Genomic DNA, 57,671 nt, shown 5'->3' on the forward strand with positions numbered 1-57,671 from the left:
ACTGATGTGACGGAATTTAATGTTAACGGTGAAAAACTTTATCTATCACCAATTATAGATTTGTTTAATGGGGAAATTATTACTTTCCGGATCCAACGTAAACTCAATTATGAGTTAGTGAAAGATATGCTCATTCATGCCTTAGCTAAACTTAAGCGACATGAGAAACCAATTCTCCATTCAGATCAAGGATGGCAATATCAAATGGCTCATTACCAACAGCAATTAAAGCAACATGGTTTAATTCAAAGTATGTCTCGTAAAGGAAATTGCTTAGATAATGCTGTAATAGAAAGCTTCTTTGGAATATTAAAATCGGAATGCTTTCATGGAGAAAAATTTCAATCAATTGATGAATTAGAGAAAACGATACGAGAATACATTATTATTATAATCATGAGAGAATCAAGGTGAAGCTACAAGGTTTATCCCCGGTACAATATAGAAACCAGTTTATAAAAACTGCTTAACTAACTGTCCAACTTTATGGGGTCAGATCATCCTACCGCAAAGAAAAGGGGACGCAAGGGTCTAACGAATTATAGTAGAACTACAATCCGCTATGAGCTTACGGTCTGTCAAAACCGTCTGGCAATGTAGGCCAGCAACGAGATAATAATCGGTGATTTTAAATACGTCAATTTAATATTTAAAATATTTTTGATTTAATAATAAAACTAAATAGATTTTAAAATAAAAATATTATTATTAACTTTTTATTTATATTTGATGAGAAAAAATAATAAATATAGAAATATTTTGCCAGTACCAAAAAAGAACTTGATTGTTAAGATCTATTTTTGTCGTTTTTATAGAGATAAGAATGGAACGAGTTGTCATCACAGGTATGGGAATTAATTCTTGTATTGGAAATACATTAGAGACAGTAACCGAGTCCTTAAAAGCAGGCCGCTCGGGCATTCGCTATAACGAAGTCTATGCAAAACTGAACTTTCGAAGTCATGTCAGCGCCACTGCCGAAATGAATTTTGAAAACATCGATCCTGAGCTAAAAAAACACATGGGCGTTTGCGCGATGTATGCCTACAACTCGGCACTCGATGCGCTACAACATGCTGAGCTTGATGTAAATGACATTGCCAATAACTCAAAATATGGCGTGATTGGGGGAACAGGCGGCACCTCAACAGCGTCTATCATCGACATGTTGCATACCTTAAAAGAAAAAGGCGCAAGCGAGGTATCGCCCGATTTAGCACCACGCTACCTAACAAATACCATTAGCTCTAACTTATCACGCGCTTTTAACTTAAAAGGCGTATCTCAATCGATCGCGAGTGCCTGCGCGACTTCAGCCGATGCAATCGGTTACGCATATCACCTTATTGCGGCTGGTAAACAAGATCTGATGCTGGCGGGCGGGGGCGAAGAAGACCATTGGTCCCAAACCGCAATATTCGATGCAATGGGCGCCTTATGCTCTAAATATAACGATGCACCAGAAACGGCTTCACGGCCATATTCAGTCGATAACGATGGCTTTGTGATCGCTGGCGGCGGTGGCATGGTGGTTTTGGAGTCTTTAAGCCATGCGCAAAAGCGCGGAGCAAAAATCTTGGCAGAAGTGGTTGGCTATGCTGCCAATAGTGATGGTGTCGATATGGTGGCTCCAAGTGGCGAAGGCGCGACTCGCTGTATTAAGCTAGCACTCGCAGAAGCCAAGCAAAATGGCTCTGAAACCATTGACTATATCAACACGCATGGTACTTCAACGCCGGCAGGCGACATACCCGAACTATTAGCTATAGAAAGAGCGTTTGGCAGTGAAAAAGTACCGCCACTGAGTTCGACCAAGTCGATGACTGGGCATAGTTTGGGGGCAGCAGGCGTACACGAAGCCATTTATTCTATTTTAATGCTGCAAAATAACTTTATCGCGCCGAGTATTAATATTACCGAACTACGCGAAGAAGCGAAAAAGTTCGATATTGTTCAAACCAGCAGAGAAACCGAACTCAAAACAGTGATGAGTAATAGCTTTGGTTTTGGTGGCGTAAATACCTGTCTGGTTTTTAGAAAATGGGAAGGGTAATTTAAAACTCGAAATATATAGGCTTTAGAAAAAATAAATTCAAATAGTTAAGAAAAGCGTAATGGATTACGCTTTTTCTCTCATCAGACATAGTTTAAGCAGCTTGAATGGCTTCACCACAAAGAGAAACAGTTTCTTGTTTATGCTGGTGTAAGTACCAGAACTGATCTGCAACTGTTTCTGGATGTACCGCGTAAGTTTTATCCTTCGCTTCTGGGGTTCCATCTACGAAACCGTTTACAATCACTTGGCTCACATAAACATTTGAGTCAGCAAGACTATGAGCAAGCAAGTTGGTGGCTTTGTATTGAGCGGCAGCAGTAGTTGCTAGCGATGAATATTCTTTGGCAACCAAGTCGATGCCAACTGCATCGAAAGCAAAAATTCCGTTTGTCGATAAAATGCTACCGTGGTTCTTCTCTAAATCACCTAAGCAAGCTTGTACCGTCGCAATATAGCTCGAAACACGAATATGAAAGCTTTTAGTAAGCTCTAGTGGAGGGGTTTTTAAGATATTGCCTTCAATATCATGGAAAGCATTCCAATGAATATTTTTAATCTCTCCTAATTGATCTTTAATACGTTTAATTAGGTTTGGTATATCTTCAAGAACCGCTAAATCACATGTAAAAGCGTAAGCTTCAATACCTTGTGCCTTAAGTTCTAAGATGGCTTTTTCAAGTTTTTCAGCATTACGTGCCACTAAACCGATTTTATAGCCTTCTTTACCAAACTTATGTGCCACGGCTTTGGAAATACCTGTTCCATAACCAAAAATTATAATATTGTTGTTCATTATAAAGTTCCAAAAAACCAATTATTTGGTTAGAAATAATTTATAATATGTTTTTATAATGTATTCAAGCGAAAAAATTAAATCTAAAAATAATGCAGAAAGAACAAGACAAAAATATGAAAAACAGAAAGAAGTTAGTTGGGTTTGAATACTTCGGATGATGTAGCTTTTATTAAAATTTCAAATTTATAAAAAACCTAGAGTAGTGTTTTCCGAATTGAAGAAATGTTTACTATCTATTTTCTAATAGGATCATAGAGTGATTTAATTGGTAAAATAAACCGAAAAATAGAAGTAAAGTGGAATTTAAATATAACTAATTATAGGTAAATGGGAATAAATTCTTTTAAATTTGTCTAATGGCGTAAAAATTCCCAAAAATATTAAAAATTCGCTTTTCTTAGAAAAACAATCCCGCAGGGTGCTGGCTAAACTATATCTCAAGGGTGTGATAGGGATCGAAAAGAGTAGCATGCACCAAAACGTATAACGTTAGTGTGTACTCACCCAAAAGGTCTCGATTCGGCTTAGGACGCTATAGATCAAAAGTTTATAGGCACAAGGTTATAACTTACAAAGTTATGATTGTTGAAGTAAACCATAGATGTTTTCCCTTGACACCCTAAAAAATTCTCTATAATAAAAACTATACTTTACAAGAATATAATTTATGAATAAGCCTTATCTTTCTGCTTTACCTAGCGATAGCCAAATCTCATCTCAATTGAACAATGCTTACTTCCACGACTCGTGGAGTATTGTGCTGGGTCAACCCGACCTAAATGTATTTCAGCAACTTATTAAACTGTTCCATCACACTCCAGAGTGGGTCGAGTGGAGTATGAACATGCGTAATAAAATTACTTCCAAGATTGGACTTAAAGATTTAGGAAGTTTTAAGCAAATTGATTCGAATAAAAAAGAAAATGAGTATGTTGCAGGCGACCGAATTGGAATTTTCACCTTACGGCAACGTACCGAAAATGAATTAGTGATTGGAGATGATGACAAGCATTTAAATGTGACTTTATCTATTTATAAGAATGAAAAGACTCAAGTACTGACCGTAACCACAGTGGTACATATTAAAAATTGGCTTGGAAGACTCTACATGATGCCGGTGATTCCTGCACATCGAAAAATAGTGCCAGCAACTTTACAAATATTGGGTTAAAGCATTATTTTTATTTACGATGTTGTCGTCTTAAATCATTTATATAATATCCTTATTATTATAATTGCGAGCTGAATAAGATGGAGAATAAAAACCAGTGTCGCCAATGTGCCGTATGCGGAAAGAATTTCCCGTTAAAAGATCTGGTTTCGGGTGAAGTCATTCGAAATGTGATTAGCGATGAAATTATCCAAGATCATCCAGATTGGAATTACTCAAGCTTTATTTGTCGAGCCGATCTGGCAGATTATCGAATTAAATACGTGCAATCATTATTACGCTCCGAAAAGGGTGAACTCTCTAATTTAGAAAATGAAGTGATTGGCAGTATGCAACGCCATGAATTAATTAGCCGAAATACCGAATCTGATTTTGATCAAAAGTGGACGTTTGGAGAAAAATTAGCAGATAAGATTGCATCATTTGGCGGAAGTTGGTCTTTCCTTATTTGTTTTGCGATCTTTTTAACAGGTTGGATAGTATTAAATACAGTCGTGATGGTGGTACGTCCTGTCGACCCTTATCCTTTTATTTTGTTGAATTTAGTGCTGTCATGTTTAGCCGCAATTCAGGCACCTATTATTATGATGAGTCAAAATCGTCAAGAAGCCAAAGACCGTTTGCGCTCTCAACATGACTATCAAATTAATTTAAAAGCTGAGCTTGAGATTCGCCATTTACATGAAAAAATGGATCATCTTTTATCGCATCAGTGGGAAAGGCTTGCACATATTCAAGAAATTCAGCTCGATCTTTTAGCGGAAATGAATAAAAAACGATAAAGATTTTTCGAGTTTCACGTGGAACATGAGCATAGCTTATAGATTGTTTTGCGGTAGGTCTGAAATTTCTTTATGATTTGCCGCCATGCTCCATTGCTGTTTCTACGACCATGCCTTTAAACGACAACTTTGTTTATGCTCCACCACAAGATCCGCTTTCAATTTTATTTGAAGATGACGATTTGATTGTGGTTGATAAACCTGCGGGCTTGTTGTCGGTCATGGGCCGGTTACCTGAGCATCATGACAGTGCTTATTTAAGGGTGCTGGAAAAGTTCCCTTTGGCTAAAGTGACGCATCGTTTAGATATGGCAACCTCGGGTTTGCTTATGTTTGCCAAGCACCGTGATGCAGAAGTCGCGGTAAGTAAAATGTTTCAGGCCAGAACAGTCAAAAAGCATTATATTGCTTTGGTGCAAGGCCAAGTCGCACAAGAGGGTAGTGTTGAAGTTCCACTCATTACCGACTGGGAAAATCGCCCAAGACAAATTGTACATTTTGAATTAGGCAAACATGCTAAAACCTTGTTTCAGCCTTTGGTTTATGATGAAAAAACAGATCAAACTAGGGTTTTACTTGAACCAGTCACAGGCCGTTCGCACCAGCTACGTGTGCACATGATGCACATTGGCCATCCGATTATGGGCGACAAGTTATATCACCCTGAACCTAAACGTTTTCATTTAAGCCGTATGGCCTTGCATGCTGCGTATTTGGCTTTTCAACATCCATTGAAAGGAACCGATGTCGTGATTGAATCGCAAGTGCCTTTTTAAAAAATTAAAATTTGATGCAATTCGCAACTGAATACATATCCAAACTGCAATAAAAGTCGGTTATTCTTGATGTCCAATAATACAAATTAGAGCAACAACAAGGACAATCTAATGAATCGCGACTACGAACAATTTCCCGATGACGATAACGGCAATGTACTTTGGCAAATGGTTGAAGATGGGGATGACTTAACAGAGCTGCATGAAATTGAATTTTCAATTGCTTTTCATGATCAAAAAAATGCAGAGCAATGTGCACTTTACTTACTTTACCAAGAACAAAAAGTTTCACTTTTCCAAGATGACTCTGTTGAGCCAAACGAGTGGGTAATTACCATCTTCGTAAACATGGAACCTGAGTATTCAGATATCGTTGATTTGGAACAATGGTTTGCCAGCATCGCTGAAAAATTTCAGGGTGAATATGACGGATGGGGCTGTATGGCCTATGTCTTTGAAGAAGAAACTGAAGAAGACGACCTCTTACAGTAAGGTCTAAAAAGAGTAGGAGATAATCATGAACTTATCTCAGAAACAAATTGCGGTACGGTTTCTAGAACTTGCCGCAGCAGGCGAAGTTGATGAAGCTTATAGCAATTACACCGCACCGAACTTCAAGCATCACAACCCTTATTATGCGGGTGATGCAACTTCGTTGAAGGAAGGGATGCGTGAAAGCGCGGCTGAAAATCCCAACAAAGTCTTTGATGTTCAGCATGTCATTGAAGATGGAACTTTAGTCGCTGTACATTCGAAACTTGAAATGCAAATGAACGGCAAATCCACCATTTTGGCTGTGGTTCATATTTGCCGTTTTGAAAATGGAAAAATTGCTGAGCTTTGGGACATCGGGCAAATGCAGCCTGAACAGCTTGTGAATGAAAATGGCATGTTCTAATAAAAAGCCCGAAATAATTCGGGCTTTTTTATTTTATAGATGAATTAAAACTTCCACTGTGCCGAGATTGAAGCATTCAGTGGCTCACCCGGTTGAATCCACAAATCGCTGTAGCTTGAAACATAGTAAGTTTTATCAAACAGATTGTTTACGTTCAGTTGATAGCGTAAGCGGTCAGATGGAGCATAGTAAGCATTTAGGTTTACGAGGGTATAGCTTGGTAAATTAAAGCCATTATCAAGGTTATGTCCACTGCGTTCACCCACATAGGTAAGGTTGGCACCTACACCTGCTTTTGTTGAGCCTTCTTGTAGAAATTCATAATTGGTACTTACAGCACCTTGGTGTTTTGGAACATTACTTAGACGTGCACCTTTTGCCAAGTCTTGGTCTTTTTCAATTTGAGCATCAGTATAACTGTAGTTAGCATTGACGAACCAGCGGTCAGTGATTTGGCTATTTAAGTCAAACTCAATTCCTTTACTGCTCACTTCGCCTGCTGCGGTTTGAAAGTTACTGTCGATTGGGTCTGTTGTGAGTACATTTCGTTTTTTCATTTTAAACAGAGCGAGACTCAGCACACTTTGGTCATTCAATTTATATTTGGTGCCGACCTCATAGCTTTCGCCTTTTTCAGGAGCGAAGGTTTGTCCATTTCGGTTCATACCACTATTCATGGCAAATGAGCGGCCATAGTTTGTATAAAATGCCCACTGGTCAGAGGCTTTAAAATTTACTCCGAAACGTGGACTATTTTGGTGAAGCGTCTGGTTGCTTTCAGTCTGAGTCAGGTGATTTTTAAAGTCTTGTTCGACCTGATCAAAACGGTTGCCAAATAGCACACTCCACTCGTCATTAAAAAAGATCTGATCTTGTACATTAAGCGCAAAGTAACGCTGCTGTTCTTTTGTATTGGTAAATGGTGCTAGGTTTGGTAAATATTTGCCATATTCAGGTTGGTAAATATCAATTGTGTTTGGTGAGCTTGTGCTGTGATTACGACGAAGCTGGTTTTGTTTGTAGTCGAGTTGACCAAGTTCGGTTGAAAGTAAAATTTCATGGCGAGCCCAAGACGTATCAAGCTTGCCAAGTAACTCTGTCTGAGCCAGCACATCTTCGCTTGTATAATCACGATAGCGACGTTGACGCTCTAAAGTACGTCCATCTGCTTGTATACGACGAGGTTCGGTTGCAAAGCCGACCATTTTAGCGTCTTTATAGCTAACCGCACTATTTAGCTTCCAGTCAGGGTTAAATTCGTGACTCAGACGTAATTGGTAAAAGTAATCTTTTATTTTCAAATCGCCATCGTCAGGTTCACCTGTAAAGGTTTTCGGGTCCATCACAAACTGATGATTGACTGTGCTTACACCACGGTCAAAGGTTCCTTTATGCTCTGTAAATTCACTGTCAAAGTCGAGTTGCGTTTGGTCTGAAATTTTCCATGTGAGCTGTGGTGAAAAGAACCAGCGTTCACTGCTGACATGATCACGAAAGCTTTGATTATCTTCATGAGCCACTGCTACACGATAGGCCAGTTCATCGTTTATAGGCGCCGTGTGTTCCAGACTAATTCGATATTGTTCTTGGGTATTGGCACGTAGGTTAACTTCACTTTCGCTTTCCCACTGTGGTTTTTTACTGTTGAGGTTAAGCAAACCACCTGTTTCGCCGCGACCATATAAAGCCGCCATAGGCCCTTTTAAAAACTCTAAAGATTCAATATTTACGACATCTTTAGGAGCGCTAATCCCTCGGTTGACACTCAAGCCGTTACGGATCATAGAGGCACCTAAATTGGGGTCGGTACTAAAACCACGGAAAGAGTAGTTATCCCAAAAGCCGCCACCAAAACTGTTTTGATGAAAAACCCCACTCACCAAGCTTAATGCGTCATCAATCCGTTGAACGTCTTGTTGTTCCATCATTTGTTTTGAAACATAAGCACGGTTAAAAGGGACATCTAAAACATCGTGAGAAAATTTAGTCGCCGAGCTATTTTGGCTCACACCTTCTTGGGTACTTTCAGCCTGAACGCGTATGGTCTCAAGTACCGTTGACGTTTCTTCTGCCCAAGTGAATGTCGATATAAATGATAGACCCAACGAAGACAACAATCCTAATTTGTGTTGCATAAATAATCAGCCATAAAAGACAAAAGAACTATAATGTAATAGTATAACGTTACATTATTTTGTTGATTACCGCTATGCCTATAGAAAAAAATATTGAACGTTTACAGTCGATTGATGCATTGCGTGGTTTGGTTATCCTCATTATGTTGCTCGACCATGTAAGAGAAACTTTCTATTTACATAAACAGGTTACCGATCCAATGGACGTAACAGTAACAGAACCAGCATTATTTGGCAGTCGATTATTGGCACATATTTGCGCTCCGGTTTTTGTACTTTTAACCGGTATTTCTGCATTTTTATTTCAATCAAAAAAACAGGACTTACAACAAACGCGTACCTTTCTATTAAAACGCGGCTTATTTTTAATTGTGTTAGAGCTTACCATTGTGAATTTTGCATGGACAGCGACTTTTCCACCCGAAGTCATTTATTTACAGGTGATTTGGGCGATCGGTATTAGCATGGTGGTATTAGCTTGCTGTGTAAGTTTACCTTTGCCTGTTATTGCTGGTGTAGGGTTGATGATTATTTTTGGGCACAACTTATTAGATTCTGTGCACTTCTCACAAGGCATCCTACAAAATATATGGTTCGTTTTACACGAACGTGGCTGGCTTGAGTTTGCGGGCATTAAGCTTCGTACAAGTTACCCTGTTTTACCTTGGATAGGGGTGATTTTATTAGGCTACGTATTAGGCCAGTTGTTTAGTTCAAAATATACAGCAAAGCAAAGAGGCCGCGCTTTACTTAGTCTAGGTTTCGCAAGTATTGGGTTGTTTGTTTTACTGCGTTTTATCAATGTTTATGGTGACCATCCGTGGCAGCATTTTGAGACATTACAACTAAGCCTCATGAGTTTTTTTAATGTCACCAAGTATCCGCCATCTTTACTGTTTATTTTGCTGAATGTTGGAATTGGCTTACTTGTGCTCGTTGCTTTTGAACGTATGCAGCAATATTCATTTCTAAAACCATTGGTCGTGTTTGGCTCGGTGCCGATGTTTTTTTATTTACTGCATTTATATGTGCTGAAACTGATGTATGTATTTGCGCTAACTATGTGGGGAGCTAACTATGGGAGCTATTTGTCGGTCGGCCATGTATGGATGCTGTGGTTAATTACGATTGTACTGTCTTTTGCACTGTATCCAGCGGTGAAATGGTTCTCGAAATTTAAACATCAAAACAAGCATATTTCGATTTTAAAATATTTCTAATTTTTAAAACGTGAGTAAAGCGAGTTCAATAATGCTCGCTTTACTTGCTTACATCTAAATATAAAGTTTCTTTCACTTCTTCCATGACCACATAACTGTGTGAAGATGCCGAGGCTGGGAGTTTCTTTAATAGATCTCCTAACAAGCGGCGATATGCACTCATTTCTTTTAAACGCGCTTTTACGAGGTAGTCAAATTCGCCTGAAATAAGGTGACATTCAAGCACTTCAGGAATCTCAACGAGGTCTCTGGCCACTTGGTCAAATACATCACCAGATTTGGCAGATAACTTAATTTCTAAAAAGACAAGCAGATTACGGTCCACAAAGGCTGGGTTTAGCCGAGCGTAATAACCCATGATAATGCCATCGCGTTCAAGGCGTTTTACACGCTCTGAACAAGGGGTGGTCGACAGGTTAACTCTCGATGCTAATTCACTAATCGCAATTCGTCCTTCACGCTGCAAAATGTCCAGAATCATGCGATCTATACGATCTAAGGGGCGCATAGATATTTCCTCTTTTTTTAAAATTCTCGCGAGAAAAACATAAATTTACCTAGATTATACCCTGAAAAACAGTGAAATAAACTATTGAAGCAGAAATATACTAGTGAAATAAACTGGTGTGCGTGAGGGAATGGAAATGCGCGTAATTGTATTAGGTAGCGGCGTTATTGGAGTGGCAAGTGCCTATTATCTAGCTCAACAAGGAGCTGAGGTCACTGTTCTTGATCGCCAGTCAGGTCCTGCTGAAGAGACAAGTTTTGGTAACGCAGGTCAAATTTCGCCTGGGTATTCGACCCCTTGGGCAGCACCAGGAATCCCTTTTAAAGCTGTGAAATGGATGTTCCAACATCACGCACCGCTTGCGATTAATTTAGATGGCAGCATGTGGCAGTTACAGTGGATGGCGCAAATGCTAAAAAACTGTAATCCGCAAAGTTATGCTGTGAACAAAGAACGTATGATGCGCGTGGCTGAATATAGCCGTGACTGTTTACGTGAGCTTAGAAAAGATACGGGTATTCACTACGAAAACCGCGCTAAAGGTACGTTGCAGCTATTCCGCAAAGAAGCACAAATGGAAGCGGTTCAACGCGACATTAGCGTGCTTGAAGAATGCGGCGTAAGCTACGAATTATTAAATGGTAACGAGCTTGGTCGTGTAGAACCAGCTTTAGCAAATGCACAAGATAAACTCGTTGGTGGTTTACACTTACCAAATGATGAAACAGGTGACTGTTATTTATTTACCAATGCCTTAGCTCAAATTGCTAAAGAGCTAGGTGTTAACTTCCAGTTTAATCAGAACGTAGAAAAATTGATTGTTGAAGGCGACCAAATTAAGGGCGTTCAAGTTAATGGTAAAGTTTTAACAGCAGATCGTTATGTCCTAGCGTTTGGTAGCTATTCACGTGATTTCTTGAAACCACTTGATCTACAGTTGCCTGTATATCCTGTAAAAGGTTACTCGTTGACGATTCCTATTGTTGACCCAGCTTTTGCTCCGCAATCTACAGTGCTTGATGAAACCTATAAAATCGCGATTACTCGTTTTGACCAACGTATTCGTGTAGGTGGAATGGCAGAGTTAAGCGGTTTCAATTTGGGTCTAAACGAAGACCGCCGTGCAACTTTGCAAATGGTCACTCAGGACTTGTTCCCAGGCGGTGATATGGCACAGGCATCTTTCTGGACGGGTCTACGTCCAATGACACCAGACAGCACTCCAATTATTGGTGCGACTCGCTTTAAAAATCTGTTCTTGAATACAGGTCACGGTACTTTAGGTTGGACCATGGCATGTGGTTCAGGAAAATTAATCAGTGACATCGTATTGAATCATAAGACTGAAATCAGTACAGATGGTCTTTCAATTCAGCGTTATTCACACGCGCATGCTGCATAACGGACGTTAGGAAAGTAATCATGCCTCGTCCTATTACCGCAGTGATCCACCATCAAGCTTTACAAAATAACTTGGTGGTGGTGCGCAAGGCTATGCCAAACAGTAAGGTTTTTGCCGTTGTAAAAGCCAATGCTTATGGACACGGAATTGAACGTGTTTATGAAGCATTTAAAGCAGCAGATGGCTTTGCCTTACTTGATCTTGATGAAGCAAAACGAATTCGTGCTCTAGGTTGGACAGGTCCAATTTTATTGCTCGAAGGAGTTTTCTCTCCTCAAGATTTATTTGATTGTGTGCAGTATCAGCTTAGTTTCACCGTTCATAGTGAAGCGCAAATCGAGTGGGTAGAAAAGCATCCTTATCCGGCTCAATTTGATGTTTTCTTGAAAATGAATAGTGGTATGAACCGTCTTGGTTTTAAACCACAACACTATGTTCAAGCTTGGGAACGTTTAAATAACTTGGCAAATGTGTCCAAGATTACGCACATGACGCATTTTTCAGATGCAGATGCCGATCGTTTTGGTCAGCAAGGTATTGATTATCAAATTACTGCCTTTGAAGAAATTGTAAAAGATTTACCGGGTGAAAGATCGGTAAGCAATAGTGCAGCAATTTTGCGTTATCAAGACCAGCTCAAATCAGATTATGCCCGCAGTGGCATCATGCTCTATGGCAGCTCGCCAGATTACCCAACGCATAGTATTGCAGATTGGGGCTTGCAGCCGACCATGAGCTTACGCAGTGAAATTATTTGCGTTCAGCATTTAGAGCCGAATGAAAGCGTAGGTTATGGCTCAAACTTTGTCGCAGAGCAACCCATGAGGATTGGGATTGTGGCTTGCGGCTATGCCGATGGTTATCAACGTATTTCGCCAACAGGTACTCCAGTTTTAGTGGACTCAGTACGCACACGTACAGTTGGCCGAGTCAGTATGGATATGTTGGCAGTCGATTTAACGGGTATTGAGAGTGCAAAAGTCGGTAGTGAAGTCGTGCTCTGGGGCCAATCAAGTACAGGCGTCATTTTACCTATAGATGATGTTGCAGTTTCATCCGGTACGGTGGGTTATGAACTGATGTGTGCCGTCACCGCCCGTGTTCAATTTATTAATCAGGTATAAGGAAATCCGAATGTCTAATTCAGATATACAAAAGATTAACACTAACGAAGTCATGAGCGCCGTGACTGTTTTTAACAAAGTGGTTTATTTGTCAGGTCAGGTACCTAAAAATACCGAGCAAGACGTGGCAGGCCAAACTCGTGAAATTCTTGCCACGATTGATGAACTTTTGGCATTAGCCAATACCGATAAATCTCGCTTGCTTTCTGCGCAGCTCTATTTGAAAAATCTTTCTGACTTTTCAACCGTAAATGCAATTTGGGTTGATTGGTTAAAAGGGTGTGTTGCGCCATCGCGTGCCACAATTCAGGCCGATTTGGTCAATCCAAATTGGTTAATTGAAATTGCCGTGACGGCAGCACAAAAGTAATTCGTTTTTACTCCAAAAATGATGATGTATCTAACAGAAGGAAGATAGATACGGTTTATCCAGTCATTTTTTGGTGAACAGATTCAGTGACCTATGGCATACGGTTCGATTTTCGCCATAGGTTGCTGATCTTAACAAAGGAATTCAAAAAGGAATTTTAATATGACAACGGCTCGTCATTCAGATACGGAAAACTCTCCTGATCATCTGCAACGAAAACTGTCTAACCGTCATTTACAACTGATTGCTATTGGCGGTGCAATTGGAACTGGCCTATTTATGGGTTCAGGTAAAACCATCTCCCTCGCAGGCCCTTCAATTCTCTTTATTTATATGATTATTGGAGGCATGTTCTTTTTCTTAATGCGTGCAATGGGTGAGTTACTCCTTGCAAATCTGCATTACAAATCTTTTGTTGATATGGCTCATGACCTGATTGGTCCTTGGGCCGGTTACTATTTGGGCTGGACCTATTGGTTAGGTTGGGTGCTGGTGGGTATTGCGGACCTTTCAGCGGTCATTAACTATTTGAGTTTCTGGTTGCCCGATGGTGCAAGTTTTTCCCCAATACAGCAGGCCATGATTAGTGCAGGTTGTGTGTTATTTGTGATGGGGCTTAACCTCCTAACAGTACGACTATTTGGTGAAATTGAATTCTGGTTTGCACTTATTAAGATTCTGGCAATTATTGGCCTGATCGGAGTAGGCGGCTACATGATTTTCAGCCATTTCCAAGCTCCACAAGGTGCTGTTGCAAGCATTAGTAATGTTTGGGCGCACGGTGGTTTATTCCCGAAAGGCACGGAAGGCTTTTTGGCAGGATTCCAGATTGCTGTATTTGCTTTTGTCGGGGTAGAACTGGTAGGTACAACTGCTGCTGAAACCAAAGACCCAGAAAAGAACCTACCGAAAGCAATTAATGCGATTCCGGTACGTATTATTCTGTTCTATGTGTTGGCGCTATTTATTGTGATGTCAGTAACCCCGTGGGATCACATTCGTGCAGATAAAAGCCCGTTTGTTGAGTTATTCTTAAATGCGGGTATTCCGGTTTCTGCCATCATCATGAACTTGGTGGTGCTGTCTTCAGTGATGTCATCAATGAACAGCGGTGTGTTTTCAACCAGTCGTATGTTGTTTGGTTTATCGAAAGATGGTCAGGCACCGGGTGCATTTGGTCGTTTATCAAAACGCGCAGTTCCTTCAAATGGTTTAATTTTCTCTTGTACTTTTATTATGGGCGGAGCAGTACTTCAGTACTTTGTTCCAAACACGATGGAGGCATTTACGTTGGCAAGTTCACTTTGTGTGATTCTATTCATTAGTGTTTGGAGTCTCATTATGGTGTGCTATTTACGCTATCGTAAATTACGTCCTGAATTACATGAAAAATCGACATTTAAAATGCCGGGTGGCATTTTGATGAGTTATGTTGTTTTGGCATTTATGCTTTTTACTTTAGTCATCTTGGCATTAGAGCCAGATACTTTGAAAGCTTTATATGTCAGTCCGGTATGGTTAGTTATTTTAGGTGTTACCTATCATGTGTTGTATAAACCACGCATGAAAAAGCTAGGACGTGAACTCGTTAACGATCATTAAGTTTTATTAAAAAGCCAATCAATCATGATTGGCTTTTTTTATTTTCATCAGTTTTTTTATCGGAATAATATTGTTTATTTTTGAATCAATAGCACAGTTTTGAGGGGGGGAGTAAAGCGACATCTAGCATTATCACATGCTAAACTCCGGCTAATCTGGTGAATCGAGATTGGATAATTAAAATTGCCGTGAAGGCAGTACATAAATAATGCAACTTAAAAAATAGGGACAAAAGATAGATCAATTAAGGAAAAAATATACTTGAACATCTTGTCCTGAGGTATAGACTCAGCAACCCACGATATACGGTTCGTTTTCTCCCTATAGGTTGCTGATTTAAATTAAGCAAAATATAAAAAGGACTTCTAATATGACAATGGTTCATCATTCAGATGAGGCAGGCTCCCCTGATCATTTACAACGGAAATTAAGTAATCGCCACTTACAGCTCATTGCAATTGGCGGCGCAATTGGTACCGGTCTATTTATGGGCTCGGGCAAAACCATCTCTCTCGCAGGTCCTTCAATTCTTGTAATCTACATGTTAATTGGTGGAATGTTCTTCTTCCTTATGCGCGCATTGGGTGAATTACTACTTGCTAATTTACATTACAAGTCATTTGTCGACATGGCGTATGACCTAATTGGTCCGTGGGCTGGCTACTATATAGGTTGGACCTATTGGTTAGGCTGGGTACTGGTCGGTATTGCCGATCTTTCTGCGGTTATTAACTATTTAAGTTTCTGGTTACCCGAAGGCGCCAGTTTTTCACCCATGCAACAAGCGATGATTAGTGCGGGCTGTGTACTATTCGTCTTAAGCCTTAACCTTCTTACAGTAAAGTTGTTTGGTGAGGTTGAGTTCTGGTTTGCGCTTATTAAGATTTTAGCCATTATCGGTTTGATTGGTGTGGGCGGCTACATGATTTTAACCCACTTCCAAGCTCCTCATGGTGACGTGGTAAGCATCAGTAACGTCTGGTCACATGGTGGTATATTTCCAAAAGGTGTAAGCGGGTTTTTGGCAGGTTTCCAGATCGCCGTATTTGCCTTTATTGGTGTTGAGCTGATTGGTACAACTGCTGCTGAAACGAAAGATCCAGAAAAGAACCTACCAAAAGCAATTAACGCGATTCCGGTACGTATTATCCTGTTTTATGTGTTAGCACTTTTTGTGGTGATGTCTGTAACACCTTGGGATCATATTCGTGCCGATAAAAGCCCGTTTGTTGAGTTGTTCTTAAATGCAGGTATTCCTATTTCTGCAATTATTATGAACTTGGTTGTTCTGTCGTCGGTCATGTCTTCAATGAACAGTGGCGTGTTTTCAACAAGCCGTATGTTGTTCGGCTTATCAAAAGATGGTCAAGCGCCGGGTATATTAGGACGTTTATCAAAACGTGCTGTGCCTTCAAATGGTTTAATCTTCTCATGTATTTTCATTATGGGTGGGGCAGTGCTTCAGTACTTTGTTCCAAACACAATGGAAGCATTTACTCTGGCAAGTTCACTCTGTGTAATCTTGTTCATTAGCGTGTGGATTTTGATCATGGCGTGCTATTTACGTTATCGTAAAACTCGTCCTGAACTTCATGCTGCATCAACCTTTAAAATGCCGGGCGGCGTGTTAATGGCGTATGCGGTTATAGCCTTTTTCTTGTTTACTTTAGTGATTTTGGCGTTAGAGCCAGATACATTAAAAGCGCTCTACGTCAGTCCAGTATGGGTGGTGGTTTTAGGTGTGACTTACTATGCATTCTATAAGCCGCGCATGAAAAAATTAGGCCGAGAAATCTTTTAATTATCCTTTCTCGATTTACCAAAAAGCCAATCATCATTGATTGGCTTTTTTATTAAAAGATTAATCGACCAGCAAATGTTGATATTTATCAGCTTGTTTACGCAAGTAATCCCAGACCAGTTTAATGCGCGGCTCATGCTGTAAATCAACGAAGGTCAGCATCCAGAAGGTATGGGTAAAACGAACTTGTTGCTCTAATACCTCTTCGAGCTCAGGTTTGTCATCTGCTAAAAACTTCGGCAAAATTGCAAGCCCTGCACCAGCACTCACTGCAATTTGTTGGGCCAAAATACTGCTACTGCGAAAGTTAGCATTCAGTTTTAAAGGTAAACGTTCTAGACAATACAGCTCCGGGCTATACACCAGATCATCAATATAATTTACAAAGCGATGCTGAGTTAAATCTTCTAAACCACGAATCGGTGGATTTTGTGCTAGATAGCTCTGGCTGCCATAAATTTTTAAACAATAATCAGACAAGCGCGTAATGATATAAGGCCCCGAGGTTGGGCGTTCAATGGATACCACAATATCTGCTTCACGATGCGAAAGCTTAATCATTTTTGGCACGGGTATTAGGTCAATGGTAAGTAGTGGATACTGAATAGAGAACTCAGCCAGTAAGCGGGCTAAAAATGCAGTTCCAAAGCCCTCAGGTGTGCCAATTCGCACACGACCTTGCAAAGGTTGATGCGGTTTTTCAATTTGTAAGAAAGCTTGTTCCATTTGCTCAACTCGAGGGACAAGTGCCATCCCTTCGAGAGTTAACTCATAGCCCGTTGCTTCACGCTTAAATAGCGTCGTACCTAAAGCAAGTTCTAGGGCCTGAATCCGTCTAGCTACCGTACTATGTTCAACACCAATAATACGTGCAGCATTGGTTAGAGTTTTAGTGCGTGCTAAAACCAGAAAAAACTGTAGATGATCCCAATCCACTTTCATTTTTGTTGTTGTCCCTGTGCATATTTGCACAACAATCGTGCATGAATTTGCGTTGGTGGTCAAAGATTTCTTTGTTAGTCTCAAATAAAACCTGAATAAAGAAAATACGTAGAAAAGTATTTTCTAATAACTGAACACAATAAAAATATGACCTACGGAGAGGTTATGAACACAATCCAGAAAATCGAATTGGACACCGCTAAATTACTTATTAACGGACAGTTTATCGAATCTAAAACCCAAGAATGGCAAGACATTATTAACCCTGCAACTCAGGAAGTGATTGGCCGCGTGCCTTTTGCAACGGTTGACGAAGTCGAAGCTGCTATTCAAGCTGCACAAGATGCTTTTACTTCTTGGCGCCAAACCCCAATTCAGGCACGTATGCGCATCATGCTCAAGCTACAAGACTTGATTCGTGCCAACATGAAAGAAATTGCACAAGTATTGACGGCTGAACAAGGTAAAACCTTGGCAGATGCTGAAGGCGATATTCAACGTGGTCTAGAAGTGGTTGAACATGCCTGTTCAGTTGGTACTTTACAAATGGGCGAGTACGTCGAAGGTGTAGCACGTGGTGTAGATACATATACCTTGCAACAACCTTTGGGTGTTTGTGCGGGTATTACGCCGTTTAATTTTCCTGCCATGATTCCACTTTGGATGTTCCCAATGGCAATCGTGTGCGGCAATACCTTCGTTTTAAAACCATCAGAACAAGATCCGTTATCAACCATGATGCTGGTTGAACTTGCGATTCAAGCAGGTATTCCAGCAGGTGTCTTAAACGTTGTGCATGGCGGCAAAGAAGTGGTTGACCGTTTGTGTACCCATAAAGACATTAAAGCGATTTCATTTGTAGGTTCAACTGCGGTTGGAACACATGTTTATAACCTTGCAGGGCAACATGGTAAACGTGTAAAAGCCATGATGGGCGCAAAAAATCATGTGGTTGTGATGCCAGATGCCAATAAAGAACAAACGCTAAATGCCTTAGTGGGCGCGGCGTTTGGTGCTGCTGGGCAACGTTGTATGGCATTGTCGGTTGCAGTGATGGTTGGCGACAGTAAACAGTGGATTCAAGAGTTAGTTGAAAAAGCGAAAACTCTAAAAGTAAATGCAGGTCATGAACCAAATACTGACATTGGCCCAGTCATTTCAAAACGTGCCAAAGCGCGTGTAATTGACTTGATTAATAGCGGTGTTGAGCAAGGGGCAGAACTTCTACTCGATGGTCGCAATGTTCAAGTACAAGGTTATGAGTCAGGTAACTTTGTGGGTGCTACGATTTTTAGTGGCGTAAATACCGACATGCGTATCTATAAAGAAGAAATCTTTGGCCCAGTACTTTCAATTATTTGTGTCGATACACTCGATGAAGCAATTGCTCTTATCAATGCCAACCCATTTGGTAACGGTGTAGGTTTATTCACACAAAGCGGTGCTATTGCACGTACTTTCCAAAACTTGATTGATATCGGCCAAGTCGGTATCAACATTCCAATTCCTGTACCTGTACCGTTCTTTAGTTTTACTGGTTCAAGAGGTTCTAAACTCGGCGATTTGGGGCCATACGGCAAACAGGCTGTGCAGTTCTATACCCAAACCAAAACCATTACCAGCCGTTGGTTTGAAGATAGCCATGAAGTTGGCGGTGTAAACACAACCATTAGTTTACGTTAAGGGGATCACGGATGAATATCGCCTTTATCGGTCTAGGAAATATGGGCGGCAAAATGGCCCAAAACCTACTAAAAGCCGGAATCAAAGTTTACGGTTATGACCTCAGTGAAGTTGCTATTCAGCACTTCGCCGAGGCAGGTGGCATAGTCTGCGACAGCCCACAGAATGCAGCTAAACAAGCAGATGTGGTCATTACCATGTTGCCTGCCGCAAAGCATGTTAAAGAGGTTTACTTGGGTGAAAATGGTGTCTTGGAAGTGCTAAAAGCAGGTAGCTTATGCATTGATAGTAGCACCATTGACCCGCAAACCATAAAAGACATTGCTGCTGTTGCGCAGAGTAAAAATATTAAAATTTGTGATGCACCCGTTTCTGGCGGGACCATTGGTGCTCAAGCAGGAACCTTAACCTTTATGGTGGGTGCCGATGATCAAACCTTTAATGAGGTGAAACCTGTGCTCAGCCACATGGGCAAAAATATTGTTCATTGTGGTGATGTGGGTGCAGGACAAATTGCCAAAATTTGCAATAACCTGATTTTAGGAATTTCAATGGCTGCGGTGGCCGAAGGTATGGCACTTGGTGTGAAGCTAGGCATCGACCCACAAGCATTGGCAGGGGTAATTAACACCTCAAGTGGTCGTTGCTGGAGCTCGGATGTATGCAACCCATGGCCACACATTAATGAAAATGCGCCTGCATCTCGAGGTTACCAAGACGGCTTTGCGACTCAGCTAATGCTCAAAGATTTAGGACTCGCTGTAGAAGCCGCAGGCCAAGTTAAACAACCTGTTGTATTAGGTGGCATGGTGCAACAGCTCTATCAGCAAATGTGCATGCGTGGTAATGCTCATCTCGATTTTTCGAGCATTATTCAGCAATACCTACCACAAGAGGCATAACGGTAAAGCCAAAGGATGGCTTTAAACCAATAAATCAAACCCTGTCGTGAATAACAACAAATCCGGACTGAGGGAAAAGATATGATGGATTATCAAAATGCTGTACAGGCTTTCGATTTGGAAAGCACTGCTAAACAGATGTTGTCAGGTTCACTCGATGCACTGAACGCATGTTATGAATGCTGTGATCGACATGCAGATGGCGACAGAATTGCGCTGTATTGGCAAGGAAAAGACGGACGAAAAGAGCAATATACCTTCCGTGAACTAAAAGAATGGTCGAGTCAGTTTGCTAACTTTTTAAAAGCTCAAGGTGTAAAAGCAGGCGACCGTATTTCAGGCTTATTGCCAAGAACACCTGAACTGATTGTAACCATTTTGGCGGCTTGGCGAATTGGTGCTGTGTACCAGCCTTTATTTACTGCATTTGGCCCAAAAGCGATTGAGCACCGTATTCAGCTTGCACAAAGCAAGTTGGTGGTGACCGATATGGGTAACCGTAGCAAGCTCGACGAAATTGAAAAGTGTCCTGCAATTATGACGGTGGCTGATGCTCAAGGTACTGCGCTTAAAGCAGGGGATTTTAATTTTTGGAATGAAGTGAAACAGCAGTCCGATCAATGTGATCTGGTAATGCGTAACATTCAAGATCCTTTCTTGCTCATGTTTACTTCAGGCACAACAGGGCCTGCTAAACCCTTGGAAGTGCCATTAAAAGCACTGATTGCCTTTGGGCGATATATGCAAGATGCCATTGGTTTAACCGAAGAGGACTCGTTTTGGAATATTGCCGACCCGGGGTGGGCGTATGGCTTGTATTATGCGATTACTGGACCGTTATTTTTAGGCCATGCTACTTTGTTCTATGAAGGCGGTTTTAGTACCGATAGCCTATGCCAAATTGTGAAAGATTATAAAGTTAACAACTTGGCAGGTGCACCAACAGCTTACCGTATGATGATGGCAGCAGATCCGGTACAAATGGCGCCATTAAAAGGCCAATTTCGTGTGGTGAGTAGTGCAGGTGAGCCGCTTAATCCGGAAGTCATTCGCTGGTTTAAACAAGTCCTTGATGCTCCAATTTATGACCATTACGGACAAACCGAAGTCGGCATGGTGGTGTGTAATCATCATGGCTTAAAACATGAAATTCATGCTGGCTCAGCAGGTTTCCCAAGTCCGGGCTATCGTGTTGCGATTGTTAATGAACAAGGTGAAGAACTTCCGCCAGACACACCGGGAATTTTAGCAGTCGACATTAGCCAGTCTCCAATGATGTGGTTTGGTGGCTATAAAGAAAGCCGTAAATCACCTTTTGTCGGTCATTACTACTTGACGGGTGATACTGCCGAACTTCATGCCGATGGCAGTATGAGTTTTGTCGGCCGTAGTGATGATGTAATCACCACATCAGGCTATCGTATTGGGCCTTTTGATGTAGAAAGCGCACTGCTTGAACATGATGCTGTGATTGAAGCCGCAGTAATAGGCGTGCCTGATCCAGATCGTACTGAAGTCGTTAAGGCCTTTGTAATTTTAGCTGCGGGCGTACAACCTTCAGATGCGCTTGCTGAAGAACTCAGCCAGTTTGTGAAAAGACGACTTTCTGCTCATGCTTACCCACGATTAGTTGAATTTGTGAGTGAATTACCTAAAACTCCAAGTGGCAAAATTCAGCGCTTTTTATTGCGTAATCAAGAAATTGCTAAACAACAAGCTAAAGCAGGGTAAAGGAAATAATAATGCAATTTACCGAAGAACAATTACTCATTCGTGATATGGCGAAAAGTTTCGCCCAAGAACAAATCAAGCCTAATGCCAGTGATTGGGATCGAGACGGGACTTTCCCAAAAGACACTCTGACTCAAATGGGACAACTCGGTTTTATGGGAATGCTTGTTTCAGAGGAATGGGGTGGTTCAGATACGGGTAACTTAGCCTATGTACTGGCACTCGAGGAAGTTGCGGCAGCAGATGGGGCAACCTCGACCATCATGAGTGTACATAACTCGGTTGGTTGTGTGCCTATTTTAAAATTTGGGACCGACGAGCAAAAAGAGCGCTTTTTAAAGCCTTTGGCACAAGGTGAAATGATCGGTGCTTTTGCCCTAACTGAGCCGCATACAGGATCGGATGCGGGAGCCATCAAAACCCGTGCAGTGAAAGATGGTGACGATTACATTTTAAATGGTGCCAAGCAATTTATTACCTCGGGTAATAATGCCGGTGTCATTATCGTGTTTGCAGTGACCGACCCGAGCGCAGGTAAAAAGGGCATTAGTGCCTTTTTAGTTCCACGCGAAACACCGGGTTATGAAGTGATTCGTGTTGAAGAAAAACTCGGTCTGCATGCTTCAGATACCTGCCAAATTGCGCTGACAGATGTACGCATCCATAAAAGTCTCATGCTAGGTAAAGAAGGCGAAGGTTTAAAAATCGCACTTGCCAATTTAGAAGGTGGGCGTATTGGTATTGCTGCACAAGCAGTCGGTCTAGCACGTGCGGCACTCGAAGAAGCAACTCGTTATGCCAAAGAGCGTATTACTTTTGGAAAACCAATTTTTGAGCATCAAACTATCGCGTTTCGCCTTGCCAGCATGGCAACTGAAATTGAAGCAGCGAGACAACTGGTTCACTACGCTGCGCGTCTCAAAGAAGCAGGCCAACCGTGTCTCAACGAAGCCTCAATGGCTAAGTTATTTGCTTCAGAAATGACTGAGCGTGTGTGCTCAAGTGCCCTACAAGTGTTTGGTGGCTATGGCTATCTCAGAGACTTCCCAATTGAGCGTATTTATCGTGATGCGCGTATTTGTCAAATTTACGAAGGCACAAGTGATATCCAACGTTTAGTCATCGCACGTAGTCTATAGAACCAGAACAAGGAATAAATAATGCAGTGGCAAAGTATTTTATTAGAAAAGCGTAATGGGGTTGGACTGATTACCTTAAATCGCCCTCAAGCGCTCAATGCTTTAAACAGTGAATTAATTAGTGAAATTAATCAGGCATTAGATCAACTCGAAAAAGACCGCGAAATTGGTTGCATCGTATTGGCAGGGTCAGAAAAAGCTTTTGCCGCAGGGGCCGACATTAAAGAAATGGCCGATTTGGCTTTCCCCGATATTTATTTAGATGACTTTTTTCATCTTGCAGACCGTATTGCACAGCGCCGTAAACCTTTAATTGCTGCGGTGAGTGGCTATGCCTTGGGTGGTGGCTGTGAGTTGGCGCTTATGTGTGACTTTATTTATTGTGCTGACAACGCCAAGTTTGGTTTACCCGAAGTCACTCTAGGGGTAATTCCGGGCATTGGTGGGACACAGCGTTTAACCCATGCCATTGGTAAAGCTAAAGCAATGGAAATGTGCCTTACCGCTCGTCAAATGGGCGCAGTAGAGGCAGAACAAAGTGGTTTGGTTGCACGTGTGTTTAGTAAAGAAGAATTACTTGAACAAACCTTGCAAGCCGCTGAAAAAATCGCAGCACGGTCTTTAACTGCAAACATGATGCTCAAAGAAACCATTAACCGAGCTTTTGAGGTGAACCTCACAGAAGGTTTACGTTTTGAACGCCGCATGTTCCACTCCATTTTTGCAACTGCGGACCAAAAAGAAGGCATGCAGGCCTTTGTTGAAAAACGGCAGGCAAATTTTAAAAATCAGTAAGAGATCAATAAAATGAATACAGAAAATCACTTAATGATTGAGCGACAAGGTAAGCTCGGCGTGATTACCTTAGACCGTGTGACTCATCTTAATGCATTGTCGCTAGATATGATTGAAGGGATTGGTGCCCAATTGGAACTGTGGCGAAATGATGCTGCTGTTCAGGCGATCTTAATCAAATCAAATAGCCCAAAAGCCTTCTGTGCAGGGGGCGATATCCGCTATCTCTACGACAGTTATAAAAATGGCACAGCCGATTACAAAGGCTACTTTAGTGCCGAATATAAAATGCTCAATACACTGCGCGAATATGAAAAGCCAATCATCGTTGTGCTTGATGGCTATGTATTAGGCGGTGGTTTTGGCTTGGCTCAGGCGTGTCACATTGTGGTAAGCAGCGAAAAGTCCAGATTTGCTATGCCTGAAACAGCGATTGGTTTTTTCCCGGACGTTGGCGCAACTCATTTCCTGTCTCGCCTTGATGATATTGGCGTTTATATGGCAATTACGGGTGAGCAGATTAGTAGTAGCGATGCGCTCTATCTCGACTTAATTGACTACCATGTGCCAAGCGATCAGTTACAAGCTTTACAAGACGCTCTCGTTGAAGCGCCAAGTTTAAGCAAAGAGGGAATTGAACGCATCATTACCCGATTTATTACTCGGCCTATCGAAAGTGAGCTTAAACAACTTGCCGAAGGCATCCGTAAACACTTCGGATATCAGCATTTAGATGAGATCGAACAAAGCCTTGAAAATGAACAGGATGAAAGCTTAAAGGCTTGGGCGAGTAAGATGCTTAGTATTTTGCAGCAGCGTTCATTTATTGCCAAACAAACCAGCTTGAAACTGCAATATTTAGGGCGCGGCCTTTCACTACAGCAGTGTATGCAGCTTGAGCGTGATTTACAGGATATCTGGTTTGAGCATGGTGACTTTATTGAAGGCGTTCGTGCGCTCATTGTTGATAAAGATAAACAACCACGGTGGCAAGAACGTAATCCGGAGCTAGAGCAAATTTTAGAAAAACTAAGCTAACCCCATTTTAAAAACACACAAAAAGCTTAAGGAGATCAAGCGAGACCTTAACATGCTTATGGTCAGGACAGATCATAAGCATAAAAAGACAAAACAAGAAAATCTAAAAAGGACATTACGATGCAAACAATACATGGAAACGGTTCACATCCTAAAAAGTCGTCACATCGATTAGCAGGCATCTCTAGCATGGTTGGTACCACGATTGAGTGGTATGACTTTTTTGTTTATGGCGCAGCAGCAGCCCTCATTTTTAACAAGCTATTTTTCCCAAATCTGGACCCACTTACAGGTGTGCTTGCAGCATTTGCAACTTATGCTGTTGGGTTTATTGGGCGGCCTTTAGGTGGCTTGGTCTTTGGTCATTTCGGTGACAAGATTGGTCGTAAGTCAATGTTGTTGTTAACGCTGATGCTCATGGGAATTCCAACCGTACTGATTGGCCTCTTACCAACTTATGAATCAATTGGATATTGGGCTGCAATTGGCTTGGTGATCTTACGATTTATTCAAGGTATGGCCATGGGTGGTGAATGGGGCGGTGCCGTGCTTATGGCCGTTGAACATGCACCCGAAGGTGGTAAAGGGTTTTGGGGAAGTTTGCCACAGGCGAGTACAGGTGGTGGCTTAATGCTCGCCTCAATCGCGCTAGGACTGGTGTCGTTATTACCTGAGCAAGCACTGTTTAGCTGGGGCTGGCGTTTACCATTTCTTGCCAGCATTATTTTACTGGCAGTGGGCTGGTATATTCGTGTAAAAGTGCCTGAGTCACCAGATTTTGAAAAAGTAAAACAGCAGTCTGAAGAAGTCAAAGTTCCTGCCTTTCAGGTTTTTAAAAATCATCCAAAACAACTGATCACCATTATTTTGGCGCGTGCTGCTGAAAATGCATGGTTTTATATTGCGTCAACATTTACTTTGGCTTATACCACTGCACAACTTGGTATTCCCCGCCAAGATATTTTATTTGCCACCATTTGCGGTGCAGCCGTGATTTTATTTATGACGCCGTTATGCGGACATTTGTCCGATAAAGTCGGTCAACGCAATATGTTTATGTTTGGTCTATGCGTATTGGCACTTTATTCTTATCCATTTTTTAGCATGCTCAATACCAAAGATCCTGTACTGGTCTGGACGGCAATTGTTTTGGCAATTGGTGTGGTGTTTCCAATTATGTATGCGCCACAAGCTCAGCTTTTTGCGCGACAATTTCCTGCGGAAATTCGCTACAGCGGTATCTCGATTTCAGTACAGTTGGCAGGTGTTTTGGGTGGTGGTTTAGCCCCTATGATTGCCACCAAGCTGCTCAGTATTGGGCAAGGTAACCCATATTTAATTATGCTTTATATTGGAAGTATGGCTGTCGTTGCAATTATATCGACATCATTTATGCCGCGTGATGGAAACCCTAAAACGGATGAGACTTATTATAAAAAAGCAAACTTAAATTTAAAAACCAAGATTGATTGATACGCGTTATTTATTCTTCGCAATAAGCGTATTTCTTGATTATAAAAAAACTAGGTTAACTCATGTCCGAGAGACAAGAGTTAACCTTTAAACCATTACACATCAATTAAACAGGCAAACATAGAATAGCCATCAATCGTCATTGGTGGGCCTGCACGATGGGCGCGAAAACCAGCAGCACGTAATAAACGCTCTACACCTAGAGGAGAGGTCGTAATAAGTTGTTTGGCCCCTTGTTCTCTTGCAAAGTTAATCGCTTCTTGCAAAATTGCAATAGAAACTGGCGATGACACTGCTTGACTTGCTGTTGTAGGCGGATTTGAAAAATCTACGGCTGAAAATCTTGATAATTCCCAAATTTCTGGGGAACACGGGAGAGGTATTCCATTCAGTAATTGAGGAAATATTTCACCAAGTAAATACGGTTGAGTCGTAGGTAGTAATCTGGCACAGCCAATAATATTAGAGTCTCTATCTTGAGCGACCACATAAGCTGTATCGACTTTATCAAATTGATCGAGTTCTTCATTATGTGGGCAGTTTAACTCCCATCCTAAATGCTCAACAAATACCTTATAACGGTAACTTTTAAATTTGCTATATAAGCCTTCTGAAAAATTGTTTTGAAATCCAGCAATAATATTCACTACAAGTGCTTCCACTTATTTTTGATGTGACTTTACTGAACAGCTGGAAAGGCGGTAACTGTAAAAATTTACAGGTTTCTAAGAGAAATTCAGACTTACTTTAGACTTGATTAAGCTTGTATTGATTTGAGCATAAATGAATTGTTCCCAGAACAAAGTATCTATCTTCCTTTTGATTAATGTTTCAGTGCTATCAAATCCAATATCTGTACCAGATATATCAACAATCATAATATTGCTTCTAGGCAGACCAGTTCGTTTTAAAGTAACAAAACCGTTTTGTTCAACGAATTCCCAGTCCCATCCTGTACTTAAAGCAGGCGTTTTTAATGTCGCCCATTCAGTAAAACCATAATAAACAATTTGAGATTCTTCAATTTGGGTTGATTCAACGATAGATACAACGTGTTGAAAAGGGTAATTCATGAGTTGGTTCTCATTCATACGAATAAAACCATCTGTCGAAATTGAAAAATGAGGGGTAATGTTGGCGATGCTACCTGTTCAAGTACCCTAAAATAGAAATCTTTTGATAAATACCATAAATTATTGCCAATTAAATACTGTTATGTTTAACAGGTTAAATATAATTTGATGCCCTATATCGTTAAGCTATTCTTATTGGAAGATTATTCAAGTATTAAGGTTGGCTAAAGTAAAAAATGATTATCTTGTAGTTATAATATAAAAAATGCTTTTGACAATGCTCAATTGACTTACTTTTTTTAGCTTTTTTAGGTGGCTTTTATACTTGTTATTAAAACAATAGTTTTAACTAAAATAAGCCACCATGTAATTATTTGATTTGCTAAATAATTATTTATTTTTTTAGTTTGAATATATAATGATTGATAAAATTATATTTCTTGGATCATTGTTGAAATGTATTATTTAATTAAATTAATAAAATATAATTTTAAGATTAAATAATGAGCATTGTTTTTTTATTTTAAAAACTATGTTTTTTGGAATAAAATGCATCCTGTAAAATTTAATTTTTTCAAGCATAATCTGTATATTGAATATAACAACCTTAGAGGCTTTCAGAAATTTAGTTTATCTGAATAATTTACAACCATTTGGGCTTAAAAGTGTTGTTAATTGGATGATGAGTTCAAAATCTGCAATTGAGAAAGTAATAAAAGAAGATGAAGTAGTGGAAATATTTTGACAGCCTCATAATCTTTTAGATTTTTGTAGAGTTCTATTGAAATAAAGGTAAAAAAATAGCCCTACGCTTCAATTTAATTATTTGGATTCACAAGAGATAACTGAACAAAAAATAATTTCTGAATGGAGCCTAATGAGAGCAAATGGAAAGTTGGCAAGAGGATTTATTATCAGCATTTTTGGTCGTAAAAAATGAAGATGAATTGTTTGAAGTAGTCAAATCTACAGCGTCAAAGCTTGGATTTGATTATTGTGCTTATGGTATGCAGTCACCGCTGTCTATTGCTGAACCAAAAACAATTATGTTGAATAATTATCCTCAGGCATGGCAAAAGCGCTATATAGAACAACGTTACGTGAAGGTAGACCCTACTGTGCAGCATTGTATGGTATCACTTCAACCTCTTGTCTGGTCGAGTCAAAATGCAAAAACACAAGAAGAAAAAGATTTCTGGGAAGAGGCGCGTTCTTATGGTTTAAATGTCGGTTGGGCTCAGTCAAGTCGTGATTTTATTGGGACGAGAGGGATGTTAACACTAGCAAGATCCACCGATCAATTATCAGAAAAAGAGCAAAAAGCACAATATACAAATATGTATTGGTTGACTCAAACAGTGCATTCCAGCATTGCTAAAATTGTCAATGATGTAGAGTTCTCTCAGTTCAACCTTTATTTAACGAACCGAGAAAAAGAAGCTTTACGTTGGACAGCAGAGGGTAAAACCTCAGCAGAGATTGCCCAGATTATTGGGGTTACTGAAAGAACTGTAAATTTTCATCTTTGTAACTCGATGCAAAAATTAAATGTAAATAATAAAATTTCAGCAGCTATTCGAGCAGTAATGCTGGGACTTTTGTAAAAAGATATATAAAGAATATAGAGTATTATAAAATAAATAGTTATATGATATTTATTTAAGTATTTTATAACATGTGTTTTAAATTTTTTATTTTAAAAAGTTAATCTATGAATTTAAAATAATGAGTAAGTTTATTATTTTTAAATAAAATTATTTATAGTTTATTATAATAATGTATAAATTAAATTTTAATTATCTGAAATAAAATTAAATAGGCGGTATTAATAATTTAATCTTAAAAGTAAAATTATACGAGAGTTGATATTATTTGATAATTTATCTTTAAAAGAACTATAAATTATATCTCATATAGAAACTAAAAAATTAAAACAAACGCAGCAGAAGAAAAACTGAGTAATGATCTGAAGATTAAAAAATTTTACTTAAGAGTATCTAAAAGTAGATCAAAGAATGGTCGCTTTTTTAATTATTTAAAAGTTCTTAAACTATATAACTGAATAAAAAATAATTTTTAAAAATATTTTAGCTTCTTATTTTTCAATAAGTAACATCTAACCTGTAAACCCTTACAGGTGTAATAAAGGACACTTGTGCATAAAATATAATGTGAATTTATATTTTAAAGAAAAAGTATATTCATTTTTATTAAAACCCCCAACTAGAAATTAATTTCTGAATCAGCAGGTTTTAAGGGTTAATTATAATTAATCGGAGTAAGTTATGGCTGTAATGTGTACGGATAATATCATTGCAACTTTGGAATCCCACGCGAACCTAAATGGGGGTAAGACTGCTTTTGAGTATTTGGGACGCCAATCTGGTGGGATTCAATCTCTAACGTATGCAGATCTGAATAAGCGAGTTCAACACCAAGCTCAGATATTAATGAACCTTGTAGACAGTGGTGATCGTGCAGTCTTGCTGTTCGAACCGGGGCTAGACTTTATCGTATCGTTCTTTGCTTGTCTGAAAGCTAAAATTATCGCAGTACCAGTTAGCTTGCCGTTTAATCGTAATGGTTTTTCTAATATTTTGAATATTATGAATGACTGTGAGCCAAAAATCGTGCTCACAACAAAAAAGATTCTTGAGTTATCGGGCCTAATTACATTAAAAGCTCAAAATGAAAGTTTAATACTACATGCTGTTGATACGGAATTTCAGCGTGACTTGGCGGAAAAGGATTTTCCTTATATTGATGCAGATGATGTTTGTTTCCTTCAATACACTTCAGGATCGACCGGTTGGCCTAAAGGTGTAATTGTCACCCACAAAAATATTATGGCAAATGAAGCCATGATTACGGAAGCTTTTTGTACACAACCTGATGATATCGGCCTTACATGGTTGCCTGTTTATCATGATATGGGATTGATCGGCTCGGTTTTGCAGAGCGTGTATGTGGGGCTAACTTGTTATGTAATGTCGCCTCTGGACTTCATACGTAAACCGCTTAAATGGCTACAATTTATTAGTGAAAAAGGCGTCACGATCAGTGGTGGTCCAAACTTTGCGTATGAATTGTGTTTGCATCGTATTTCAGATGAAGACGCAGCAACGCTTGATCTGAGCCGCGTACGTGTACTATTTAACGGTGCAGAACCAATCAAAGCGCATGTCATGCAGCGTTTCATGGAGAAGTTCAATACTCAGTCCAAACTGAAACTAGATACTTTCTTGCCATGCTATGGCTTGGCGGAAGTGACGCTCTTAGTCAGTGGTGTGACTGGCCCTCTCAATGCAATTTCTCTTGATCGTGATAAGTTGAATGCCCACTTGGTACAAACCAGTCAGGATCAGACCGCGGTGCAAGTGGTGAGCTGTGGCAAGATCTCGGCGCACATTGATTGCCGCATAGTTAATCCGCATACCCATAAAGAAGTAGCAGCTCATGAAGTTGGTGAAATCTGGCTAGCAGGAGAGAGTGTCACAGCAGGCTACTGGCAGAAACCTGAGATCAATCAGGAAACCTTTGAAGCAACGATCCTTGATGAAGCAGGTCAGCCAAGTAAAGAATATTACTTAAGAACGGGTGATATGGGCTTTATCAAAGATGGAGACCTGTATGTAACTGGCCGTCTTAAGGATGTAATTATTATCCGTGGCAAAAACTATTACCCACAAGATATCGAATGCTCTGTTGAAATGGCACATCCTGCTGTTCGTAAAGGCTGTGTTGCAGCAGTAAATTTTGCTGATTCTGAGGGGGTTACGGTTGTACTTGAGATTAAGAAAAAGTCATTAAACAAGACTCTTAATTTTGAAACCATCAGAACTCAAGTTAAAGAACAAGTGGCGGCTGATATTGGCTTACCTGTAGACGGTGTCTATTTACTGCATCAAGGCCGAATAAATAAGACCACTAGCGGCAAAATTAGAAGAAGAAAAATTAAAGAACAGATCGAGCGAGGTCAGCTGGTCTGTTTGACCCATCCAAACCGTAGAACGGTGATTGCTCGAAATTATATCAAGAACAGTTTAGAAGTCATCCGTGATCGTGAGCAGCGGGGGCAGTTGATTCGTTATAGCTCCAATCTACTCAACTCAATGATCAAGGAACGTGAAGTGCGCACGCTGATTTTTAATCGTCTGAAAAGTGCTTTGTTTTAACCCTTACCCTTTAATCATTTGAGTGAAAATTCATGTCACTTACTTCCAATTTGCGGCAGTTTCAATCTGCTGCTCGTCTGGAGCAAATTTTAGGCTCCGTACATGATACCAACAATGATTTTTCTTGGTCCGCTGCCATCGAGCGTGATGAAAAGGAACAGTATCCTCAGCGTGCTGTTGATTTTCTGAATGCGGTGGGCATGAACCGTTTCTATGTACCTTCAGAACTCGGGGGGCGCATGGAAATTGGTGAAGAGTTGTTATATCTGCATCGCGTGTTGGCACGACGTGATCTAACCATCAATTCGACCTATAGCACGAATGCTTGGTCTGTGATCGTATGGATCGGTGGTAATGCGAATCAATGTCAAAACATCGCTAACCGAATTTTAAGTGGTGCTGCGCCAGCACTAGCTTATAGTGAAAAAGCACATGGTGCAGATCTGTTATCTAGTGAAGTGACTGCACAATCTGGTGAAAGCAAGTATGTCTTAAATGGTGAAAAATGGTCGATCAATCGCGCCACTTTAGGTGACTCTTTAAGTCTGATTGCTAAAACATCGAATGATCGTGGACCGCGTAGTTTGAGTGCATTCTGGCTCGATAAGCGTCAAATGGCTTCGAAAGGAACGTATAGCCTGAACCGTCTGCCAACAGTGGGTATGCGTGGTCTAGATATTAGCGGTATTGGTTTTAATAATGCTGAAATTCACAAAGACGCTCTAATCGGTGAAGAAGGCCAGGGCTTGGAGCTTGGTCTCAAGACGCTACAGGTAACACGTGCATATTGCAGTAGTTTCTCGCTCGGAGCGGGTGACACGATGCTACGTATCGCGACCGAATTTGCTATTGAGCGCGAGTTATATAACAAGAAAGTGATAAACATTCCGCTAGTGCGTGAGCAACTCGCCACCGCCTATGCTTATCTTTTAGCGGCTGAGGTGTTATCACTCGTTGGTGCGCGTGGATTACATGTTTGTATCAATCAATTCAGTACATGGTCACCAATCGTCAAGGTCGTAGTACCTGAGTATGTAGAGTCGCTTGCCAAGATCACTTCTTCAGTGCTTGGCTCACGTTTTTTCTTAAGAAATGCATATGCTGATGGAATGTACCAAAAAGCATTCAGAGACCATCTGATTGTTAGTGTATTTGATGGTAGCAGTACCGTCTGTCTAGACAGCCTGAGTTTTCAGCTCAAGTCTGCCAATAAAGGTCGTAGTAAAAAAGCCGATCAACTCAATCAAGCCGAAGCTAAAGCACGCTATCGCCAGTTGTATGACTTGCAGGTAGAGACAGGGGCTATTGATTTTCGTGAGCTTGAGATTTTTAACCGAGATGGTGACTTGGTAATGGAGTCGCTCGGGACAATCATCGAAATGCTCAACAATACCGATGTCACAGCAGGATTGTCTGCCCAAACGCTTTCTACACTAAGTGAGCGAGCAAATCAGTTGCTTGTTGAACAGCGCTCATTGGATCAAAAAATTCAGGATTACTTTTCAAACTCTGAGCAAAGCAACGAATTTGAAACGCTGCGCTTTAGCCTTGCCCGTGGTTACGCCGAGCTGTTTGCCCGCATTGCTGTGCTGGGTTTCTGGGTTTTCAACCGTCATGGTTTAAGGCCTGCTTTGCAGGATGGTGCATGGCTGATCATTTTCTTAAATACCGCTGAAGGAGAGACATCTCCTCCTATGGCATCAGTACGTGAAAGCACATTGGCAGATTTGCTAGACCGAATTTCAACTAACCATATGTTATCTGTTATCGATTTTGCATTGGCACCGCGCGATGCCAAACCAGTTAAAGAGGAGATTACCCCATGAATAAGGATAAAGCTTACTGGAGCGCGATCATTCGTACACTAGTAGCCAAAGAAATGCGTGTAGAGCCTGAGACGATTGATCCAGAGCAAAAATTTACCAGTTATGGTCTTGATTCGATCGTTGCTTTGTCTGTCTCTGGGGATTTAGAAGATCTGACAAAACTGGAGCTTGAGCCGACATTACTATGGGATTACCCAACAATTAATACATTAGCCGAATATCTTGTTTCTGAGTTGCAACAGGGGGTTGCTTCATGAATAACATTGCACACCTAGAGCCAAAAATTCTGTCACGTCACGCGATTTCTGCAGAGCAGCTTGGTATTTGGTATATCCAACGTTTTGAGCCAACTTGCAGTGCCTACAATATGGTGGTGGCCTTTGATGTAAAGGTCAATCAACCATTAGGCAACAAACCGATGGAGATTTTGGAAGCGGTGATGGATGATTACCCGCTATTGCGTGTAAGCATGCCTGCCAATGAACAGGGGATTGAGCAACTTATCTGGGATCGCGTGTATCCTAATATTATTTTCACTGATGCTCGACATGTTGAAGCTTCTGATTTGACGCAATTGGTTGAACAAGATACCAAGCAACCATTTGACCTGACTCAACCACCATTGTGGCGTATTCATTGTTATGAACGTGGTCAGAATCATTATGTGGTTGCAGTTGTGATTCATCATGCCTTAATGGATTTCTGGTCAATTGGTCTGTTGCTGCGTGATGTCTGCAAGCGCTTTGGACTAATTACAGAGTCAAATGCGGTAGACGGAATTGAGTTCGCACAGTATGCGGATAAGCAGAAGAACAATGCGACCGACGATGCTGATGAAAGCCTACTTTTCTGGAAAAATGCGTTACAGCACGCACCACATGTGCATAGTATTCCGCTTGATTACCCACGTCCAGCTGTGCAGCAACATAAAGGTAGCTCGGTGATTTTCCGTGTGCCTGAGTCAGTATCATCTGGGCTTGTGAGCTTGGCGAAAGATTATGAGATCACATTGTTTGGTCTTGTACTATCTGGCTTTTATATCCTACTGAACAAACTATCAAATGAAAATAATCTAGTTATTGCCACAGCAGTAGCAGGTAGGCTTGAGCGTTCTTTGCGTAATGCGCTTGGGCAATTTGTCAATACAATAGCTCTTCATGTAGACATTGATGCTGATCAAACCTTACGCCAATTTACGCAACAGGTCCAAGAACAATTAAAACAAAGCCTAAAACATCAAAAAGTTGCCTTTTCTAGAGTAGTTGAGGCTGTCTTACCAAAGCGCGATGGCAGTATTAACCCATTGGCTCAGGTGGGAATGTTCTGGGAACGTCTAGGCGGCATGGATGAGTTTAAGGAACTACTCTTACCAATCCAGAATCCAGCTACATTAGTTGGTCAAGACCTGACTTTGGGAAGCTTTCCGGTTCGCCAGCAAGAAGGTCAATTAGACATTATGCTGGAAATGGGGGGTGAATATCAGGGTGAACTGGTTGGTGTACTGAAATACAATTCCGAAATATTCTCTGCAGAGTCGGCAGAGAATATGGTGCAACTGCTGCAAATCATACTATCGGAGATGGTGACCCATCCTGAGCGTAAGCTCATTGAGTTAGATATTGCTCCTAGTTATGCGAATAACATCCAGCTAGGCTATCTACATGGTCAGGTTACGGACTATTCTAAGCATGATTTATTGGCAATGATTCTGAAGCAGATTGACGAGCGTGGTGACAACTATGCTACGACCTGCAGAGATCATGCTGTCAGCTATCATGAGTTAGGTCAGCATATCGCTGGTATCGCTGAATATTTGCGTGCACACAATATTACCAATGGTGATCGTGTAGGTCTGATGTTAGACCGTACTACGCTATTGCCTGCTGCAATCCTCGGAATTTGGGCGGCAGGAGCAGCATATGTGCCATTAGATCCTAGTTTCCCAAGAGAACGTCTGCATAACATCGTAGAAGACGCTGAACCTAAAGTCATCTTGACTCAAGCTGAGTTAATGGATGCTGTTAATGTTTCTGTGCCTCGTTTAGATATTAATCAAGCTGATGTTGTACCCCTTGAGCAAGTGCGTGAGACACTTGCCTTTGGTGATACCGCTTATGTGATGTACACCTCAGGTTCGACAGGGAAGCCTAAAGGCGTGCGTATTGGGCATCCTTCAATGGCTAATTTCTTGCTGTCTGTGAATGATAGGCTGCAAGCAACGCCAGATATGCAGTTATTGGCGATTACAACTTATGCCTTTGATATTTCAGTTGTTGAGCTATTGATTCCGTTGATGTACGGCGGTGTGGTACACGTCTGCCCACGTGAGGTATCGCTAGATGGTAACTTGCTGGTGGACTATATGCAGGCGAAGTCGATCAATATTATGCAGGCAACACCAGCCTCTTGGAAAATGCTTTTAGATAGCGACTGGAACGGTATTCCGGGTATGACTGCAATTAGTGGCGGCGAGGCACTCGATCCTATACTTGCAGAAAAACTTTTGGGCAAAGTAAGTTGTCTCTGGAATATCTATGGTCCGACCGAAACTACAGTATGGTCCAGTGCAGCTCATATCACCGATTCAAAATTGATTGATTTAGGTCAGCCAATGGCGAACACCCAGCTTTATGTTCTTGATGAACAACAGCGGTTGGTCCCACGCGGTGTTATGGGAGAGCTCTGGATTGGAGGCGATGGCCTAGCAATTGATTACTGGCAACGACCTGATTTGACAGATGCACAATTCAGAACCTTGCCATCTCTACCAAATGCCGGTCGACTTTATCGTACTGGAGATAAAGTCTGTTTGCGTATGGATGGGCGTTTGACCCATCACGGACGTCTGGACTTCCAAGTCAAGATCCGTGGATTCCGTATTGAACTGGGTGAAATCGAGAATGTTCTCAAACAGATCGATTGTATTACAGATGCAGTAGTGTTGGTTAAGACCACTGCCGACAACGATCAGAAACTGGTGGCCTATGTGACAGGGTCTGAGATTGATATGGCAGGGTTGAAAAAGACCCTGCAAATCCATCTCCCAGCTTATATGGTGCCAAGTACGTTTATCCGTTTGGATGAATTTCCAATGACGGGTAGTAACAAAATAGATCGTAAGGCGTTCCCTGAGCCAGTGTTTGAGCAGAGCAATGATTATGTTGCACCACGAGATTCGATCGAAATCGAGCTATGTACGACCTTTGAGCAGATTTTGTCAGTTAAGCGAGTGGGTATACATGATGATTTCTTTGAGTTAGGCGGGCATTCATTACTTGCGGTGAAGCTTGTCAATCATCTCAAGAAGGTATTTGGTACCGAATTATCAGTTGCCTTACTAGCACAGTACTCCACTGTAGAAAGTTTAGGCGAGATCATCCGTGAAAATAAAGAAATCAAACCTTCCATCGTAATCGAATTACGTCGTGGAACCTATGAACAACCGTTGTGGCTGTTCCATCCGATTGGTGGTAGTACTTTCTGTTATATGGAGCTTTCGCGTCATCTCAATCCGAATCGTACTTTACGTGCTATTCAGTCTCCAGGATTGATTGAAGCAGATGCCGCTGAAGTAGCCATTGAAGAAATGGCGACACTCTATATTGCTGAAATGCAAAAGATGCAGCCTCAGGGGCCTTATTTCCTCGGTGGATGGTGCTTTGGTGGTGCGATTGCATACGAGATCAGTCGTCAGTTGCGTCAAATGGGGCAGCAGGTCACAGGGATTGTCATGATCGATACTCGTGCTCCAATTCCAGAAAATGTACCTGAAGATGCCGATGATGCCATGCTCTTGTCTTGGTTTGCTCGTGATTTAGCTGTCCCTTATGGGAAAAAGTTGACGATCCCAGCGCAATACTTGCGCGAATTAAGTTCAGATCACATGTTTGATCATGTGCTTAAAGAAGCTAAAGCTATCAATGTTATACCTTTGGATGCTAATCCATCAGATTTCCGACTTTACTTTGACACTTATTTGGCTAATGGCGTCGCACTCCAGACCTATTTCCCAGAACCTGAAGATTTTCCGATCCTCTTGGTCAAGGCTAAAGATGAGATGGAAGATTTCGGGGAAAGCCTCGGTTGGGATCAACTGATCAAAGATACGCTTACACAAGTGGATCTGCCTGGTGACCATTCATCGATTATGTTCGCTGAGAACGTGGCGGCTGTGGCCCAGACAATTGATCAGATGTATCCAGTTCCTGCATAAAAAATATAAGAAGGTAGAACCACTATGGTGACCATAGAACATGCTTTCCTCATACCAGGCGATATTGATAAGGTCTTTAAATATCTTGCCAACCCGGGTCATGATGCAAGCTGGCAATTGTCATGTAAGCATTCTGAGCTACTAGATAATACTCCGCGTGTGGGCAGTAGGTATGAAATCGGTTTGACCTTTGCGGGTCGTGAGTTGGCCTTTAAAGGTGAAATTACACATCTGGTACCCAACGAATTATATGCCTTTCAAGTGCTAGAAGGACCTTTTCTTTATACGGGTACTTACCACTTTAAACCGCATCCAGAAGGTACATGGATTGAGTGGCTTTTTGTGGCAGAACCTGGCGGCTTTTTTGGTGTCTTTCCCGATGCACTGCTAAAAAAGATGGTTCTTGCCCAGTTCAAGAAAGATCTTATTAATCTCCAAGCACTGGCCAAAAAGGGTGGAACCTATGAGGCAGTGAGTCAGCAAGCACAGGAGATCGAAGAACCGTCGCAAGAGATCGAAAAACTATCGCAGGAGATCGAGAAGCCATCACAAGAGATTGAAGAGCCAGCACAAGAGGCCGATAAAAAATCACACGAGATCGAAACACCACTTCAAAAGACTCATCCAGTGATGGAAAAATATGCGCGTTGGATTCTCAGCCATCGCCGTATTGTGCTGACCGTAGTCATACTTTTAACGATTGTCTTGGCATATCTCGCATCGGGCGTAAAAATTATTATTGATCCGGGCGCACTTGCACCTAATGGGCATCCTTATATCACCTCGACCAAACTGATCGAAAAGAAATTCGGTTCCAAGTATATGGTCGTGATCGGCATTACACCGAAACAAGGTGATATTTATCAGCCGCAAGTATTAGAAAAAGTTAAACATATTACCGAAGAAGTTGACAATGCACCTGGCGTAGTTCGTTCTACGATGATGAGTCTGGCTGCACGCCAAGCCAAAGGAATCATGGCTAATTCGGAAGGGTTTGATGCCAAGAAATTATTGCCGACCAGTTCTGTAACTCAAGACGATATCGATCATTTGAAAAAAATGTTGGCAATGAACCCAACCTATATGAATTCAGTCGTATCTAAAGATCAAAGAACTGCTGCAATTTTGCTTGAGCTTGAGGAAAGCCCGGAAGGCTTCCAGAAGATGATGGCTCCAATCAACAAAATTGTAGAGAGCGAACAATCCAAAGATATGACCATCAGTGTTGGTGGCAATCCCGTCTATCTCGATAAAGCTGAAGATTATTCTAAGCGTATCAATATCTTGTTCCCAATTGCTGTGTTGGTGATCGGTTTATTGCACTTTGAAGCATTTCGCAGTAAGCAGGGGTTGATCTTGCCACTCGTTACAGCTTTGCTGTCTGTGGCATGGGGTATGGGCATGATGGGCCTATTTAAACAGCCGATGGATATTTTTAACTCGCCTACACCAATTTTGATTTTGGCCATCGCAGCAGGTCATGCCGTACAGTTGTTAAAGCGGTACTACGAAGACTTTGACCGTTTGCTTGCTCAAGGGATGGAGCCTAAAGCTGCCAATAGTGAAGCTGTTGTTCAATCTCTGGTCCGTGTGGGTCCGGTTATGATATTGGCTGGCGGAATTGCAGCAGCCGGGGTCTTCTCTCTGTTAACTTTCAATATTCCGACTATTCGTTCATTCGGTATTTTTACTGGGATCGGGATCATTAGTACACTCGTAATTGAGATGACTTTTATTCCGGCACTGCGCTCGATGTTGCCACCACCTTCTGCTACGAAGGTCAAACGTAAAGGTCTACCGATATGGGATTGGATTCCAAACCGTATTGGTGATGCTATTTTGTCAGTTCGTCCGCGAATGATGTTAATGACTGCGATTGCGGTAGTAGGTGTCTTACTTGCTATCGGCACCAGCCGTATTGTAGTAGATAACGATAGTCGAAATTTCTTCTCGCGTGACCTACCAATGCAGCAAGACGACAGATTTTTGAATCAGTCTCTTGGTGGAACAAATAGCCTTTACATTATGGTCGATACTAAAGTTCGTGATGGTATCGAAAACCCTGAAATTCTCAAAGCAATTGATAATACAGAAAAGTTCGCGAATTCAATTCCAGAGGTCGGTAAAACAATCTCTATTGTGGACTATATCAAACGAATGAATCAGGCCATGAATGCCGATCAGCCACAGGCATTTCAGGTTCCTGCAACCAAAGATGTTGTTGCTCAGTATTTACTGTTGTATTCAATGTCTGGTGAGCCGACAGATTTTGATTCTTACATTGATACCACTCAGCGCTATGCCAAGATTACGATTCTGATGAAAACAGGTAGTAATCATCGCATTACAGAAATCCTTGAATCTCTAAAAACTTATATGGCAGGTCAATTCGGTGATAAAGCTGTAGTAAGTTTTGGTGGTGACGTGACTCAGACTATTGCTTTAACTGAAACAATGGTTCACGGCAAACTCATGAATATTCTACAAATTTCATTTGCTGTCTTCTTTATTTCAGCGTTGGTCTTCCGCTCACTTTCAGCTGGGCTGATCGTTCTGACACCTCTTTTATTCTCAATTCTTGCGATCTTTGGGGTAATGGGTTGGCTCAATATTCCCCTCAATATTCCAAACTCTCTCATCTCGGCCATGGCTGTTGGTATCGGTGCGGATTACGCCATCTACTTCCTCTATCGCTTGCGTGAAATCTTGCGTGAAGAAGGCGGAGATATCAAAGATGCTGTTCGTAAAACCTTAAGTACAGCTGGTAAGGCTTCTCTTTTCGTCGCGACTGCGGTTGCTGGTGGTTATGGTGTACTGTCCTTATCACAGGGCTTCCATGTACATCAATGGCTAGCGCTGTTTATTGTGATTGCGATGCTTTTCAGTGTATTTGCAACCTTAATTATGGTACCTACAATGATTTTGATGCTAAAACCACGTTTTATCTTTTCTTCAAATAAGAAGAGCATTCCTGTTGCACAAACTGTCGTGACAAGCCTTTTGTTGGGTACGGCACTTACTTTTTCACTACCTAAAACATCACATGCAGATGAGGCTCAAGACATTGTTAATCGTAGTGATGATGCCTCTAAGTTCTTGTCTTCAACTGCTAGCGCCAAATTTATTCTGACGTCTAAAAATGGTGAGCAACGTGTACGTATGACTAAAAATATGACCAAGCTTGCTGGAAATACTCAGAACAATATGCGTTTGACTGAGTTCATCTCGCCAGCGGATGTCCAAGGAACCACGACACTGTTGATTGAAAATGCAAAAGGCAGTGATAGCATGTTTGTCTATTTGCCTGCATTGAAAAAAGTACGTCGACTAGCATCAGCGAATAAGGGCGATGCTTTTATTGGTACCGATTTTAGTTATGGTGATGTACTTGGCTATAAGCTCAGTGACTGGAAGTACACGAAACTGGCAGATGGCAAATTTAATGGTAAAGATTGCTACATGATTGAAGCAACGCCAATCAATAATACGGTGAAGAATGACTTTGGTTATAGCAAACGTCGCATGTGCATACTCAAAGACAACTTTGTTACAGCAACTATCGACATTTGGGATACCGCAGGTAAGCCGTTAAAGCACATTGAGTTCACCGATATCCGTCCTTACGGCAAAGTGAAACCAAGATGGCAGGCCATGAAATCTATGGCGAAAAACTTGCAAACTCAACATATGACGCAAGTGATCGTCAATGATTTTGCCGCAGAAAAAACTTTATCCGATAAGCTTTTCTCACCGCAGAGCCTTGAAAAATGACGCAAGGTGCCTATTGGGTATTTGCATGCTGTAGTAGCTTTATGCTACTGCAACATGCTTATGCAGATGACAGCGAAATTAGTTTTATAAGCCAGAACTCGGCCAGACTCGATGTGTGGTCATCAGATCGTGATTTAAGTTCGTTAAAAAATATTGGACAAGCAAGTTTCTGGTCCAATGGTACGCTCAAGTTTAACCCAGCGTTTAAGATCCATTACGATATAAATATTGGAGACGAAACGGACCATACTGTAAATCCAGATCAGGTGAGTAAGGTGAATCGCAACTTACGTGAGTTGTATGCATCTTATAACTGGGATCAAACGTTTTATTTCGACTTTGGTCGCCAGATTGTGGTCTGGGGGAGAGCTGATGGGATTAACCCAACGGATAATCTATCACCTCGTGACTATACGCGTTTAGTACCAGATGAGACAGATCAGCGTCTTGGAAATGATGCACTCAAATTGACGTATATTCCTGAATCTGGAACTAATAAATGGACGGCATTATGGTATCCGCGTAGCCGTTCAGATGTGATTCCATTGCGTCAGATTGCTGGTGTTCAGTATGACATAGACCGTAAGAGCCGTCCTGCGTTTGCAGTGCGTTGGGATTATTCCGTAGATGGTCTAGATGTAGGTGCATCGTATTTTTCAGGTTTAGATCACATGCCTGATCTGTCATTGCAGTCGTTATCTCCAACAGGAGCAACGTTACAATTGAAAAATAATCCTATGTCTGTCTATGGGATTGATTTCAGTTATAACCGTAACGATATCGTGTGGCGTGGTGAAGCTGCATATACAAAGACTGACTCGGATGGCAGCGAAGATCTTACGCATAAGAAAAATAATTTAACCGTGGTCATGGGACCAGAATGGTCATTAAAAAATACTACGCTAAGCTTAATGGGTGTGTACAAACATACAGAGGACGTAAGGTCTGCCGATAGCTTGACAGATCCATTATTAAGAGAAGTTTACCGTTATCAGCAAACAATTAGTGATCAATATCAGCAAAATCAGTATGGAGCTATGCTGCGCTATGCACTTAACCTGCTGAATGATAATTTAAAATTAGAAGTAACAGGGTTCTATTTTTCGCCCAAACCGAATGAGTTACTAAGAGTACGTATTAATTACAACCTCAATGATCACTGGCAGCTGAATGCAGGTGGCGATCGCTTCTGGGGCAGAAATGATACTGTGTTTGGACAATTTAGAGATAACAGTCTGGTATATGCCCAGATTCGATATAATTTTTAAGATAATCCGCTTCAAGTAATACTGGAGCTCGCAATCCCTAATAAGGTGATTTATGGATAATTTAAATAAAGCAAAAAAAGATAATTTTTCACGGAAAACTATATTAGTAACAGGTGCAGCTGGTTTTATTGGAAGCAGATTAATTGTTGAACTTTTACGTGAAGGTCATCAAGTAATCGCTGCACTGCGTAATGCTCCAACCAAGAAAGAAAAACTATTAGATTTCATTGCAACAGAAGGGCTGATTGATCCCTCTATTTCTTTTGTTGAATATGATTTAAGCCGTGATTTTAAGCTGGACTCTCTATTAGCGGATACTCAAACGAAGATTCATGTTATTTATCATCTGGCTGCATCATTTAATTGGGGAATTAGTAAAGCTGATGCTCAACTTACCAATGTAAAATCAGGCCTTGCCTTGATTGAGTGGGCGGCAACATTAAAACAGCTTGAGCGATTCATCTGGATTGGTGGATATCGCATGGTTTCTCCACCGAAAGGTTCACCTGATGATTTATATCGTAAATACGGCGGTTATGAGGCTTCGAAACTTTTAGGTCATCAGGCTTTCATTGAGGCTTGTAAGCGTTTAAATGTGCCATGGACTGCAATACATCCTGCTACAGTTATTGATGGTTTTTATCGTTATGGCGATATGCAATATATTGGTATTGCAGAAATGATTGGTAAGTTATATCAGGGACGACTGATGGCACTGCCTGGTGGCCGTGACACATTCTTACCACTTTGTAATATGCAATATATTGTAAGCTTCCTAATCCGCACCATGTTTTATCCTGAAACCATTGCTCAGGAGTATATGCTGCTCGATCCTGCGACGCCGAAATTTCATCACCTGATCCATCTGGCTGCCGAGTATTTAGGAGTGAGTACACCACATTTGCAACTCCCTAAAATTCTACTCGAGAAATTACCTGAAGTATTGCTTGATAGCTCCAAAGAGCAACTTGCTTTCATTTCTAATGAAAACTATCAAGTCGCTGAAACAGAGATGATGGCAACGAAGATGGGGATTGCTGATCTAATCAATACTACTCCTTATTTCTCTCACTGGATTGATCGTCTGGTACTCACACGTTTTGGTCATATGCAAGTAGCTACACCGAGTCGTTTCAGCTATCAGAGTCGATATTGGACAGAAACCTATATTAAACAGTCGCTTGGTTCAGAAAAAGCTTCTGCATTATTTTTACATGGAATCCCATTTGATAGTGCATGCTGGTCTCCAATCATCAATAGAATTACATATGATCAGGTCGCTATGATGGACCTACCGGGACTTGGGCGTTCGGGTAGTTATGAGATAATGGAAGATAACAACCAACAATTTATTGATGTTGCTTCAAAGCTTTTAGCACCAAATAGTGTTGTGATTGCTCACTCGTTAGGGTGTCTTTTCGCATTGAATCTTGCAAAGAAATATCCAGATAAAGTTGCTCGCCTTATCCTGATATCACCTTATTTTGTTCAGGCGCGGGCTGCTAAAATATTCCAAATACAGGCCATCTCTAATTTAATTTTCCGTTTTGTGCCGAAAGATATCATTGCTAAAGATCTGCATCCAGATGGACAAAAAAATCCGTCAGTGGGCTATGCGATGGATTCATTATGCCGTGTGCCAGTATCTAAGCATATTAGCGAGTATATGCATCTCGTTAATTTGCCACAGCAACGAGCCGCTCAAACTACTCTGCTCAATGAGCTTCGGTCTAAAGTCGAGATTATTATTGGAGAGAAAAATCCAATTGTTACCCCAATAAGTCCTGATATTCCGGTACATATCATCGCTGGTGCAGGTCATAATCCACACATTACCCATGTAGAAGCGGTTTATGATTACCTCACACCAGTTCTAACAAAGTATATCAGTACTACAGCACAACTTAGTGATGTCTGATATACCCCAAGTGCAGGTTTATATTTGCCCAGTTTCACGGGTACCAGATAATCATCTCATATTGAGTCATTATCTCAGCTTTCTCAATGCCGCAGAAAAGTTGAGATATGATCAATATCTTCCTCAGGCAGCGCGTCTTTTCTTAATTTCTCGTGTCTTAACGAAGTCTGTTCTAGCAGATAAGCTGGGTATTTCAGCCCATCAAGTCAATATTCAGTTACAACCGAACGGCAAACCTTTTGTACAAGGTAGTAAGACGATTTATTTTAATCTTAGTCATTCAGCGGACGTTATTGTCCTTGCTGTGACTGAAGAAGGGGAAATCGGTGTTGATGTTGAACGAGTGAATCGAGAGTTCCAATGGAAGCGGGTTGATAGCGTTTTAGACCTAAGTGAAATAGAGTGGATTCAGGAAAATGAACCGATTGACCCATTCAGCGTATATCAGCGGTTTTTTCAAATATGGACCTTGAAAGAAGCCTATATTAAATGTACTGGTCAAGGAATGAGTAGCCATTTAAAGAAGCTTAATTTCCATGTCTTTTCTGAATATATAAAGTTTTTTGATGCAACCAAGGATACTCAAAACATAGAACAATATCATTTTCAAAGCTATATTTATGATTGCAATTTTATCTTTTCCATATGTTTACAGCAGAGCCACCATATAGAACGCTTTAATATGGACTGTTTCCAATTATTGCCGTGTATATCTATGCATCCAATGAAGCCGACACCTTGTAGATATAACTAAATTAAATGGATATAACTGGCAATTTAAAAAGGTGAATCGGGTAGAAGCTAGAAAGTCTTTCGTTGGACTTGAACCGGTTTCTTCTCAGTAAGTTATGCTGTGAATTGATAAAGTAAAAAAATAAGGATCGATAAAAAGAAAAAAGCCCCAGTCTTTTGACTAGGGCTTTTAAAATTTGGAGCGGGAAACGAGACTCGAACTCGCGACCCCAACCTTGGCAAGGTTATGCTCTACCAACTGAGCTATTCCCGCATATATGAGCAGTTTTTACTAAAACTTTCTCAAAAAAAAACCAATTTGGAGCGGGAAACGAGACTCGAACTCGCGACCCCAACCTTGGCAAGGTTATGCTCTACCAACTGAGCTATTCCCGCATATATGAGCAGTTTTTACTAAAACTTTCTCAAAAAAAAACCAATTTGGAGCGGGAAACGAGACTCGAACTCGCGACCCCAACCTTGGCAAGGTTATGCTCTACCAACTGAGCTATTCCCGCGTGCCGCTTATAATACATTAAGCAAAACAAGGGTCAACAACTTTATGCAAATAATTATGCTGATTGCATAAAATAAAAACAGAAATGAGCATTTAGAGTTATTTTTATTGATAAGTTGCCGAATAAATAGACATTTTGTTTGAAGTCAAAGCGTACAAGAGCAACTTTTGTTTGTGTGTAGACAGGGTATACTAGGTCTAAATATACGAATAATCGTAAAAGGAAAAGCTATGAGCCTTGAACAACAGTTGATTGAACGGTTACAAACCCTTGCACCTAGCCATTTGGAAGTCATTAATGAGTCTGCTGGCCACGGTGGATATTTTCCAGGTAAAGAATCACATTTTAAAGTGATTGTAGTGAGTGAAGAGTTTAACGGCTTGCGTTTGGTTCAACGTCATCAAAAAGTTTATGCCTTGGCTTCTGATTTAATGAATCCGGGACAAATCCATGCTTTAGCAATTCACGCTTATTTACCAAGTGAGTGGCAAGGTCAAGCGCCAGCGAGTCCAGAATGTGCACATGCACCTAAGAGCTAAGGGCTTAGTTTATGGACGCACATTTACTCACTAAAATTATTCATATGACTGCGGTAGCAGCCGCACTTATGGTTTTTGTATTACGCGCTTCTACACTGTTTATTGGTGTACAAGGTCAACAACCTAACCCAGCAGGGCGTAAAGTGTTAGTTGCTTTACAGCATTTGTCATTTACTGTGGTTTTTATTACTGGCGCAATTTTACTGGTGATGAAGAACTTTCAGGTCCAGCCGTGGTTTTACGCTAAAATTATCTTATTTTTAGTGCTCTTATCATCATTAATGAAAGCCTTTAAAAAGGATGACACTATTTTATTAGCCCAGCGCCGTGCGGGTTTGGTTATTAGTGCAATCGCATTTGTTGCCATTATTATTTTGGTCATCGTGAAACCGGTTTTTGCTTAATTGTTCTACATTCTTTGCCTTTTTGCTTAAGCTCTAGGTTAAACTGCATACAGTAAAAAAATATGTAGAGGGAAACATGTTAACTCGTGTGGTGTTTAACCAAAAAGGCGGTGTAGGGAAATCAAGTATTACTGTAAATTTGGCTGCAATTAGTGCCAAACATGGCTTAAGGACCTTGGTGATCGACCTTGATCCTCAAGCCAACTCTAGCCAATACCTTTTAGGTGAAGAGGCAACATACGCTGCTGATAAAGCAGTTTTAGAACCAAATATTGAAAACTTCTTTGAAGATGTGCTGGGGAATAATCAACAAAAGGGTCTAATTGGTAATGCTATAGGCTCAATTTTAAAAGCCCCTCGTAATAAAGATCTCGACAGTTTTGTACACTCAACATCTTTTGCAAAACTAGATGTGCTTCCGGCTAGCCCTACGCTCGGTGCTCTTGAACATGCACTTGAAAGCAAACATAAAATTTATAAATTACGTGATTCAATTCAAAGCTTAATTGGACGATATGACCGCATTTATATTGATACACCACCAGCTTTTAACTTTTTTACCTTGTCTGCTTTAATTGCTGCAGATAAAGTTCTGATTCCTTTCGACTGTGATGTATTTTCAAAACGTGCGTTACAAACATTGATTGAAAATGTTCTCGAAACGCAAGATGATCATAATGACCGCTTGGAAATTGAGGGAATTGTGGTGAATCAGTTCCAGTCCCAAGCAAAACTACCGCGGGAAGTGGTTCAACAGTTAAAAGATGAAGGTTTACCTGTACTTAATAGCATGTTACCACCATCAATTTTAATGAAAGAATCACATCAGAAAAATTTACCTTTGGCTCACTTGGCGCCAGAACACAAATTGACTCAATCTTATGAGGCATTGTTCAGCGAAATTGAACCAAAACGATAAGAGAAAAATGATGAAAGGCTTATATCTTGTGCCTTTGGCAGCAGCCACTTTACTATTGGGCGCTTGTGCCACGACGGTAAAACCGACTTATGTGTCTCCGACACAATATCAATCTTTGAGTTGCCAACAACTACAAAGTGAATATAACCGTATTCAACAATATATCGACAATGGTGTACAGACTCCAAAAAGTACAGGTATGGGCGTTGGCGTTGGACTTGGTGGCGGCTGGGGACGAGGCGGTTGGGGATTCGGTCCATCCATCTCTGTCAACATGGGGCAATCTTCTTCAACCAAGAACACTGAACTTTCACGTGTAATGGGTCAACAAGAGGCAATTGTTCAGGCTGCTCAGTTTAAGAATTGTCCAATTATTGTTCGTAAAAAGGCGAAATAATAGTCAATTTTGAATCACAATATGCTAATTAAAGCATATTGTGATGAATAAAGTTTAGCAAAATGTTTCATAATAAAATCAATATAAATCAAAGGCTTTTTAAAAATATAACTTTAAAGTGGCTGTATTTTTTCTAGTCAATATACTCACTAAACTTGCTATATTTTGCCTATTTCGTTTAAGGTTGCCGCATCTTTATCAATGTGGAAACTTTATGATTGAAAGCTGGTTTTTTGTATTAGCAATGTTGGCTGTTTTGCTTATCCCTGGTCCGACAAATGCATTACTTGCAACCGCAGCTCACTCACAAGGTTTATCTAAAACATTCTGGCTTATTCCAATGCAATGGTTAGGCTATGCTTATGGCATCAGCTTTTGGGCCGTGTTTATTCATTTAGCAGCTCCAGTCTGGCCAGCGCTGCTACTCATTTTGCATATTACGAGTGTGTTATATGTATTCTGGATGGCATTCCGTTTATGGAAAACCACACATTTACAACAGTTTAGCCAGAACCATCGCAATATTCGCCCACGTCAACTATTCTTCTCAACTTTAAAAAATCCTAAGTCCTTACTGTTTGCAGCTGGTATTTTCCCAGCTGAAACATGGAATTCGCCAGAAAATTTTCTTATGGTCTTTGCTGCTTTTACTTTGACCCTTATTCCTGCTGCGAGTTTCTGGATGATTTTTGGACGTGCTTTATTAACGGGTTCAATGCAGAAAATAAAAGCCGATCATTTATATAAAGGATCGGCCATGTTACTTATTTTGTGTATGCTTCCGGTGGTATTTCGTTTCTTCTAAAGGAACCCTTAAACGTTAGCTTTACGGTTCTTTAATTTTTCGCGGATAAATCCAATAATACCTGGTAGAACACTAATAATAATGATGCCGAAAATAAGATGGGTAAAGTTATCTTTTACAACTGGCATATTTCCAAATAGATAACCTAAGGTTACAAAAGAAGCCACCCAACAGAATGCTCCAATTAGGTTGTATGTCAGGAAAAACTTATAATTCATACTACCAGCACCGGCAACAAAAGGGGCGAAGGTGCGGGCAAATGGAATAAAACGAGCAAAAATAATTGTTTTGCCACCGTGACGGGCAAAGAATTCTTGAGTTTTAGTTAAATGCTGTTTGTTAATGAGTCGGGAATTCATTTCAAACACACGTGGACCGATAAAACGACCAATATGATAGTTCACAGTGTCGCCTAAAACTGCTGCAATAAAAAGTAGAGTACCCAGTAACCATGGATCCATCTTACCCGTAGATGCCGCTAAAGCACCTGCTGCAAACAATAAACTATCTCCCGGTAAGAACGGCATGACCACTAGACCGGTTTCGACAAAAATAATTAAAAATAAAATGCCATAAATCCAGACTCCGTAATTTGTAATAAATTCGGCGAGATGCTGGTCAACGTGTAGAATAAAATCAAGAAGTTCCATGAGATGACTAAGTGGTAAACCGTGCTCAAATCGTAGCAGTGAGCCTATCGAAAGTCAGTATAAAACATCAAAAATATACAAATTGATCATCCTATTTGTGCAACGATATATATGGATTTTGAGTATTTAATTATCAATGTCCCAAACCTAGAATGAGTTCATCAACAAATAAGCATTTAAATAAAGGTGGCTGTATGTTTAATCCAAATGTGGTGGTCAAAAATATCGTAACGCAACCAGGCGCGGACAGTTTCATTAGCCTTGTTGCTCGTCTTCTTATCGCTTACATCTTTCTTGTTGCTGGTTGGGGGAAAATTACCGGTTATGCAGCAACTGTAGGTTATATGGAAGCTATGGGTGTTCCAGGTGGAATTCTACCATTAGTCATTTTGGTTGAGTTCGGTGGTGGTTTAGCTTTGTTATTTGGTTTCCAAGCACGTTTTGCAGCTTTTGGTCTAGGAATCTTTAGTATCTTGACTGCATTCTTGTTTCACCAAGGTGGTGCTGATGCAGCAGCGCAATATAATAATGGCATCCATTTTATGAAAAACTTTGCAATGGCAGGTGGTTTGTTCTTCTTGATGCTTCATGGCGCTGGACGTATTAGCTTAGACCATGCAATTGAAAAATAATATTCAAGACAAAATAAAACCGGATGAGCAATTCATCCGGTTTTTTTATATTTAAAAATTAGAGCATAAACTGGATTTGTAATTCCCCAACAACAAAACCAAGTACTGCACCTACTGCAATGAGTGCCCACTCATCTTCTTTGAACGCGGGACGCAACATCCCTTCAAATTCGGATGGTGTTAATTTTTGCATACGTTCAATTAAAGTGCTGCGAATATTCATTGCATCTTCCGCATACGACTCAACATATTTCATCGTTTCTGGTAGCTGTTGCATAATACGTTCAGCAACCTGTGTTTTCATATTTTGGTATTTTTCGCCGCCAATTGCATAAACAACAAGTGGGCGAATCACACCTGCCTGCATATCAATTTCCTGTTTAACATGGCGGTTCACCAACTCAATTACACGCGCAGAGTGAGTACCTGAAAACAACTCTTCCATCATATGACGTGAAGTTAAAAGCTGTTTGGAAATTAAGGCTGCGTAGTCAGCTGCTACTTCATTTTGTCGTTTAATAAATAGACCTTGCCATGTATAGCCCAATATCTTTTTCGGATAGAGCGGTCTAAACATCATTTGTAGGGCAATCCAGTCACTAAAGAACCCTACAAATCCGCCAAACATCGGCAGCATCCAAGGGTATTTGCCTTGTGTGATAATCCAGCACAACATTTGGATTACACCAATTCCAAAACCGAATACAAAACCAACGTTACTGAAGAATTTAAATTCTTGTTTGCCTACACGCTTAAAAATATTGTTGAGTAGACGTTTATCTTTAAGCAAGTTGCTAATCACCAAATGCTTAATATCAAAATATCGATTTACGTCACGTTGCACTTCACTCATGATGTGCTCGACAATTTCCGGTGCTTTTGATTGCACTCTACGGATCAGTCTTTGGCGGGCAAACTCAGGCATACCTTCCCATAAACCGGGTTGATACTCTTGCGCGACTTCACGCGTAATATCTTCTGCTGCTGCCATTAATGGTTTTTCAATTTCTTTGGCAATACGCTTTGGGTCAAGGCGAGCAAAAATTTCTTCGGGTTTAATCAGCTTAGCTGTCATGAGTTCAACAGCAATGGTTGCCATTTTTTCAGCTTTACGAGGCACGATACCTTGCCAGCCAAAAAACGGTTTAATACCTTTAAATTCAAGTGGTGAGAACATCATTTGAATGGCAATCACTTTAGTGACATAGCCAATTAAACCACTCATGAAAGGAATAGAGACATACAACCAAAAATGTTGCTGGAAATCTGCAATCATAGTTTGAAGCATTGTTGTTCCTTAGATTTCTATTGATTTTGATATGGGGCAACAAGCCATAAAAAAACGGATAACTGTTCAAGGACAGACAAATATCGCTAATGGTATTTACCTTTCCATGGTAATGCCTGTTTTATCGGGTCATCTTAACATCAAATTCAAGACGATGTTGCATAGAATGTGATGAATTTATCAATGTGTATGAAGTTTTTAAGGGGTATACAGTATATTGATAAATATCAATAAATTTTAATTTACATTGATCAATCCCAATATAGAAATGATTCTGATATGAAAAAAATAAGATATATGATGATTTGCGGTGCGCCGAAGCGTGAAAAATGTTAAAATGGCGCGCTTAATTCTTTTGCCATTTAGTGGTTTGTCATGACTACCAATACTCAAATTACTGAAGATCGTATCCTGATCCTGGATTTCGGCTCTCAATATAGTCAGCTCATTGCACGTCGTGTACGTGAAGCTGGTGTTTACTCTGAAATGTATGCCTTTGATATGTCTGAAGAAGACATCCGTGCTTTTAAGCCAAACGGTATCATTTTATCAGGTGGACCTGAGAGTGTGCATGAAGAGGGCAGCCCGCGAGCACCGCAAGTGGTGTTTGAATTAGGCGTTCCAGTATTGGGTATTTGCTATGGTTTACAAACCATGTCTGAACAGTTAGGCGGTAAAGTTGAGCCGGGTACTGTACATGAGTTTGGTTATGCCGAAGTTGATATCGTTAAACGTGACCAACTTATTGGCAACTTACAAGACCGCGAAAACCAGTTACACGTTTGGATGAGCCACGGCGACAAAGTGAGCAAAATTCCAGAAGGTTTTACAATTACTGCAAGCACACCAAGCTGTCCAGTTGCTGCTGTAAGTGATGAAGCACGTGGTTTCTATGGCGTGCAATTCCATCCAGAAGTAACGCACACGGCAAAAGGTGAAGAGTTACTTGCAAACTTCGTTCATAAAATTTGTGGATGTGGTGGCCTTTGGACACCTGAACACATTATCGATTTACGTGTAGAACAATTACGTGAACAAATCGGTAATGAAAAGGTTCTTTTGGGTCTTTCTGGTGGTGTTGACTCATCTGTTGTTGCTGCACTTTTGCACAAAGCAATTGGCGATCAGTTAACATGTGTATTTGTTGATAACGGTTTACTTCGTTTAAACGAAGGTGACCAAGTGATGCAAATGTTTGCCGAAAACATGGGTATCCGTGTAATTCGTGCAGATGCTGAACAACGTTTCTTAAATGCATTGGCTGGTGAAGTTGATCCAGAGAAAAAACGTAAGATCATTGGCCGTGAATTTATCGAAGTATTTGCTGAAGAAGCACGTAAACTTGATGGCGTGAAATTCTTGGCGCAAGGTACGATTTACCCAGACGTAATTGAATCTGCTGCAAGCAAACAAGGTAAAGCACACGTTATTAAATCTCACCACAATGTGGGTGGTTTACCAGACGATTTAGCATTTGAATTGGTTGAACCTTTACGTGACTTGTTTAAAGATGAAGTACGTAAATTAGGTACTACACTTGGTTTACCGCATAGCATGATCTACCGTCATCCATTCCCAGGCCCTGGTTTAGGCGTTCGTATTTTGGGTGAAGTGAAAAAAGAATATGCAGATATTCTTCGTCTTGCTGATGACATCTTCATGCAAGAGCTTCGTGACAGTGGTTGGTATGATAAAACTGCTCAAGCGTTTGCTGTGTTCCAACCTGTTAAGTCAGTTGGTGTAGTAGGTGATGGCCGTCGTTATGCTTGGGTGATTGCACTTCGTGCGGTTGAAACAGTTGACTTTATGACAGCTCGTTTTGCACATTTACCATACGAATTGGTTGATAAAATCTCAACGCGTATTATGAATGAAATCAAAGATGTATCACGTGTTGTATATGACGTGTCATCTAAACCACCAGCAACGATTGAGTGGGAATAATTAAATGAAAAGGCAGGATTTAATCCTGCCTTTTTTATGTCTATTGATAAAAGCATTATTTATGTTTATCGATATACTGGTGACTAGTAATAAAAAAAATACTTTGATTTGAACCAAAACGTTCTACTGATTTCTCAAAAACCATTCCAACACGTTCTAGTAATTTGATTGATGCTTTGTTCTGTGTTTGAGTTTCAGCTATTACTTTCTTAAGATTTAACTCATTAAATGAATAATTTAAAACAAATTCAAGTGCTTGAGTTGCATATCCATATCCCATATATTCTGGCAGCAATTCATACGATACTTCGATATCTGAGCCGTCATGATGAGTATCCAGAGATATAATTCCTAGAAAATTATGATCAGTAGAAGATCGAATTGCCCAAATAGGTAATTTACTTGGAGTATTAATATCAGTATGTGCTCGCGTTTGAGCCAGAGATACTTCCAGGGGTCCACCTAAATACTTTCTAGTCGTATCATTTGTATAAAGTCTAACTAAATTAGAGACATCTGCTAATGTTAAATCGCTTAAATAACACAAGTGCATATTATTTATGATTAAAAAGAAAAATTAACATATTACATTTTATAAGAAATTCATCCTAAATATTATTTTCTTTCGTCAGCTTAAACTTCTTCTCAGAAAACGAGCTAGTAAGATGCTTAAGCACTCTTTTTTATTGCTTAACTTTTAAAGCTAAAAATTAATCCTAATAAATATCAATACAATAGTTCGTATTCTATTACTTATACTTGATAAAAGATATATTAAGATATATCTTAATATGCATAAATTAAACATATTAGAGAATCTTTAAAGATGAAACAACAATCAGAACATCATCATACTGAGCACAATGAACATCACCACGGACATCACCGTTCAGGTCGCCGTGGAAGACTTTTTGAAGCGGGACGTATGAAACTTCTGGTACTCCACCTTATTCAGCAAAGTCCTAAGCATGGTTATGAAATTATAAAAGAAATAAGTGATTTGGTCGGTGATGGCTATACGCCTAGTGCGGGAACAATTTATCCGACTTTAACCAGTCTGGAAGAAATGAACCTAATTAACTTGTTAGATATAGAGCGCAAGCAATATCAAATTACGGAGTTTGGTGAGGCTTATTTAACTGAACAAAAAGATAAGTTAAATGCACTATTAGAAAAATTACGTTTAAGACGTGAAATTCACAGTAATGATCAATTAATTGAAATTCACCGCGCCATGGAAAACTTAAAGACGGCTTTACGTTTGAAACTCAATACAACTGATTTGCAGCGAGAGCAGATCTATCAAATTGCCGAAAAAATTGATCAGGCTGCGGTTGCAATCGGGCGCCTATAAGTTGAGATAAGCCATGCTAGAGCTACAGCAAAAAATCAAAGAAGCGGGCTTAAAAGTCACTCATCCAAGACTTGTTGTTTTATCTTTAATTCAGGAGCAAGCGGAAGATTTAACGGTTAAACAGATTTATCAAAAGCTCTATACCCAAAAACAGAAGTTGAGCTTGGCAACAGTTTATCGGGTGGTCAGTGATTTGGAAGGAGCAGGCTTAATCTCAAATACTCAATTTCAACGAGGTGAAGCCAAATTTAACTTATCAGGCTTAGCCAATAATCAACTTCTACAAATTTATTGTGCAGAGTTGACACAAGCGAAACAAGAACAATTTCTAGCTAGTTTGCAATCTGTATTTACTCAATTTCAAGTTGACTTGAAGCAGATTGAAATTATCTAAAACCATTAATTTTTAATAGAGAACTTATATATGAAACAGCATCAATATCACGTTACTGTACAACATTTAAAAGATGCCAAAGGCGAAGTTTCTAACTATACGGAAAGGCTCGAGTTCTATACCGGTAATCATGATGACATTTTTGAGATTGTTGAAAAGTTAAAGAACGCAGAATTTTTCGATGATCAAACTACGAAATCTTTTGGAGTTGGTCTAAAACTTTTTAGTGAAGTCATGTTGGAAAATCGGGACCATCCACTGTTTCAAGAGTTCTTTCCCCAGTTCGGGCAATTTATGAAAAATCTAAAACAGCTCGTTAAAACTCAATCATCTTAAGCTGCTTAAAGCAGCTTTAATTATTTTCTATTTTATAATTAAAAATCGATTGTCTCATTCATAAGACCCTGTGTATTACTAAAAGACTATATTGAATAATAAGTGTATTGTTAAGATCAGTATAACAACTCATTGCAAAAGCATAGGTAAAAGAGAGTAATATCATGAGCAATAATAACGATTACGATATTTCTGATTCAAAGGATTGTGAGAAATTTGCCAATCAATTCATTCAGGAATTTCCAATTCGCTCTGCTGAAATTGGACAGGGGACGGTGATTAAGCGGGCTTTACCTAGTCGACAAAAGCGAATGATTGGGGCGTGGTGTTTTCTGGATCATGCAGGCCCGGTAACGTTTCCTGCAGGTAATGGTTTAGATGTAGGCCCACACCCACATATTGGTTTGCAAACCTTCACGTGGATGATTGAAGGTACCATGATGCATACCGATAGTTTAGGTTCAAAGCAGTTAATTCGTCCTAAGCAAGTCAACTTGATGACAGCAGGGCATGGTATTTCTCATACTGAAGTTGCGCCTGATACAGAAACTCAAATGCACGCTGCACAGCTCTGGATTGCTTTACCTGACCATAAGCGCAATATGGATCCGAAATTTGAACATTATCCTGAGTTGCCTGTTGTTGAAAAAGACGGTTTAGAATTTACCGTGCTCGTGGGTGAATACTTGGCAACTACTTCTCCAGTTGTGGTGCATACACCGTTAGTAGGTGTGGACCTTATTGCTACCCAGGATACTAAGACACGTATTCCACTAAATCCTGAGTTTGAATATGGCTTCATGGCATTAGATGGCGTTGCTCATGTGAATGGTCATGAACTCACTGCTGACAATATGGTTGTATTGGATACTGGATTGAGTGAAATTGAGATTGAAATCAAAAAAGGTAACCGTGTGCTGTTAATTGGCGGTGAACCGTTTGAAACTCCAATTTTGCTATGGTGGAACTTTGTTGCACGTACTATGGATGATTTAAAAGAAGCACGTGAACAGTGGATTAATCATGATGTACGTTTTGGCGAAATACCAGATTATGTTGGTGCACGTTTAGAGGCCCCAGTTCTTCCAGATCAAATGAGAGCATCAAAATGACAGTAGTAATCGCGAGTAGTAAGGCAAAACCTCTTGCCGAACAGTGGAAAGGTGAAATTATCAGTGGCCGTCATCAATACTTTTGTGATGAACCGGAAAAGTTAGAAGGACATGATCAGGGGCCAGCCCCTTATGATTTGCTAACTGGAAGTCTGGCAGCTTGTACACTCATTACTTTAAGAATGTATGCGAAACATAAAGATTATGATTTTGGTGAGTTCTCGGTTGAAATTGATTTTCATAGCAATCGTGAGCATGAAGAACATATCGAGCGTCGTATTGTTTTTAATGAGCTGCCAAGCGAAGAGCTTCAACAGAAAATTTTAACGGTATGCAGTAAAACGCCAGTAACTAAAACTTTGTTACGTAGTTTAGACATTCATACTGTGCTTGTTACAGCATAAAAATGCTATTTTGTTGAGGTGGATGACTTTATATCCATCCCACAAATGGAATAAAACAGCATGTTCACATGCTGTTTTTTATGTAAAAAAGAAAAATAAAAGTAGGCAATAACATGATTAGTGTACACCACCTGGAATGTTCGCGATCGTTTCGGATTTTATGGGCTTTAGAAGAGTTAGGCTTAGATTATGATATTCATTATTATCAACGCTTACCCAACTACTCAGCACCGGAAACGCTGAAATGTATCCATCCGCTCGGTAAGGCGCCGATTTTGACAGATGATGAGCAAGTCATTGCAGAATCCGCTGTCATTTTAGAGTATTTGCAGCAGCGCTATGATCAAAAACAGCAATTTAAACCTAAGCAAGCTCAGGATTTACAGCAGTATATTTACTGGATGCACTATGCTGAAGGTTCACTTATGCCGTTATTAGTGATGACTTTGGTTATGAATAACGTGAACAAACATGTACCTTGGTTAATTCAACCTGTAGCAAAGAAAATTACAGAAGGGGTGAAGGCCAATTTTGTTCGCCCGCGTATGAAAGATCATATTAGTTTTTTAGAAAACTACTTGTCTGAGCATGAGTATTTTGCAGGGGATTTTTCATTTGCCGATATTCAAATGAGCTTTCCATTAGAGGCTCTACA

At 40.4% G+C, this 57,671-nt stretch carries 50 protein-coding genes, 3 tRNA genes and 1 pseudogene (1 of these 54 running past the window's edge); 42 read left to right on the plus strand and 12 right to left on the minus strand.

Annotated elements, in window-relative coordinates; all coding sequences use genetic code 11:
* Together J671_RS13040 and J671_RS13045 are read left to right on the plus strand one after the other, a co-directional pair.
* Window positions 1-470, plus strand: a pseudogene (locus tag J671_RS13040) (IS3 family transposase); the annotation flags it as partial.
* A gap of 353 nt (window positions 471-823) precedes the next feature.
* Complete coding sequence (locus tag J671_RS13045) at window positions 824-2,053, plus strand: beta-ketoacyl synthase N-terminal-like domain-containing protein (RefSeq protein ID WP_031982515.1); 1,230 nt, start codon at window positions 824-826, stop codon at window positions 2,051-2,053.
* 94 nt (window positions 2,054-2,147) lie between these two features.
* Here J671_RS13045 and J671_RS13050 read toward each other — a convergent pair whose 3' ends face one another.
* Window positions 2,148-2,849 carry an SDR family NAD(P)-dependent oxidoreductase gene (locus tag J671_RS13050; protein ID WP_002050560.1) on the minus strand — a complete coding sequence of 234 codons (702 nt, stop codon included), beginning with the start codon at window positions 2,847-2,849 and terminating at the stop codon, window positions 2,148-2,150.
* Window positions 2,850-3,519: 670 nt separating this feature from the next.
* Between J671_RS13050 and J671_RS13055 the strand changes: the two genes are divergently transcribed.
* From J671_RS13055 to J671_RS13075, 5 genes are all read left to right on the plus strand, one after another.
* The gene (locus J671_RS13055) at window positions 3,520-4,023 is read left to right on the plus strand and encodes a DUF2867 domain-containing protein (protein ID WP_031982517.1); all 504 of its coding nucleotides are present in this window, start codon (window positions 3,520-3,522) and stop codon (window positions 4,021-4,023) included.
* Between the two features lie 80 nt (window positions 4,024-4,103).
* Complete coding sequence (locus J671_RS13060; RefSeq protein ID WP_004711125.1) at window positions 4,104-4,805, plus strand: DUF1003 domain-containing protein; 702 nt, start codon at window positions 4,104-4,106, stop codon at window positions 4,803-4,805.
* Between the two features lie 110 nt (window positions 4,806-4,915).
* Window positions 4,916-5,581 carry an RluA family pseudouridine synthase gene (locus J671_RS13065; RefSeq protein WP_031956111.1) on the plus strand — a complete coding sequence of 222 codons (666 nt, stop codon included), beginning with the start codon at window positions 4,916-4,918 and terminating at the stop codon, window positions 5,579-5,581.
* A 111-nt stretch (window positions 5,582-5,692) separates the two neighbouring features.
* Complete coding sequence (locus tag J671_RS13070; protein ID WP_031982518.1) at window positions 5,693-6,073, plus strand: ribonuclease E inhibitor RraB; 381 nt, start codon at window positions 5,693-5,695, stop codon at window positions 6,071-6,073.
* A 25-nt stretch (window positions 6,074-6,098) separates the two neighbouring features.
* Window positions 6,099-6,479, plus strand: a complete 381-nt coding sequence (locus tag J671_RS13075) for a nuclear transport factor 2 family protein (RefSeq protein ID WP_031982519.1) — start codon at window positions 6,099-6,101, stop codon at window positions 6,477-6,479.
* Window positions 6,480-6,523: 44 nt separating this feature from the next.
* On the opposite strand, the gene J671_RS13080 is transcribed toward J671_RS13075, so the two are convergent.
* Window positions 6,524-8,614 (minus strand): TonB-dependent receptor, encoded by a 2,091-nt coding sequence (locus J671_RS13080; RefSeq protein WP_031982521.1) that lies wholly within the window; start codon window positions 8,612-8,614, stop codon window positions 6,524-6,526.
* A gap of 74 nt (window positions 8,615-8,688) precedes the next feature.
* Here J671_RS13080 and J671_RS13085 point away from each other — a divergent pair, with 74 nt between their 5' ends.
* Window positions 8,689-9,834: a DUF1624 domain-containing protein gene (locus J671_RS13085; RefSeq protein WP_031982522.1), complete on the plus strand. Its 1,146-nt coding sequence runs from the start codon at window positions 8,689-8,691 to the stop codon at window positions 9,832-9,834.
* A 40-nt stretch (window positions 9,835-9,874) separates the two neighbouring features.
* Here J671_RS13085 and J671_RS13090 read toward each other — a convergent pair whose 3' ends face one another.
* Window positions 9,875-10,342: an Lrp/AsnC ligand binding domain-containing protein gene (locus J671_RS13090; RefSeq protein WP_005804788.1), complete on the minus strand. Its 468-nt coding sequence runs from the start codon at window positions 10,340-10,342 to the stop codon at window positions 9,875-9,877.
* A 136-nt stretch (window positions 10,343-10,478) separates the two neighbouring features.
* Between J671_RS13090 and J671_RS13095 the strand changes: the two genes are divergently transcribed.
* The 5 genes from J671_RS13095 to J671_RS13115 all read left to right on the plus strand — a co-directional run bounded on the left by J671_RS13095 (window position 10,479) and on the right by J671_RS13115 (window position 16,641).
* Window positions 10,479-11,744 (plus strand): D-amino acid dehydrogenase, encoded by a 1,266-nt coding sequence (locus tag J671_RS13095; protein WP_031982523.1) that lies wholly within the window; start codon window positions 10,479-10,481, stop codon window positions 11,742-11,744.
* Between the two features lie 20 nt (window positions 11,745-11,764).
* Window positions 11,765-12,868 (plus strand): alanine racemase, encoded by a 1,104-nt coding sequence (alr, locus tag J671_RS13100; protein ID WP_031982524.1) that lies wholly within the window; start codon window positions 11,765-11,767, stop codon window positions 12,866-12,868.
* Window positions 12,869-12,878: 10 nt separating this feature from the next.
* A complete protein-coding gene (locus J671_RS13105; RefSeq protein ID WP_000071348.1) occupies window positions 12,879-13,238 on the plus strand; it encodes a RidA family protein in 360 nt (119 codons plus the stop codon).
* 162 nt (window positions 13,239-13,400) lie between these two features.
* Window positions 13,401-14,840: an amino acid permease gene (locus tag J671_RS13110; protein WP_006581249.1), complete on the plus strand. Its 1,440-nt coding sequence runs from the start codon at window positions 13,401-13,403 to the stop codon at window positions 14,838-14,840.
* Window positions 14,841-15,210: 370 nt separating this feature from the next.
* Window positions 15,211-16,641: an amino acid permease gene (locus J671_RS13115; RefSeq protein ID WP_004711113.1), complete on the plus strand. Its 1,431-nt coding sequence runs from the start codon at window positions 15,211-15,213 to the stop codon at window positions 16,639-16,641.
* 60 nt (window positions 16,642-16,701) lie between these two features.
* On the opposite strand, the gene J671_RS13120 is transcribed toward J671_RS13115, so the two are convergent.
* Complete coding sequence (locus tag J671_RS13120; RefSeq protein ID WP_002050510.1) at window positions 16,702-17,583, minus strand: LysR family transcriptional regulator; 882 nt, start codon at window positions 17,581-17,583, stop codon at window positions 16,702-16,704.
* 165 nt (window positions 17,584-17,748) lie between these two features.
* On the opposite strand from J671_RS13120, the gene J671_RS13125 reads away from it, so the two are divergent.
* The 7 genes from J671_RS13125 to J671_RS13155 all read left to right on the plus strand — a co-directional run bounded on the left by J671_RS13125 (window position 17,749) and on the right by J671_RS13155 (window position 26,344).
* Window positions 17,749-19,266, plus strand: coding sequence for a CoA-acylating methylmalonate-semialdehyde dehydrogenase (locus tag J671_RS13125; protein ID WP_031982526.1), 1,518 nt, complete (start codon window positions 17,749-17,751; stop codon window positions 19,264-19,266).
* An 11-nt stretch (window positions 19,267-19,277) separates the two neighbouring features.
* Window positions 19,278-20,168 (plus strand): 3-hydroxyisobutyrate dehydrogenase, encoded by an 891-nt coding sequence (mmsB, locus tag J671_RS13130; RefSeq protein ID WP_031982528.1) that lies wholly within the window; start codon window positions 19,278-19,280, stop codon window positions 20,166-20,168.
* Between the two features lie 81 nt (window positions 20,169-20,249).
* Window positions 20,250-21,899 (plus strand): AMP-binding protein, encoded by a 1,650-nt coding sequence (locus tag J671_RS13135; protein ID WP_031982529.1) that lies wholly within the window; start codon window positions 20,250-20,252, stop codon window positions 21,897-21,899.
* 11 nt (window positions 21,900-21,910) lie between these two features.
* Complete coding sequence (locus J671_RS13140) at window positions 21,911-23,038, plus strand: acyl-CoA dehydrogenase family protein (RefSeq protein ID WP_006581253.1); 1,128 nt, start codon at window positions 21,911-21,913, stop codon at window positions 23,036-23,038.
* Between the two features lie 21 nt (window positions 23,039-23,059).
* Window positions 23,060-23,833, plus strand: a complete 774-nt coding sequence (locus tag J671_RS13145) for an enoyl-CoA hydratase (RefSeq protein WP_001198683.1) — start codon at window positions 23,060-23,062, stop codon at window positions 23,831-23,833.
* Between the two features lie 12 nt (window positions 23,834-23,845).
* A complete protein-coding gene (locus J671_RS13150; protein ID WP_031982530.1) occupies window positions 23,846-24,871 on the plus strand; it encodes an enoyl-CoA hydratase/isomerase family protein in 1,026 nt (341 codons plus the stop codon).
* Between the two features lie 120 nt (window positions 24,872-24,991).
* A complete protein-coding gene (locus J671_RS13155) occupies window positions 24,992-26,344 on the plus strand; it encodes an MFS transporter (protein ID WP_031982532.1) in 1,353 nt (450 codons plus the stop codon).
* Window positions 26,345-26,439: 95 nt separating this feature from the next.
* Here the strand turns inward: J671_RS13155 and abaI are convergent, their stop codons facing one another.
* Window positions 26,440-27,006, minus strand: coding sequence for an acyl-homoserine-lactone synthase AbaI (gene abaI, locus J671_RS13160; protein WP_081400959.1), 567 nt, complete (start codon window positions 27,004-27,006; stop codon window positions 26,440-26,442).
* A 63-nt stretch (window positions 27,007-27,069) separates the two neighbouring features.
* The gene (locus tag J671_RS13165) at window positions 27,070-27,486 is read right to left on the minus strand and encodes a DUF4902 domain-containing protein (RefSeq protein ID WP_081404889.1); all 417 of its coding nucleotides are present in this window, start codon (window positions 27,484-27,486) and stop codon (window positions 27,070-27,072) included.
* Window positions 27,487-28,304: 818 nt separating this feature from the next.
* On the opposite strand from J671_RS13165, the gene abaR reads away from it, so the two are divergent.
* From abaR to J671_RS13210, 9 genes are all read left to right on the plus strand, one after another.
* Window positions 28,305-29,021: a LuxR family transcriptional regulator AbaR gene (gene abaR, locus J671_RS13170; protein ID WP_004711094.1), complete on the plus strand. Its 717-nt coding sequence runs from the start codon at window positions 28,305-28,307 to the stop codon at window positions 29,019-29,021.
* A 681-nt stretch (window positions 29,022-29,702) separates the two neighbouring features.
* Window positions 29,703-31,592 carry a fatty acyl-AMP ligase gene (locus J671_RS13175; RefSeq protein WP_031982534.1) on the plus strand — a complete coding sequence of 630 codons (1,890 nt, stop codon included), beginning with the start codon at window positions 29,703-29,705 and terminating at the stop codon, window positions 31,590-31,592.
* A 50-nt stretch (window positions 31,593-31,642) separates the two neighbouring features.
* On the plus strand, window positions 31,643-33,418 hold the full coding sequence (locus J671_RS13180) for an acyl-CoA dehydrogenase (RefSeq protein ID WP_081404893.1): 1,776 nt from the start codon (window positions 31,643-31,645) through the stop codon (window positions 33,416-33,418).
* Window positions 33,415-33,675 carry an acyl carrier protein gene (locus J671_RS13185; RefSeq protein ID WP_002054205.1) on the plus strand — a complete coding sequence of 87 codons (261 nt, stop codon included), beginning with the start codon at window positions 33,415-33,417 and terminating at the stop codon, window positions 33,673-33,675. Before J671_RS13180 ends, J671_RS13185 begins: the two co-directional genes overlap by 4 nt.
* Window positions 33,672-37,631 carry a non-ribosomal peptide synthetase gene (locus J671_RS13190; RefSeq protein WP_031982536.1) on the plus strand — a complete coding sequence of 1,320 codons (3,960 nt, stop codon included), beginning with the start codon at window positions 33,672-33,674 and terminating at the stop codon, window positions 37,629-37,631. Before J671_RS13185 ends, J671_RS13190 begins: the two co-directional genes overlap by 4 nt.
* Window positions 37,632-37,655: 24 nt before the next feature.
* Entirely contained in the window at window positions 37,656-41,402 is a 3,747-nt protein-coding gene (locus J671_RS13195; RefSeq protein WP_031982537.1) for an outer membrane lipoprotein-sorting protein, read from the plus strand.
* Window positions 41,399-42,670, plus strand: coding sequence for a hypothetical protein (locus J671_RS13200; protein ID WP_031982539.1), 1,272 nt, complete (start codon window positions 41,399-41,401; stop codon window positions 42,668-42,670). Before J671_RS13195 ends, J671_RS13200 begins: the two co-directional genes overlap by 4 nt.
* A gap of 52 nt (window positions 42,671-42,722) precedes the next feature.
* Complete coding sequence (locus J671_RS13205) at window positions 42,723-44,588, plus strand: alpha/beta fold hydrolase (protein ID WP_031982540.1); 1,866 nt, start codon at window positions 42,723-42,725, stop codon at window positions 44,586-44,588.
* Window positions 44,581-45,342: a 4'-phosphopantetheinyl transferase family protein gene (locus tag J671_RS13210; RefSeq protein WP_031982541.1), complete on the plus strand. Its 762-nt coding sequence runs from the start codon at window positions 44,581-44,583 to the stop codon at window positions 45,340-45,342. Before J671_RS13205 ends, J671_RS13210 begins: the two co-directional genes overlap by 8 nt.
* A 176-nt stretch (window positions 45,343-45,518) precedes the next feature.
* Here the strand turns inward: J671_RS13210 and J671_RS13215 are convergent.
* From J671_RS13215 to J671_RS13225, 3 genes are all read right to left on the minus strand, one after another.
* Window positions 45,519-45,594: transfer RNA gene (locus J671_RS13215), tRNA-Gly, on the minus strand.
* Between the two features lie 46 nt (window positions 45,595-45,640).
* Window positions 45,641-45,716, minus strand: a tRNA-Gly gene (locus J671_RS13220).
* 46 nt (window positions 45,717-45,762) lie between these two features.
* Window positions 45,763-45,838: transfer RNA gene (locus tag J671_RS13225), tRNA-Gly, on the minus strand.
* 230 nt (window positions 45,839-46,068) lie between these two features.
* On the opposite strand from J671_RS13225, the gene J671_RS13230 reads away from it, so the two are divergent.
* The 5 genes from J671_RS13230 (at window position 46,069) to J671_RS13250 (ending at window position 48,902) form a co-directional block, all read left to right on the plus strand.
* Complete coding sequence (locus J671_RS13230) at window positions 46,069-46,377, plus strand: BolA family protein (RefSeq protein WP_000051228.1); 309 nt, start codon at window positions 46,069-46,071, stop codon at window positions 46,375-46,377.
* A gap of 11 nt (window positions 46,378-46,388) precedes the next feature.
* Window positions 46,389-46,781 (plus strand): SirB2 family protein, encoded by a 393-nt coding sequence (locus J671_RS13235; RefSeq protein WP_006581265.1) that lies wholly within the window; start codon window positions 46,389-46,391, stop codon window positions 46,779-46,781.
* Window positions 46,782-46,857: 76 nt separating this feature from the next.
* A complete protein-coding gene (locus J671_RS13240) occupies window positions 46,858-47,700 on the plus strand; it encodes a ParA family protein (RefSeq protein WP_002054248.1) in 843 nt (280 codons plus the stop codon).
* A gap of 10 nt (window positions 47,701-47,710) precedes the next feature.
* On the plus strand, window positions 47,711-48,097 hold the full coding sequence (locus J671_RS13245) for a hypothetical protein (protein ID WP_004711075.1): 387 nt from the start codon (window positions 47,711-47,713) through the stop codon (window positions 48,095-48,097).
* A gap of 214 nt (window positions 48,098-48,311) precedes the next feature.
* Window positions 48,312-48,902: a LysE family translocator gene (locus J671_RS13250; protein ID WP_004883927.1), complete on the plus strand. Its 591-nt coding sequence runs from the start codon at window positions 48,312-48,314 to the stop codon at window positions 48,900-48,902.
* Between the two features lie 8 nt (window positions 48,903-48,910).
* Here the strand turns inward: J671_RS13250 and J671_RS13255 are convergent, their stop codons facing one another.
* A complete protein-coding gene (locus J671_RS13255) occupies window positions 48,911-49,552 on the minus strand; it encodes a DedA family protein (protein ID WP_002054234.1) in 642 nt (213 codons plus the stop codon).
* Window positions 49,553-49,746: 194 nt separating this feature from the next.
* On the opposite strand from J671_RS13255, the gene J671_RS13260 reads away from it, so the two are divergent.
* Window positions 49,747-50,184 (plus strand): DoxX family protein, encoded by a 438-nt coding sequence (locus J671_RS13260; RefSeq protein ID WP_004711072.1) that lies wholly within the window; start codon window positions 49,747-49,749, stop codon window positions 50,182-50,184.
* 58 nt (window positions 50,185-50,242) lie between these two features.
* Here the strand turns inward: J671_RS13260 and J671_RS13265 are convergent, their stop codons facing one another.
* Window positions 50,243-51,460, minus strand: a complete 1,218-nt coding sequence (locus J671_RS13265) for a DUF445 domain-containing protein (protein ID WP_171057494.1) — start codon at window positions 51,458-51,460, stop codon at window positions 50,243-50,245.
* Window positions 51,461-51,847: 387 nt separating this feature from the next.
* Here J671_RS13265 and guaA point away from each other — a divergent pair, with 387 nt between their 5' ends.
* Window positions 51,848-53,416, plus strand: coding sequence for a glutamine-hydrolyzing GMP synthase (gene guaA, locus J671_RS13270; RefSeq protein ID WP_031982544.1), 1,569 nt, complete (start codon window positions 51,848-51,850; stop codon window positions 53,414-53,416).
* Between the two features lie 55 nt (window positions 53,417-53,471).
* Here the strand turns inward: guaA and J671_RS0104510 are convergent, their stop codons facing one another.
* Window positions 53,472-53,969, minus strand: a complete 498-nt coding sequence (locus J671_RS0104510) for a GNAT family N-acetyltransferase (RefSeq protein ID WP_031982545.1) — start codon at window positions 53,967-53,969, stop codon at window positions 53,472-53,474.
* Window positions 53,970-54,242: 273 nt separating this feature from the next.
* On the opposite strand from J671_RS0104510, the gene J671_RS13275 reads away from it, so the two are divergent.
* The 6 genes from J671_RS13275 to J671_RS13300 form a co-directional block, all read left to right on the plus strand.
* Window positions 54,243-54,770, plus strand: a complete 528-nt coding sequence (locus tag J671_RS13275; protein WP_031982547.1) for a PadR family transcriptional regulator — start codon at window positions 54,243-54,245, stop codon at window positions 54,768-54,770.
* 13 nt (window positions 54,771-54,783) lie between these two features.
* Window positions 54,784-55,164 carry a Fur family transcriptional regulator gene (locus tag J671_RS13280; RefSeq protein ID WP_031982549.1) on the plus strand — a complete coding sequence of 127 codons (381 nt, stop codon included), beginning with the start codon at window positions 54,784-54,786 and terminating at the stop codon, window positions 55,162-55,164.
* Between the two features lie 30 nt (window positions 55,165-55,194).
* Window positions 55,195-55,500, plus strand: coding sequence for a DUF3861 domain-containing protein (locus tag J671_RS13285; protein ID WP_002054242.1), 306 nt, complete (start codon window positions 55,195-55,197; stop codon window positions 55,498-55,500).
* A gap of 164 nt (window positions 55,501-55,664) precedes the next feature.
* Window positions 55,665-56,612 carry a pirin family protein gene (locus J671_RS13290; protein ID WP_022574375.1) on the plus strand — a complete coding sequence of 316 codons (948 nt, stop codon included), beginning with the start codon at window positions 55,665-55,667 and terminating at the stop codon, window positions 56,610-56,612.
* Window positions 56,609-57,016: an OsmC family protein gene (locus J671_RS13295; protein WP_031982550.1), complete on the plus strand. Its 408-nt coding sequence runs from the start codon at window positions 56,609-56,611 to the stop codon at window positions 57,014-57,016. Before J671_RS13290 ends, J671_RS13295 begins: the two co-directional genes overlap by 4 nt.
* A 113-nt stretch (window positions 57,017-57,129) precedes the next feature.
* On the plus strand, window positions 57,130-57,671 hold the 5' portion of the coding sequence (locus tag J671_RS13300) for a glutathione S-transferase (RefSeq protein WP_022574377.1). 127 nt of this gene lie beyond the right edge of the window; 542 of the gene's 669 nt are visible here — the first part of the coding sequence; its start codon is at window positions 57,130-57,132; its stop codon lies beyond the right edge, outside the window.

This window comes from Acinetobacter sp. 1130196 (genome assembly GCF_000588095.1).
Classification (GTDB): domain Bacteria; phylum Pseudomonadota; class Gammaproteobacteria; order Pseudomonadales; family Moraxellaceae; genus Acinetobacter; species Acinetobacter nosocomialis.

Excerpts from the sequence above, each read along its gene's own strand:
- J671_RS13045 (WP_031982515.1), top strand. The coding sequence starts at position 824 with ATGGAACGAGTTGTCATCACAGGTATGGGAATTAATTCTTGTATTGGA.
- J671_RS13050 (WP_002050560.1), bottom strand. The coding sequence starts at position 2,849 with ATGAACAACAATATTATAATTTTTGGTTATGGAACAGGTATTTCCAAA.
- J671_RS13055 (WP_031982517.1), top strand. The coding sequence starts at position 3,520 with ATGAATAAGCCTTATCTTTCTGCTTTACCTAGCGATAGCCAAATCTCA.
- J671_RS13060 (WP_004711125.1), top strand. The coding sequence starts at position 4,104 with ATGGAGAATAAAAACCAGTGTCGCCAATGTGCCGTATGCGGAAAGAAT.
- J671_RS13065 (WP_031956111.1), top strand. The coding sequence starts at position 4,916 with ATGCCTTTAAACGACAACTTTGTTTATGCTCCACCACAAGATCCGCTT.
- J671_RS13070 (WP_031982518.1), top strand. The coding sequence starts at position 5,693 with ATGAATCGCGACTACGAACAATTTCCCGATGACGATAACGGCAATGTA.
- J671_RS13075 (WP_031982519.1), top strand. The coding sequence starts at position 6,099 with ATGAACTTATCTCAGAAACAAATTGCGGTACGGTTTCTAGAACTTGCC.
- J671_RS13080 (WP_031982521.1), bottom strand. The coding sequence starts at position 8,614 with ATGCAACACAAATTAGGATTGTTGTCTTCGTTGGGTCTATCATTTATA.
- J671_RS13085 (WP_031982522.1), top strand. The coding sequence starts at position 8,689 with ATGCCTATAGAAAAAAATATTGAACGTTTACAGTCGATTGATGCATTG.
- J671_RS13090 (WP_005804788.1), bottom strand. The coding sequence starts at position 10,342 with ATGCGCCCCTTAGATCGTATAGATCGCATGATTCTGGACATTTTGCAG.
- J671_RS13095 (WP_031982523.1), top strand. The coding sequence starts at position 10,479 with ATGCGCGTAATTGTATTAGGTAGCGGCGTTATTGGAGTGGCAAGTGCC.
- alr (WP_031982524.1), top strand. The coding sequence starts at position 11,765 with ATGCCTCGTCCTATTACCGCAGTGATCCACCATCAAGCTTTACAAAAT.
- J671_RS13105 (WP_000071348.1), top strand. The coding sequence starts at position 12,879 with ATGTCTAATTCAGATATACAAAAGATTAACACTAACGAAGTCATGAGC.
- J671_RS13110 (WP_006581249.1), top strand. The coding sequence starts at position 13,401 with ATGACAACGGCTCGTCATTCAGATACGGAAAACTCTCCTGATCATCTG.
- J671_RS13115 (WP_004711113.1), top strand. The coding sequence starts at position 15,211 with ATGACAATGGTTCATCATTCAGATGAGGCAGGCTCCCCTGATCATTTA.
- J671_RS13120 (WP_002050510.1), bottom strand. The coding sequence starts at position 17,583 with ATGAAAGTGGATTGGGATCATCTACAGTTTTTTCTGGTTTTAGCACGC.
- J671_RS13125 (WP_031982526.1), top strand. The coding sequence starts at position 17,749 with ATGAACACAATCCAGAAAATCGAATTGGACACCGCTAAATTACTTATT.
- mmsB (WP_031982528.1), top strand. The coding sequence starts at position 19,278 with ATGAATATCGCCTTTATCGGTCTAGGAAATATGGGCGGCAAAATGGCC.
- J671_RS13135 (WP_031982529.1), top strand. The coding sequence starts at position 20,250 with ATGATGGATTATCAAAATGCTGTACAGGCTTTCGATTTGGAAAGCACT.
- J671_RS13140 (WP_006581253.1), top strand. The coding sequence starts at position 21,911 with ATGCAATTTACCGAAGAACAATTACTCATTCGTGATATGGCGAAAAGT.
- J671_RS13145 (WP_001198683.1), top strand. The coding sequence starts at position 23,060 with ATGCAGTGGCAAAGTATTTTATTAGAAAAGCGTAATGGGGTTGGACTG.
- J671_RS13150 (WP_031982530.1), top strand. The coding sequence starts at position 23,846 with ATGAATACAGAAAATCACTTAATGATTGAGCGACAAGGTAAGCTCGGC.
- J671_RS13155 (WP_031982532.1), top strand. The coding sequence starts at position 24,992 with ATGCAAACAATACATGGAAACGGTTCACATCCTAAAAAGTCGTCACAT.
- abaR (WP_004711094.1), top strand. The coding sequence starts at position 28,305 with ATGGAAAGTTGGCAAGAGGATTTATTATCAGCATTTTTGGTCGTAAAA.
- J671_RS13175 (WP_031982534.1), top strand. The coding sequence starts at position 29,703 with ATGGCTGTAATGTGTACGGATAATATCATTGCAACTTTGGAATCCCAC.
- J671_RS13185 (WP_002054205.1), top strand. The coding sequence starts at position 33,415 with ATGAATAAGGATAAAGCTTACTGGAGCGCGATCATTCGTACACTAGTA.
- J671_RS13190 (WP_031982536.1), top strand. The coding sequence starts at position 33,672 with ATGAATAACATTGCACACCTAGAGCCAAAAATTCTGTCACGTCACGCG.
- J671_RS13195 (WP_031982537.1), top strand. The coding sequence starts at position 37,656 with ATGGTGACCATAGAACATGCTTTCCTCATACCAGGCGATATTGATAAG.
- J671_RS13200 (WP_031982539.1), top strand. The coding sequence starts at position 41,399 with ATGACGCAAGGTGCCTATTGGGTATTTGCATGCTGTAGTAGCTTTATG.
- J671_RS13205 (WP_031982540.1), top strand. The coding sequence starts at position 42,723 with ATGGATAATTTAAATAAAGCAAAAAAAGATAATTTTTCACGGAAAACT.
- J671_RS13210 (WP_031982541.1), top strand. The coding sequence starts at position 44,581 with ATGTCTGATATACCCCAAGTGCAGGTTTATATTTGCCCAGTTTCACGG.
- J671_RS13230 (WP_000051228.1), top strand. The coding sequence starts at position 46,069 with ATGAGCCTTGAACAACAGTTGATTGAACGGTTACAAACCCTTGCACCT.
- J671_RS13235 (WP_006581265.1), top strand. The coding sequence starts at position 46,389 with ATGGACGCACATTTACTCACTAAAATTATTCATATGACTGCGGTAGCA.
- J671_RS13240 (WP_002054248.1), top strand. The coding sequence starts at position 46,858 with ATGTTAACTCGTGTGGTGTTTAACCAAAAAGGCGGTGTAGGGAAATCA.
- J671_RS13245 (WP_004711075.1), top strand. The coding sequence starts at position 47,711 with ATGAAAGGCTTATATCTTGTGCCTTTGGCAGCAGCCACTTTACTATTG.
- J671_RS13250 (WP_004883927.1), top strand. The coding sequence starts at position 48,312 with ATGATTGAAAGCTGGTTTTTTGTATTAGCAATGTTGGCTGTTTTGCTT.
- J671_RS13255 (WP_002054234.1), bottom strand. The coding sequence starts at position 49,552 with ATGGAACTTCTTGATTTTATTCTACACGTTGACCAGCATCTCGCCGAA.
- J671_RS13260 (WP_004711072.1), top strand. The coding sequence starts at position 49,747 with ATGTTTAATCCAAATGTGGTGGTCAAAAATATCGTAACGCAACCAGGC.
- J671_RS13265 (WP_171057494.1), bottom strand. The coding sequence starts at position 51,460 with ATGATTGCAGATTTCCAGCAACATTTTTGGTTGTATGTCTCTATTCCT.
- guaA (WP_031982544.1), top strand. The coding sequence starts at position 51,848 with ATGACTACCAATACTCAAATTACTGAAGATCGTATCCTGATCCTGGAT.
- J671_RS0104510 (WP_031982545.1), bottom strand. The coding sequence starts at position 53,969 with ATGCACTTGTGTTATTTAAGCGATTTAACATTAGCAGATGTCTCTAAT.
- J671_RS13275 (WP_031982547.1), top strand. The coding sequence starts at position 54,243 with ATGAAACAACAATCAGAACATCATCATACTGAGCACAATGAACATCAC.
- J671_RS13280 (WP_031982549.1), top strand. The coding sequence starts at position 54,784 with ATGCTAGAGCTACAGCAAAAAATCAAAGAAGCGGGCTTAAAAGTCACT.
- J671_RS13285 (WP_002054242.1), top strand. The coding sequence starts at position 55,195 with ATGAAACAGCATCAATATCACGTTACTGTACAACATTTAAAAGATGCC.
- J671_RS13290 (WP_022574375.1), top strand. The coding sequence starts at position 55,665 with ATGAGCAATAATAACGATTACGATATTTCTGATTCAAAGGATTGTGAG.
- J671_RS13295 (WP_031982550.1), top strand. The coding sequence starts at position 56,609 with ATGACAGTAGTAATCGCGAGTAGTAAGGCAAAACCTCTTGCCGAACAG.